This window comes from Paenibacillus liaoningensis, from assembly GCF_059609455.1.
Window position 1 is genome coordinate 230,687 of record NZ_JCAALU010000011.1, and the last position, 57,671, is coordinate 288,357.

The following is a 57,671-nucleotide window of genomic DNA, read 5'->3' on the forward strand; positions in this document are numbered from 1 at the left end:
CTTGCCTGTATCCTCAAAGATGACGGTGTACTCGAACTCCTTCGTCTTGTCGCCGCCGTTGCCCATGACCGTATTGCTGACGGTCAGCTTGTTAACGGTTCGCTCATTGATGAAGTCCACCTTGTGGTCGCCTTTATTCACGATTGTTCCGGACAGCTCTCTCGTATCCGGCGTGATGGTATAACCGTCAACGGTCGTATAATCGGCCTCCGTTATGGTATAGACCAGATCCGCAGGCAATGTAGGGAGCGTCAGAGATTCTCCGTCCTTGAGGGTAATCTTGTCTCCACTCTTAATCGTGCCAGACGTATTATCCGACTTCTGATAGGCGTACTCTCCGTCCTTGCCTTCGCCGGTGAAGTTCACGGTGTATTCAAAATTCTTGGAAGAGTCGCTGCCGTTTCCTTCCACCTTATTGCTGATGGTCAGCTTTCCTTGCGCTGGCGTAGGCACGACCAACGGATTATCAGAGGTTACTTTCACACCGTCTACCCAGATGGGCTTTCCAGGCGTATTCCCTACGTAAACCTGATAAATTCTCGTAGTTGGCAACCATGTCGTTGTGTCAATATAAGTTTCCTTCAGCTCATAATACCCTGGATCTGGGAATAGCAGATTAAGTTTTCCTCCGCTATCGGTTGTTCCTTTAGCGACTTGAGTTCCGTCGCCTTTCTTATAGAGCGTAAACTCTACGTCTTTTAGCGGATTGTTGTCGGGATCTACCTTTTTCAGGGGCAGCAGGGCATTGGAGCTTGAACTGCCGGCCACGTCTGAACTGTCCAGCGTGCTTTCACTTTTGGCACTGACAGATTTCAGCTTATCATCGCCCATCAGCTTTACCTCGTTGCCCATTTTATCGCCAGCATTCGCTTTAGAAGGATCAACCTCGGTTTGGTACACAAACTGGTAAAACTTATTAGGGTCGTCCATTTTAAATAATAGAACCGTGGTGCCGCCCTCACCTGGCCCGGCCTCCACCTGAACTTCTGAATTCGGGTCGCTGAGATTCAGTGCAGCACCGTCTCGTTCAAGAGCACCGCCGGCAGTCAGTTTAGCAGGATAGACTGCCATACTAGGCGCTGTCAGCACAAGCTTTCCGTTTACTTCATAGCGCAGATTCATACCTGCACCTAGGGTATCCTGTAAATAAACACCCTGCTCCATGTTGAATGGCGGGGTATAGTTTACCGTCCATTCCAGCACCCCTGGAACTGGCTTAGTTACCGATTTGCCCAGAGTCTGAATAGGTACAATAACTTTGCGCTGTTCGGTGAGAACCTTCTCTTCTCCGCCCCATGTCATATGTAGGTCGGCTTTGTTATACAGCACCTGCTTGTCTGTGCCGTTGGTGGTGTACTCCTCTAAATATTTCTCTAGAGCCGTATTGGAAGGTCTTGCCTTAACCAGAATGACATAAGGGCTTTCCAACTTGGAGAAGGTAAAGGTGCCTTCATTGCCGCTATGGGAGAAACTCGCCACATGAGCAGGACTGTTTGGCTCAATGATTGACACGGCGTTGTTTCGGACCCCATAGCCAGTGCCGCTGACATTATCCGAGTAGCCCTTATAAAGCTCATAGTCCTTTCCCTCTCCAAAAGGAACGAACTCCCAACCCTCGGGCAAGGTGTCCACCAGCTTAACATCGGTGATAACCCGACTTCCGCCGTCTTTCGCCATTTCGACTGTGTTGTAGCCCGGCATATTGATGCTTAGGCGGAAGGTGACCGTCTTAGTTATTCGGTCATAACCAGCTAAGGTGTATGCATCGCCGCTTGATGAGCTGTCATAACCGATATAGCGTTGAACGTTGTTCGGAGTATACCATGTGTCAGCCGTCCCATCCCCCTTAATAGGGTAGGATGCCGTAAGCATATCCTTGTTCAGCATACGCAGGTGAAGGTTGGCGCTGTTTTGCGCTTGCTTTACGGTTTCGCCGTCAATGAGCAAAGCCCGATTCCAGATTGTTTTCCCTGCGTTAATATCCTGTCTGAAGAGGATGTCTGTGTTGGTCTCAAGGGCACGGAAGCTGAAGGATGAAGCTACTTCGGTATAACCGGTCACCTTGATCAAATCAGCCACCACTTTACCGTCCACGGTCAAAGGAATATTTTTCATGGTCAGGCTAGTTGCATTGGTCTTCAAAGTTCCCGACTGGTATTGCTTCCAAAGCTGCGCAGAATTGACGTTTCCTTTGATTTTCGCAATCGTTTCCGCACTCACTTCGCCCGTTTCATCCACAGCGTTGTCCAAGACGTTCAAATCTCCGCCATGCACCAGCACATCGTATACCGCAGCATTTGGCAAAGCATACTGTGGCGTTAGATTAACGGTCCATGTGATACTGCCCAGGTTATAATCCTCCATCGTAATAGCGCCTGTTTTTGTAAAAGTGTGCGCCCCAATGGTGACAATTGCCTCGTCAGTCACTGCGTTAGGTCTTGTGCCAGTCATTACATCGTTGTTCTGTATGCCATTTGGTGTATCCAAATTCCAGTTGGCACGAGGATCGATTCTGAAGCTGGAACCGCTTTTCACCTTGCTCTTAATTACTAATTCTACTTTACCGTTAATATCCCCAAAGGAATAAACTCCGTTTGAATCTGGTGTAATTTGTGTTTCTTCAGATACAGTGCCATCTACCGTTGTCTTCCATGCAGCCGATTCAAATTCCAGCCCAGCAGGTAATACATTGGTTATAGAAAAGTCCTTTAACCCTTTTTTGTTATATTGGTTAACTGTTACTTTCCATGTAATCGTTTCATTTGGATGGTCATATGAAGCCGAGGCTTGAATCCAGTCGGGTGCTACCCACGTTTCCCGTACTGCGCTGGCTTTTACAGCAGCACTCTCATCCCTCAGTTCAACTTTTGGATCAAAACGCTGTCCATTAGATCGACCGGGATCAAGCCCCACGCCCCGATACTCTTTATAAAACAAATCCTTATTGAACCATGCTTGATACTCAACCTTCGGGTCCACACCAGTTCCCGCTGGGAAGATGTAGCTCAGCCCGCCATCAGCATCTATGGTTGGCTCTACCGTAGTGCCGTTTACCTTGAAGGAGCCCGGTACATAGACCATTCGGTAATCGGCAGGCTTCGTATAGAAAGTCATCCCATCTAGTGGCAGCTTGATTGCTGCATCAAGCACATCAAAGGAGGATGGAGTAGACTGGATGGTCAGATAACCATCCTGATAGGCTGGCACGGTCACATACCACCAAGTCCAGCTCCCATTCTTTGGCCAGTTGTTTCCTGTCAAGCTAATGCTGTACGCCGGCGTAACATCAGGGTTCTTTAGCTCATACGCTCCCCCGAAAATCGAGATAGGCTTTGTATCGCCGTAATTTATGCCCGTTACATCCGAATTGGCAGTGGTTTCAAAGCCGAAGGTAACCGCTTTTCCAACACCATTGAAAAACCAATCGTCGCCATTAAATACAATCTTGATGCTATTTGGGGTGAAATAAGCGGTGCCAAGCTGTTTCACTCCAAAATCAGTTGTGGCCATCAAGGATTTGGTTGCTGTTGGCAGCACCACTTCCTTGAAGTAGGGATCCCTGTTTAGCTCGATCGAGTCTCCCTTCTGAATGTACTTGGTCGTGTCATTTTCATCCGGCGTATTTGCATAATCCCCCTTCACCGGCACCTTGAGGCCCTCTGATTTGAGGGTAAATGCTTGTCGGCCCTGGATTGTACCGCCTGGAGCAATTTCAGCTCCCTGCGTCACCTTCAGTGGAAAGGTTGAATTAGCATCCATGAATACTACCGTTTTGTCCGTCACGGCTGCCGTCATCATTATGGAATTGTTCGGCACACCGTATACTGCCTCAGTTACTGATTGCGGTTCGTCCGCGCTCGGCGCGCTATCCGCATATGCAGGGACTGAGAATGCCACCGTCTGCAAGACAAGCATAATTGCCAGGCAGAAAGAGAGTATTGCTTTACCTATGCTGCGTTTACGTTTCAAGACACATTTCTCCTCCATTCCCGAAACTACTGATATACTTCCACCCAAATTTCGACACTTTCTTTCCTAGTTTAAAAACCTGGACTCTACAAAATCTCTACAATGTATATAATTTCCTTCTCCTTGTAAATTTCAATAAAAATCAACCACTGACAGACTTCAAAGCGTTAAATATAGATCGCAATTATGGCTTCCTAACATCGCATTAATTTTGAGAAACCAAAAAAAATTTGGCCTATTCCTCGTGTGAGTTTTTTCCTTTATATGCATAGTTCGGGGTGTGGAGAATGTGTGATTTATTGTGTTTTTCTAGAAATTTTATTCCATTAGAGGGTGTTCGGAAACGGTACTGTAAAAAGCAAAACGAGCCTGCCGGTAATGGCGCAGGACTCGTCTGTGGCTATGCTGCGAGGAGATACGTCGGTCAATTGTCACTGGTCCGAATCTAGACGAGCAGGCTGTTCTTGTGCAGGTGGGGAATCGTGATGCCGAATATCCCGGGCTCGATTTGAAGAGATTACCAATGATTCTTTGGTTAGGAAGCTGGTACGGAAAGCACCGGGATAAAATGGTTGCCTCCGTACATTTGCCGATTACCGGACGATTTTAAAAGATGAACAGAGGGCTTCCGTCCTACAGTTCGCTGTAATTGGCAGTAATGCCCAACGGATTGCTAAAGTGATTACTCTCATTAACCGAGATTACGCTAAGCCTCTGCGTATTGATGAGCTAGCTAGCAACAACTGCTAGCATGAGCGCGTCTTCCTTGCACACTCATTTTAAAGAAGTTACTGCAATGAGCCCCTTGCAATATCAAAAACAAGTAAGCTTAGTAGCCTCAAATCCGCCCGCTTACGCTTTTACTTACTTTAATATTGTCCTTTAATTACAAAAAACGAGCCCCGAATGGTTCCAGCTAGTTTAGACTTCTGCCTAGCAAACTTAAACTTCCCTTCCAACTCCTTTGGTACCTCCATCCCCTCAGAAAGCTTAAAACCAACGGCCCGCTTCTTAGGGTCATCAACCGTATACATGACATTAACTCCAAGACCATCCTCAAAAAAGACGTAGGTAAATTGGATATTTTCCACTTGAAAACGCGACGTTTCTAAAGGTTTGGCCGTAAACGCAATATCACGCTCTTTCAAAATGCGGTTCACATACTCAAGGTTTTCCTGACTTTCGCTTGCGGGTACGATCGTAAATTCATGTTTGTATTTGTTCATAAAGTAGCGGGCTTCATTAGCACGTAAACCAGCTAGCGCTTCTGCTACAGGTGAAGACTCTAATCCCGCCGTAGATACATTTTTGAAATCAACGATATAGGACATTCTCATCTCTCCAATGCATTGGTTTATTTTCTAACAACAGGAATCCATATTTCACCATAGACGAGGCCGTCTCGCTGCCCCATCTCAACCGTTGCATTGGGTCCACCAACATAGGCAAAAATTTGGGCTTCTGGCAAGACTTGACCAAAGGCAATACCTGTAAGCTTATTGCTCATCTCTTCGGCCGTATTTCCTTCGCCTTTAACGACGAGGTATTGCCCCTTCGGGAATTGAATAACTCTGTGCTCTTCCGGTACCGATGCTTCTGTCATGACACCAGCATAATACATCATTTTGTGATTTACAGCTTCGTTCACGGCAAAAATGTAGTCATTCATGGCAATGGCCTTTAAAGCGTTAAGCCTTCCATCCTGCTCCACTGCCCGCCAAAAGTTTTCCTTTTCCTTATTCATGCCGGCATAATCTGTGTAATCGCTCTTCAACTCCGTGCCAATACCTAGAACGATAAAGCTTTCTTTTTCCTCAAGGGTATACACTGCCATGATCAACACTCCTTTTTTTGAATGAACTAAATAATTTGTTTTTTCACTTGATACGTTTATAATAGCTATAAATCATGTCAAAATATGATACTGTTTAGAGGGACACATGAAAAAAGTTGAACGGATTAACATCATCATGCGGTACATCAACAACCGCGCCCACTTTACTATTTCTGAAATCATGCGAGAATTCAACATCTCTCGTTCGACGGCGATTAGAGATGTCAGAGAAATTGAGGCGATGGGAATGCCGCTTGTCGCCGAAGTCGGGAGGGACGGGGGTTATTTTGTCATGAGTAACTCTGTCCTACCCACTGTCCGCTTTACCGATAATGAAATTAAAGCTCTTTTTATTGCCTTTATGGCCACAAGAAACCAACAACTCCCCTATCTTAAGAGTCGCCAATCTTTAGCGGAAAAAATACTCGGCCTCATCCCGAAAAACCAGCAGGATGATCTTGTTCTGTTAAATCAAATTTTGCTGTTCGAAGGAACCAACCCCCACAATCCCGACCTGCTTGATCTGACAGATCTGCCCCATCCTACTTTAGAACAACTCATCCAAATTCTTCTTATTGACAGCTATTTAGTGGTTTCCGTCGAAGAAGGAAGAGAACTAAAGTCTTATCCCATTTACCTCATGCATCTATATCGTGAAAAAAGCTCATGGCAAATTGAAGGCTTTGACTTAGATGAGGAAAAGAGGCGGATCATTCCTGTCGACAATCTCACCGATGTCAAACCATACCCTGAGAAAAAAAGAATAAGCAAGAAGATGATTGTCGAACAACTAAGCAAGCAGGAAGAAGCCATCAACCTGGTCCTCGAACTCGGTCCAAAGGCGATTGCCCAGTACAAAAAATACTATCCCTTACATATTTCCATTTCATACACAAATCCTTATCAAACTACAGCTGTTCTAAAAACATTTATCAATGTTCATCATGCGGAGGAATTGGCTGAAATAACAAATTGGCTGCTTTTTCTAGGTGGTGACATCAAGGTTAGGAAGATGCCGAAAGAGGTTTTGGAGATTTTGCAGGAGAGGGTGGATGTTTTAGGGAACAGTTGAAAACCATAATAATACCTCCATCTAACAACGAAACAACACGAGTGCATAGCGCACTACGTGTTGTTTTCTTTATTCACATCGAATAACCCTAACCGATCGTATGGTTAGGCATTTTTGAAATGCATGTCGACTTGGGGTACTTACAGTGGGCAACCTTATAGTGGTAAAATATAGATAAGAAATATTGGAGGTGAAGGTATGTATGGCTGAGTACAAAGATAGTAGGAAGTTAAACTTTCTATTACGGCACCTAGAATATCATTATACCTACAATAAAACGTTCAATAATGAGGAAGAAAAGGGGAAGAAGCTCCCCCATTTTATAGTTGATCATCCCGGCCGTGTCACGGTGAATCCCCCTCCGCCGCTCAGGGCGCGAGTATCTTCCTCAGGAGGGCGACGCCAATGAGGGATGCTGCGGAGGGTCAGCATAAGCACGGGCAGCATGCACATATCGAGATGCTGCCGCTGTTCTCCACCACGGATAAGAACGGACGGATGACTATGCTCCGGCCGGGACATCGCGTCGGACGCGCGGCTCCGTTGATGCCGTGGCTGCTTACAGCTGCTGCACTGTGGTCGCTGACAGGCTCCGTGCCGTTCGGTGCATTGCTCGGCATGGCGCCGACACCGGCAATCAGCATGCTCCTCGGTCATCCGGTCACAGTCGGCGTCGCCGTTTTGCTGTTGTTCGTCGCGATAGGTACGAGCGGCGGAGTGTACTCGCGATCGATTGAGCAGTTCGGACAGACCAGGGTGGCCGGCCTATTCGCGACGCTATCGGTAACAGGAGGGCTCGCAGCAGTCGCGGGAGTCCTCCTGTTCTGGACGCTGACAAGCGACCTGTCTCGCCCCTTTGACCTCGAGGCTCTAGCGACATCGCCGACGATCCCGCTAGAGCTCGGAGCAGTCGTCGGAGCTAGCTTCGCCCTCTGGGCCGCCATTACGCTTCTGCGGTTGCCCGGCTCTATCGCCCATGCCCGGCGGCGTCAGGCGGACATCGAGCGACTCCGCGTGGAGGGTTCGTCATGCACCGGGACGTTGACCGCCGTGAATTTTACTAACAGTTGGCTCTTTAATTTCCCGTTGTTCACGGTTGAGGTAAATTATATCGTTGACGGTGCTTCTCGTGTCGTCTCAGCACACATGCGCACCAGCGCCGACCGCGTTCCCCTCGTCGGGTCGCGAATGATCGTGCTGACCGACGGTCGCGGAACCACCCATGTGGAGCTGGACCTGGCAAGTGGAGCGGCATTCGAGCCGGACGTGGAGAAGTATGCCCCGTCGGACGGTTGATTTTGCAGCCCTGAACAGCTGACATCATTGGAATGGTATGATTTTATTCCATATCTCCCTCGCTTTACTTTAATTGAAGGGCTAATCATTAATTTTTCGCCGTTACTTGTAATATGGTTCTCCGCGCTGTCTGTAACAGCAAGATTTAGGATCATCCTCTGAGGGATGGCCCTTTCTTTTTTTCTCGCTTTATTCAAATATCGTACCCATACGCAACAAGATTACACTTAGAACTTTTTCTTTCTTGCCCTTACGAAAAAGACTACAATCACCGCAAGTATTATTGCTATTGCAACTACGATATACAAATCGATATCTTGTTCAAACATAAACCACATCTTGTGTTCTAAGTTTACTTGTTGTTTTGGTTGAACTCCTTCACCGAATAGTTCAGTTGCTTGGCTCAGGTTATTCATTTCGATTGTCGAACTGCACGGACTACTGCTTAATTCGCCATCCACTTCGCTAACGTATATTAAGTATTTTTTGCCTTCCCTGAATTCAAAACCCCAATTGTAGTCAGTTGCGACAATGATTTGAGAGTCAACTTCAATATTCCAACTTCGTTCAACTTCTACTATAAGATGTCTAATTTTTTCTTTTGTCCCCGTAAACCCCTCTTGCTTCAAGTCAACCTTTATTTGCTTAACTTCACCGTAAACGGCTCCACTATATATCTCTAATGCTTCTTTGGGACTTCCCACTTCAGCACAGGACAAAGCTTTAGCCTCTTGTCCATTTGAAACAAAAAATACGGTAGTGAAAAAAAATATTAACTAGAATCATTAAAACAGGGCCGGACATTGTCATTTTGCATCGCGCGGAAGTGCTTCCCTGCGGCGCTCCGCTACAAAAAGAGCTTGCCCTTATTTATGATACGGTTCAGATTAATGTGGCTATTGGCAAAAAATGCGAAAGGAGCTGCCGCCGACAGCTCCTTTGCTTCAATAATTCTGGTGCGAGTATATCATTTCCTGGCCCGTTTACCCACTGGAATACTCTGAGCAAAACGAAACACATTATGAGGATCGTACTTTCGTTTCACCTGCTTCAATCTGCCAAAGTTCACGCCATAATACGCCTTGGGCCAGTTCTTAATCTGCAAATCGGGAAAGTTCACATAATCCCCCTTTACAAAAGGACGTAACGCTCTGCGGAACCTTTTCACCCACTGAATATTCCGCTTCTGCTCCCCGTTGTTCCTCCAGCGTGCTGACAGTTCGTAGATGGTCTCAGCTTTCCGATGAGGATAAGCCGTTGCAGTAGGCGATACCCGACTCACCGCGCTTCCTGGCCCACCTAAGCTTTGACTCCACACGGAAGAATGCCTGTTGGGTGCTTTGGATAAAAAATCACGTATAATTCGTACTCCTTCACGAGGCAAAGGTTGAAACCCGTAAGCCCCGCTTATTTTAAATTTCGGCTCCAAATTTAGGTCCGATTCAGCGAAAAATTTGGTTGCTTTAATAAATGGCACTGTCTTCACCAGCACCTTCACCGGAGTGCCTGCTCGCAAGAGCGGTCTAATCAATCGACGCAGCTCCTCTGCACCGCCAAGTAATTGCCCGGTAGACTCAATCGTTCCCACCTTCTTGGAAGCCACCTCAATGGTTGAGGTTAAGCGGTTCGTGACAGATGGGGCCCAGCGCTGCCAAACCGGCAACACCTTCTCCAAATCGCCCCATTTCCAAGTGACGCTGTATATAGAAACCGTTGAAATGGGTCTAACCCGAAAATTATAGGCTGTAGCAACTCCAAAGTTTCCTCCCCCGCCGCCTCGTGAGGCCCACAATAGATCGGAATGTTTCCTCTTGTTTGCCACAATCGTCTTTGCTCCATACCGCCCCGAAGCTACGACCATCTTCACTTGTTTCAAGTTATCGCACGTAAGTCCATATTTGCGGGACAGAAGTCCAATGCCGCCTCCCAGGGCAAGCCCGGCTACGCCTACGTCGGGCGCTGTCCCAGCCGGAAGTGCCACACGCTTATTCCACAGCTTTTTGTACACTCGGGCAAGTGGATTTCCCGTCTGTACAACGGCCACCCTATTTTTTCGATCAACCTTAACCTTATTCATCTCGCTTACATCGATAATAATACCGCCATTTACAGCCGAAAAACCTTCATAGCTGTGCCGCCCGCTGCGCACTCGCAGCCGTACACCATGCTCACGAGCCCATTTTACTGCGTTGATCACATCCTGAGTTCGTCTGCAAAAAACAATGACCTTTGGAAATTTGGAAAATCGCCTATTGAACTCCATTCTGGCGGCATTATATGACGGATTGCCCGGGAATACGAGCCTCCCTGTTAATCGTGTCCCTCTCTTTTTCCGGTTTTGTGTCATCCACGTTACACCATCCCTGTTCATGGCATTAGCCTTTCTCATCAGCTTATGTAGGGATACTTGACCTAGTAGCGGCAAACGCCTTGTTTGTATCGTAAAATAGTTCAAATCGCCGTTACTTATGGTATGGTTATCCGCGCTGTCTGTAACGGCAAGTTTTAGAACCATTCTTTGTGTAATTCATTGCTCCCTGAGCGTTAGAAGCCAACTTCGAGCCTGTTTCTCTAATTGAACAACTGTCTCTTCGAATTTTATTATTGGACGGTAGCCCAATTCGTTTCTTATTTTATTGTAGCTATATGCCATTCTTATTGGGCTATCATCCGGTATGATGTGCGTTTTATTTAGAGCATGCACAATACGTACACTAAACTCACTTTCTGTATAGTTTCCGTCCACCGCATTGTAGGTCTGATTTACTGCCGCAGCATGTGTTGCTGCTAATACGCACATCTCAGCTAAGTTATCCGCATGTACCCAAGGTGTTAGATCGTCAGGATGAATCCAATCTATATTATCTGCCGCAGCAAGCTTGGCAATCAGCCTGTCGCCCCAGTGGGAGTTATTTTCAGCACATATAATGCCTGGACGCAAAATGACGCAGTCTAACCCTCCAACCATTGCAGCTCGTACAATTCGTTCCGATTCACATTTTGTTGAAGTGTACACCTCAGAATGACCGTATGCTAATTCACTTGCTTCATCCAGTTCCACCTCTCCTTCAAGATGACCATAAACGGATACAGTGGAAATATGTACGAGGCGTTTAACTCCTGCCGATATAGCCTCATCAACCAGAATTTGGACCCCTTGAATATTAGATTCCTCAGCGGTAATCTTATCGCTACCAAGATACGCTGCAGCGTGAATGATGACATCAACATCTGCAAGAGCTTCCTTTATAACTTCTCTATCCATTAGATCGCCGATTATAGGGACAATGCCCAGATTATAACAAAGGAGAACTTGCTCTTTGCTTCGTATAAGCCCTTTAACTTTTGCACCCTCCCCGAGGCATCTTGTGACTACCTTGCCCCCTACGGTCCCCGAAACACCGGTAACAAAAACAACCTTATTACGAAGCCTCATTATAAATTCCCCTTTATGACATTAGACTTTGTTTTTATAAAATGACTCGAATTCAGCCACAGAGTCGAACTGATTCAAAGGTACACCTTCTGTTTTAAGTTGGTTTTCTAACTTTTCAGTAAGCTGTAGAACGGCTAATCGCAATGGCTCAAAATCTGTTGGATCCAAAAGCCCAACAAGATCTGGATACCCATATTGGACGTAGAACTCGCGATGCTCACCTAAGTCAACATTGCCAGGCCAACATCCTTTTTCTGCTGCATACAAATTTCGGGCTAACCCGTCCTGCACACCAATAGCAACGAAAAAGGCTGTTTCATAATCGCCTTTCTCGCACGCGGTTAAAAGTTTATTAAGCATCCCTTTTTCCTCTTCATAATACCCCTTCATTTGCACAGTATAAGAGCGAAGCTTTTTTTGACTGTTTTGTCGCTCCGATATAAGGCTAAGTGTAGCCGTAATTAGTTTTTCACAAGCTAATATCACTTCGTCCGGAGTACGGCTGAACATGATGGTATCAAGATATTGATCCAGCTGGTCCGGCTTAATGGGGAGGCTTCTGACTTGCTCGCGATAGTGACCCCACATGCGCTTATAATAAATTTGGTTCAAGAAGCCAAGCGATTTAAAAATTTTAACCATAATCATCTGAGCCTGTGTGCGACAATAGGACAACTCCTGTGAGTTGCCGACAAGCTGCATTTTAGCCATGTTGAAAAAGCAATCCTTTACTACTAATTCGGCTTTGATGGTCAATTCAGTTGCTTTGGATTCACTGCCTATGCTGGCAATGGTCTCACGAAGCTCCATGAACCTCGCAAGGTCACCTTCGGATCGGATATATAACAGCTCACAGTCTGCTATAATCGTCGTATTCCACTCCTCGAATGCTGCCATTCTCTCCGCACGATCCCACCCGATTGGCCAGAAATCAAAGCTAATGCCGTCGATTATAAACTGGCACCCTGCTTGTCTCCCTCTGGCTGTAGCCGGAATAAAAAAGAAATCTAAATCCGATCGCTCGGTCGCTCGACCCTGCTGGTATGATCCGTAGTAGCCGACAATTGCAACATCCTCCGGGTAATAGGTCTTTATATGCTTAACAATAATGTCCGCCACAGCAAAAACATCAATCATTGAAAAATCTCCTTATTATAAACCAAGTAATATGTGCTTTGTTTTTATCCCTATAGTAACCATGCTGGAAGCTTAAATATATATAATAAATACTTAGAAACCATTTATTGCATAAGGCTTTCTGAATGATGGGCTGCTACATGTGCTCCTCGTTTTCAGCTTGTTTGGGGAAAAGAAAAAGCCACACAGGAATTCCTTCCAATGTGACTTTGCGAGATTATTTTTTTGAATACACGATTTTCTTAATGCTATCGCAAGAAAGGCAAAATTGTTCGGATAGTTGATCAATTTTTGCACCAGCTGAAAAGTTTTTGCGTATTTCGTCATTTCTTTGATTTAAGTATGTTCGGCCACCTGAGTTTTCGCCCCATTTTTTACGCGACTGCTCAGGAGTAGGTACGTATATCATTCCACCTTGGACATACTTCTGCACTTCCTTTAGTAAGCTTTCAGGAAGGATAATATCGGCATTTACATATTTCATAATAGCTCTGCCCCTTAAAATAATTTTTAAGTTTTAAGGAAGCAAAGTCTATCCTACAAATAGCTCCATCATGCCATGATGTCAGGCGGTAAATGATTTATTCGCTCTATACAACAACCGCCGTTGTTTGTAGTCTAGACTTCGCATAGAGCAGATTGCTAAAAAACCAGTCATCTGCAACCCTCCTTCATAAAAGATAGATTAAAATTTTATTATAACGGTAAACCGCTTTCAAAAATATGCAAAAAATAGTTTAGAATCATTTATCTTTATTTATAACTGGAACTCTACTGAATTCGACATTATCAACGTCAAAAATTCTACAAAAGTATTGGCTACTTTTTCAACCTCTTCAAATTCGGGCTCACATCCTCGTACAATAGCACCACTATCATGTGTTAAATCAATCGCATAGAAGGAATACCCGCCATTAACTGACATCACTATTGGCAAATAATTATCCCACCATACCGTTATTTCGGACCTATACACAGAATTATCCCCCGCTGCTTCTAGGCTGAGTAATTCATATTCATTCCATTTAAACGCAGCATCCGAGCTATTATTATACTCATTCTCACAAATAAACCAAGCTTCCCCATTTGGTATAACGCATTTTTCGACCACATTTAAAAACTCTAAATATTCCTTTGGGATTTCTTTATATCTAGAAATAATGCTGCCACTTAAATTTATATGAAGCCTAGACTTTCTGGTTATATCCCAGCCATTTTTATTAGCCCATATAATAAATTGACTAATTTTTTCATTTATATTCATCCCCATATAATCGCCTCCTAGACATTTCCGCTTAACTACCCTGGATTTTAGTTGACATTATTATCGTCGGTACTAATGTCTTGACCATTATCGATACCTAAGGGAACTACCAAACAAGCTCTCTAAGATTGAATCTGCACATTCCTCTGAAGAATTCAGGTGAGTATTGACCGTGCAGTTATACTGTATATTTTTAGCCATTATTTTATTCTGCCACTCAGATTGATCTTCGGTTCGATCTCCACGTTCAATATTTCTTTGGCGACAAATTTCCAACGGACAAAAAACCTCAACAACATAGAAAGAATACCTGGCAAATATGTCCTTCACTTTTTCATAATGCGGCTTTAACTCAGGTCTTTCTACCAAAATGCCATCGATTAGCACATTCTTTCCATGATCAGAAAAAAGTTTAGCGGTATAATACATCATTATTATTGCATCACTTAAATATTTCCAGTAATTTTCACGAAGATAATGATCGCCAATTGTATTCTCAAAAAGATCATTTGCAACAACGTAAAAAAATTCATCCGATCTCAATTGAATAGCATCTACTATAGATGTTTTCCCAGCGCTAGTTACACCGTTTAAAAATACGATTTTACCCTTTTCCATTTCAGTATCCCTCTCTGATTCATGCTTTCCAAAAAATTATCATTACCACGGTGACAGCTCCCTTACAGTATACTTCCTTCGTCCAAATTTAGTTAGGTAGAGAACTTTTATAATTATAAATTCCTACCCTTTAATACCGTTTCAATCGATTTTTGATACTTATATATTCGTAACCTAAAGCAAGCCCCCTTATCACGGGAGCACTTTTCTTTATTCAACTCAATCAACTGCTTTACCACTATTTGCAATACGGCCTAGCGTATCATCTATAAGGCGAGATTATTGGTTGTTTTTCTACTTATTTCGATCGTGCGAACTCAAGAGGCACCCTGTTTGGGTGCCCTTAGTGTCCTTCTAAGCTTTGTTTGCTAAGCGACTCTATCCAGCATTATCGCGGCTTGCAGTGTGTCAGCTGGTAAATCGTTGGAAATGTTGGAACTAGGTGGCATCCTGCTGCTTCAGCCATCTCAATATCGCCTGGTTTGTTTCTTCCGGCTTTTCTTGCTGGATCCAATGACCGCAATCCAAATTGACCACTTCCACATTGGGCACGAATTTTGCCAAAGTTTCGGATTTCTGGATTGCATCCCGGTCGCCATAAATCATGAGTGCGGGTTGTTGGATGACAGGATCCACGTCCGCCAATAGGCGCCAGTTGCGGTCAAGGTTTCTGTACCAGTTTATGCTGCCTCTGAACCCTGATGTTTCAAAGGCGGATACGAGGACGGCCAGCTCGCTGTCATTCATTAAGGGCTCGCCGAGCGGTGTTTCCGCGTTGGCAAGATTGATCATCGCCATACCTGGCTCAGGTGCTCTGAGATGCTCGTTCTTGCGGTACAGGTTGCGAAGAAACCGAAACGTATTCTTATCCAATATGGCGTCCGCGACACCTGGCTGTCGATTGAAGTGGACAAAATAGTAGTCGCCGCCGAGTATTTCCTCCAAGAACTCAATCCAAGGCTTTTCTCCGCGTTCCTGGTAGGGCAAGCTCAGATTTATCACCTTGTTCACGCGGCTTGGATGCAGCAAGGTCAGTCCCCAAACGACCATCGCACCCCAATCATGACCGACAAAGGTAGCATCCTCGTATCCATAGTGATCGAGAAGGGCGACGAGATCGCCCGACAAGTGTTCAATATCATAGTCTGTTACTTCGGTCGGACGGGATGAATTGCCGTAACCCCGCTGGTTTGGGACGATGACATGGTAGCCCGCTGCGGCAAGAGCGACCATCTGATGACGCCAAGAAAAGGCATGCTCTGGCCAGCCGTGACATAGGACTATGGGTTTTCCGGCATTTTGTCGGCCTGCTTCAAAAACTTCGAGTTCCACACCGTTGACTGAAATAAGGGTGGGATTGGGAAAATCGGTTGGATTAAACATTAATCAAAACCTCCTTCTTGTGATACATGTAGTATAATGGACAAAAGGTGACATCTAGGTGGCACCGTTCTGAAATTATGTAGAAAAAAAGAGGGCAATTATGGATAAAGTGGAGAGACTCATTTCGATTATTATGATATTGCTGAAAAAAGAGGTTGTTTCTACAAAGGAATTCTCACAACTATTCAATGTATCCAAAAGAACGATCCTTCGCGATATGGAAACATTGAGCTTATCGAACATCCCGATCTACTCCGTCATTGGGGTCAAAGGCGGCTACGGCATAATGGATGAATACAAGGTTGATAAACGCCTTTTAAGCAGCTCCGATTTACAGAATATATTAACTGCACTCGGCGGATTGGAACAAATTCTCCTTACTGAAGAAGTTGAAAGAACGATTAAAAAAATAGAGGCAATGGTTAGTCCATTGTCTCTGAATCGTACCATTCAACTGTCGTTTTATGATTGGGAGGGTCGGTCCGAGATTCTTGAAACCTTAAAGACATGTCAAGAATCCATTTTAAAGAGAAGGCTGGTTTCATTTGATTATACAGATAAAGATGGGGCTGCAACGAACAGAATGGTCGAGCCCTATGAACTGCATTTTAGCGAATCGAGTTGGTACTTGAAAGGATTCTGTTTACATCGACAGGGATATCGAACATTCAAGTTATCTCGAATCGATCCTATTACTATGGATGAACGCGCGTTTCATCCTAGAGACGATTGGTCCGAGCAAAGACACGAAGCAAGTTATGTACCGCAATTCGTCACGATTAAGGCACGGATATCGCCCAGCATAAAAGATCAAATCATCGAAAGGTATGGTCGAAGAAGTATTGAAGACCATAGTTCTGGATTTTTATTAGCAACCCTTTATGTCCCTCAAAATCGTACGGGATTTCAATTATTAGCAAGCTTCGGCACTCATCTAAAAGTTGTAGAGCCCAAAACCTATGTTGAAGACTTTCGAAATTATTTATATCAAATGATGGAGAACTATTCCTGATCAAGGTCTCGTCTCGGCCTATATGACCGATTCCACATGAGTTGGGTCTTTACGCGCTTCTTCATAGATTTAGCATCGTAGCTTCAATCCTCAACTCAACTTTTCGCCGTCACTTATGGCACGGTTCTCCGCTCAGTCTGTAACGGCAAGTTTTCATACTAAAACAGATTGTAGTGGACAACCCTTCAAAACATTTGCAGGAAGCCCTTAGTCCGGTACCGCTGGTACTCCGACTTCAACATCAGGCCCATCGTTTACGATGTACACTACTAAAGAACCATTAAGTTCTATTGTCGGACGTTTCGTTTCCCACTCTTCTAACCGCAGCTTTAATTCTGTTGATGACTCCGGAAAAAGAGTAAGGGAAGATGCCTCAATCTGAGCAAGCAAACGACCCACGCTATCTGTTTCAATAATGAAATGAAAGGTGGTCATGTGTTTGGCGAACGTTTTGAAGTTTACGATCTATGCCCCTGTATCCTAGATAACATTCTTTGCTGCGTCGATGGCATCATGACGTTCAAGAAATGCCGAACATTTTAAACTGATTCGTTTAACCATGTTTCCGTTCCCATCTTTGATGCTATTTTAGAATGTTTTTCTCCAAGTGTAATTGTCGAAGAAACAAAAACAAGGGAAGACCCAGTGAAGGACCTACCAGTAGCGTACCTGCAATCGGCAACCATAAATATTTCATTTTCTTTCTGGTGCCTTCTAACAGAATAAATCCCATAAGCACGATCACGGTAACTAAAACATCCATCCATGCAAAAGCTCCGATACGCGTACTGGTTATGGCTTCAAATAGGAGAGACAAATCGAGGCCGTTGCGCACGACCCAAGGGATGAATTGCGAATAGGGCAAGACGAGTCCCAAAAAAGATAATACTCCGTAAAAGTACTTCATTTATAACCCTCCATTATTTTGTAATTTGCAACTCCAAAAAGCTCGCAAAAGTCCGTTTGCTCCATCTTCGCTGCTGCGCGTGACCGCTCTTCAACCCATGTCCTTCAAGGCTCCGTTCCAAGCCCTCAGCGCGATTTTTCAAAAAAACTTGCCCCTACTTATGGTACGGTTCCCCCCGCATAATCTTAAACACCCGATAAACCTGCTCCGTCAGCACAAGGCGAAGCAGCTGATGCGGATACGTTATCCTTCCAAAAGAAAGCTTCATATTAGCGCGGCGCATGACTTCATCAGCGAGTCCCAAGCTCCCGCCAATGACAAAAGCGATCTGGCTTTTCCCATACGTACCGAGCTCCTCGACATGCTTCGCCAATTGCTCCGACGTCCACATCTCGCCTTCAATTGCCATTGCGACAACGTACGTATCCTGCTTAATATGACTCAGTATCCGTTCGCCTTCCTTCGCCTTTACCTGCTGCTCTTCACTCGCGCTAAGCTGCTCTGGCGCTTTCTCATCCGCCACCTCGACCAGCGTTAGCTTCGCATACGGAGCCAAGCGCTTAGCGTATTCCGCAATCCCTTGCGTTAAATATTTCTCTTTCAGCTTGCCCACTGAAATAATCTGTATTTGCACTGACAACTTCTCCTTTATTCGCAGCCTGTTTATCGGCCTGTCCTATTAGTACCCATCATACCATCCGTCCGCAGCAAAAACACATTAATAAGCCCAGAAAAAAAGGCCAACCAGAACACGCTCCGGCTGACCTTAAAATCAAAAACCCAGACACACTATCTTCGCGTGCCCATCATACTCACAAGTCACTTATAATCTTCTCAAGCTCGCCATTTCCTAGCGATCGCTTCAATCTGCTGCGGCGAAGTCCGGCAGCAGCCTCCAATAATACGAGCGCCGGCTTCATACCAGCCTTCCGCCTCCTCCAGGAAGCTCGGGCAGCTGCCCTCCCCATGCCAAGTCTTCGTCTCCGGATTATAGCTTTCCCCGGAATTCGGATAAACAATAACCGGCTTCTGCGAGTGAGCGCGAAGCACCTTAATCGCCTCCGTCACGACAGCGCCGGGGGCGCAGTTCATGCCGATCGCGGCAATCTGCTCGCTTTGCGCGAAGGCAGCCGCGCATTCCGCCAGCGGAGTACCTTCGCTGATCGCCGTTTCATTTTTCAATGAGAACGACAACCACGCATACACGCCCGGAAATTCCTTCAGCAAGGCATCCAGCACTCTGGCTTCCTGTAGAGAAGGAACCGTCTCGAACGCCAATAGATCCGCGCCAGCCTCAATAACCGCCGCCATTCTTGGACGGTGGAACTCCGTCAGCACTTCATCAGTCACGCCATAGTTGCCGACATACTCCGAACCATCCGCCAAATAAGCGCCATATGGCCCGATGGATGCAGCAACAAGCGGTTTAGGCCTGTTAGCGTACTGAGCGCCCCGCGCAGAAGCCTGATCACCATTACCCTCCTTAGCAGCACCTGTACCCGCACCCTCTTGCTCCCAATAATCATCACGCGCTTTCCGCGCCAGCTCGACCGTGCTTTTAATCAGCTTCAAAGCTTCCTCTTCACTAAGCCCGCGCTTAAGAAAACCATCCACCGTCGCCTGATAGCTCGACGTCGTCGCACAATCCGCTCCTGCGCGGTAATAATCCAGATGCACCTGATAGATCAGCTCAGGCTGTGACAGCAGCACTCGCGCGGACCAAAGCGAATCATTCAGATCGCAGCCATGACGCTCCAGCTCCGTTGCCATTGCGCCATCCAGCACCATAATCTCATGCTTCTGCAAAATATCCTCTATTACATTGTGCGTAGCACCATTAAACTTTTCCATAACACTTCTCCTCCCTTTTCCGTTCTCTTTTTCTTTTTCTTTTTCGTTCTCTTTCTTTTTTTCGTTCTCTTTCAGCTCTATATTTTCCGTCACTTCACGTCACGCCCTGCCTAACTCGCTACTTCTTCACACGATAAAACGAATAATAGCTAATGTAGCACAGCGCAATAAACGGAACCCCGCAATACAGCGCAATCCGCTGTGTCGGATCGAACGCAATACCGATGCAGGACGCAAGACACAGCACGAACGAAGCAATCGGCACAAAAGGATACCACGGCGTCCGATAAGCCAGCTTGTCCACCGAGTTCCCCTCGCGAACATACTGCCTGCGGAACATAAACTGCGAAGCGCTAATGCTCATCCACACAACGACCACGGCAAGCCCTGATATCGAAACTAGAGCAATGTACACCGTATCCGGCGCGACAATGCTGGAGAGCAGCGCAAGTCCGCCGCCCATCATACTAAGAATGACAGCATTCAGCGGCACACCATGCTTTGTCAGCTTGGCGAACAAAGGCGAAATGGTCTTCTTGTCGGCTAGCGACCACAGCATCCGTGACGACGCATACAATCCGGAGTTAGCCGCCGACAAAATCGCTGTCAAAATAACAAAGTTCATCACATCCGCCGCATACGGCACGCCGACCCGCTCCATTACCGTGACGAAGGGACTTTCCGTTACCCCCGCCTCCGACATAGGCAGCAGTGCCGACAGCACAACAATCGTTCCAATGAAAAAAATAACGAGTCGAAACAGCGTCGTGCGAATCGCTTTCGGTATCGTCCGCTCGGGATTCACCGATTCTCCCGCTGCAATCCCGATCAACTCCGTGCCGGAGAAGGCGAAATTCACCGCCAGCATCGTCAATAAAATGGCAAAGGCTCCATTCGGGAACCAGCCTGCGCTCGTAATATTGGTCAACAAGGGCGCTGGAGCCGCATCCGCCATTGGGACAATGCCGAAGATCGCTCCCGCTCCGATAACTATAAACAGCACAATCGTCAAAACCTTTACAGACGAGAACCAAAATTCCGATTCCGCGAAAAACCGCACCGATCGTGCATTTAAGACAAAGATTAACGCAGCGAATAACGCGCTCCAAATCCATACATTAACCGAAGGGAACCAGCGCTGCATGAGCAGCCCAGCCGCCGTAAATTCCGAGCCTAACGCCACCGTCCAGGTGAGCCAGTACAGCCATGCGACGGTATAGCCCGTAGCGGGACCGAGATATTTTGCCGCATAGCTGTGAAAAGCGCCTGTCTCGGGCATATGTACCGACAGCTCGCCCAAGCACAGCATCACGAGATACACAGCAATAGCGCCAACCAGATAGGACAAAATCGCGCCAAACGGGCCTGCCTGCTGAATCGTATAACCGGAGCTTAAGAACAAGCCCGTCCCAATAACACCGCCCAGCGAGAGCATAACGATATGCCGCGTCTGCATTTTCCGCCTAAACTGCTGCTTACTTCCATTGTCCACGTTCATTCTCCTAAGTGTCATATTCGGACAAATAAAAACACACTCCCTTTTGAAAAAGAGTGCGCTGCTAACGAATCCGCATAAGCAGATTTCAAGTTTTTTTCGCCCCTGCAACAAGTTAACTTCAATATATCGGGCTGTCAGGTTCATGTCAATGTTAATATTGACCGACAGCCTGACACGCAGAGGAACACATTTTAAAATCCGCAAAAAATCGCTGGGCATATAGATACGCCCAGCGATAGATGAACACTATTCTTATATCGGTTCTTCCCTTATACGACCAAAAACAGTGCCCCATCATCGCATAAATCGCATTTGCGCGGCGGGTCCCAGTCTGCAAATTCCGTTTCCTTCAAATCCACGATATCCGGCGCGTCCTCATACTCATCAACGAACTTATCGATCGCTAGCTCCACGTGTTTTTTGCATACACAATACATAGTTGGTTCGCTTCCTCTTCTGCTTGATTTAATCAGGGTGTTGTCCCTTTGCCTTCCGTTAGCATAACAAACAACCTGCATATTGTGAAGCCCGCACCTTTCCGTCCTAAGAAAAACGCCTGGCGGCGTCCTCTGACAGCGCGGCGCGTTTCATTCCAAGAAATATAGAGAAAGGATGGAAACATCATATACTTTCCTATATTTTAAAGAAAAAAAGAGCCGCCGCAACAGGCTTCCTCCTGTCCACGACCGCTCTCCCTAATAGGATGACGATATTTTATTCTTCCACCTTATCGGTTAACGAAAGTTGCGCCGTCGTCAGCTTGCCGTCCCGGTAGAAGGTCACTTCTACCTTGTCGCCGATATGCTTCTTGGAGTACAGGTACTTCCGCAGCTCCATCGTGCTGCCAACCGCTTGCTTATCGAGCTTGACGATCACATCGTTGAAGAGGAGACCAGCCTCCTTCGCTGGACCGACCGCCTCCAGCACAATGACGCCCGCACGGACATCCTCCGGCAAAATAAGCTGCGCCGCGCCTTCAGCCTCATCGTCGCTGCCATCTGTCGAACTGCCGGCTTTCCCGCCAGCGCTGCCGCCCTGCTGCGCAAAATATTGCGCCAGGTCCATCGTGTACACGCCCAAATACGGACGCGGCACATAACCTTTTTCCAGCAAATCGTTTACGATTGGCATCGCATTATTCGTCGGAATGGCGAAGCCGAGGCCTTCCACGCCGATATCTGCGATTTTCATACTGTTGATGCCGACAACCTGGCCGTTCAAATTAATGAGCGGTCCGCCGCTGTTGCCTTGGTTGATGGACGCATCCACTTGAATAACCTCTTGCTCCCAATCATAGTTGCCATCCTGGTTCAACGATACAGGAACGATTTGCCGTGTTTTGCTCACGATACCCATGGATAAGGAATCGCCCAACCCGAGCGGATTGCCGATGGCAATGACGAATTCAGCCGGCTGCAAGGCAGAGGAATCGCCAATTTCCGCAACGGTATCAATGCCCTTGTCGTCGATTTCCAATACAGCCAGATCAGAAATTTGATCTTCGCCAATCATTTTCGCCGCGCGCTCTTCGCCGCTAATGAGCGTCACTTTAAGCGCATCCGCATCGACGGTGACATGGTAGTTTGTCATTATATAGGCTTTGCCATTTTCTTTTTTGAAAATAAATCCTGAACCAACGCCGGCCTGCTGCAAGCTGTTCTTCTCTATACTGTCTTTGCTTTCATTCTTGCTGCCATCGCCTTCATCATTCGGAACGCCCATGCTGAAAACCTGCCGCTGCTCATTAATAACGCTAACGACAGCTGGCCTGACCTTCGCTGAAGCTTGAATCGTCTTCATTTCCAGCGATTCGCTGTCATCGGACATCTTCGCCGTAGAAACCGCCTGCACTTTGGCGCTGCCGCCAACCCCGCCATTAAAGAACAGCCCGAACAGCAGCACAGCCGCTATTGCGCTTGTAGATGAAGAGATAAAGGCAATGCGCACACTGGACCAATTCCGCCTCGTCTGCTTGCTTGACAAGATGCGCCGCTCCTTGCTGAAGGCGCGTGTGCGTCTGGATACTTTCGTCGAATAGAAATCGTCATCGAATAATCCCATATCTATCTCTCCTCTCGATGTCCGGCCGACATCAAGACTATTTGGTATATCTCTCGATCGAAATAAATGCTGCTAGGAATAATTTCGGAAGATTGGACTACAATAATAATAGATTACAATCCGCAGCTAGAAAAATTTTTTGTTAAAAGATGATTTGCTTTCCACTTCATTGCCAAAGGAGCTTGATTTTTAATGAAAAAACCTACTTCCATCCCATCCGCTTGGGAGCATGTGCAGCTCGGCGCGATGCTCGCAGATCTGAAAGAGGAGCACTATCGCACCGTTCTGACCTTAAGCGCATTGCTAGAGCTTCTGCTAGAGAAAGGCATTGTTACAGTAGAGGAATTACAAGCCAAGACTAGCCAGCTTGACGGGCAAATGGATGAACAGCTGCACAAGCTTATTTCTTCTTCACTTCGTCCCATTCAGTAGGCTTGTCGTGATACGTGTGCCGCAGGGGGAAGTCCTCTTTTTTGAAGAAAATCCCGTTGTCTTCTAATATGTTATTAACGGTTAGCATCGCTAAGTCCATTAAATTATGATCAAGGCTAAGATGGGCCAAATACACCCGTTTTGTCCGGTCAGTCAGCAGCTCGCAGAGCGCTTCCCCAGCCGCTACATTGGATAAATGTCCGACGTCGCTTAAGATGCGCCGTTTCGTATTCCATGGATAACGCCCCATCCGAAGCATCTCCGTATCATGATTGGATTCCAGCACCAGCACATCCGAATCAATGATCGCCTGCTTCACCTTATCGCTCATATAACCAAGGTCGGTCGCCAAACTCAGCTTAACGCCCTGATCGACGAAGGTGTAGCCCACCGGCTCCGCAGCATCATGCGAAATCGGAAAAGACTGTATTTGCAGCGAACCGAAGTTCAGCGTATCTCCCGTCTCGATTACAATGCGCTTATCGGCATCGATTTTGCCCACATGCCGCTCCATCGCGCCCCAAGTCGCTTCATTCGCATAAATAGGCAGCTCGTGCTTGCGCGCAAACGCGCCGAGCCCTTTAATATGATCGGAGTGCTCATGCGTGACGAACAGCGCGTCCAGCTGATGGCCGAACACTCCGCGCTCCTTCATGAGCTCCTCCATTTTTTTGGCGCTTAGTCCCGCATCGACGAGTACCATCTTGTCGCCATTATTAATAATTGTGCCATTCCCCGTTGAACCGCTTGCCAGTACTGTAAACCATAGTCCCATTTCCGCCTCGTCCTATCCTTTCTCCCACTTGAGCCTGTCGCTGAATAACTCTGCGCCTTCTCCTACTGCTCCTTATCCTGGGCAACCTCACCGCTTACCGCATGGATATAATAAGGGCGGTCCGCATCCTCCACCAGCACACGCCAATAGGGCGCGGATACCTGCATCTCCGTATCGAACGTCTGTCCATGATAGCCAAGCTGGATATCGGTAATGACCGAGCCATCCGGCAAATTCCGCTCAATGAACGGCGCTACCGCTTTCGCTGCAGGCAGCACCGTCTGCTGCTTCGCATCATTGCTCTCCAGCACCTCAATGCGCGACTGCTTAAAACCTGTAATTTTCTGATTGCTGTAATACAGCTCCAGCTTGACCTCGAACAACGGCCGGTTATCGACCATCCGGTACAAGACGAATACACCTGCCTTGCTGCCCAATGGATCGAAAGCATACTGTTCAATGTCGGGAATTTGATCGCCTAATGCGGTCAGCAAATCCGCTTGCGAGAATACAATTCGTCTATCCACTGGCGTCTCCAGCTTCACAACTTCCTGCTCCTCCAGACTTTGCGACTGGAGCTGGTACGTTAAATCACGCATGCTTGGCGTTTCAAGCGGCAAGTTGGCGTTCAGCTCGATGCGCTTCTGCTTCATGACCAGGGCGGTGTCCGGCGGAAGCTCCGCGGAGTGATTGTTGATGTCCAACTGTTCCCGCACCTCTAGCCATACCTGATAGCCAAGCAAAATATTAAGCAGCAGGAAGCTGCCGATCAACACACTTTTCGCTCTGCTCCAATCCAAACGCCTCTCACCTCCTACTTCGCCGCTCCAGCCGTTCCTTCAGCACCATTCGTTGCTTCCAGCGGAATGTAGCCCGTTGGATAAGCCTCCATTAGCACTTCCTGCGTCCCATCCGCAAGCTTCACGCCCCATACGGGGACAAAATCCAGCTTGCTGCCTTCCTTCGGCACCGCCTGCAGTGCTGGGAACATACTAACGACCTCCGATAGCCTTGCATAACGCTCCAACGCATTGCGCAGATCATCGCCACCCGGCAAATAACGCGGCTCCCTCGATTCTGCCTGATCGCCAAGCGTAATCAGCGAACGGTTATACTCGGTCACCACGCCCTGCTGCAAAATCAGCCGAATCCAGCCGTACTGAAAGCCTGCCGCCTCCAACACCGGATATTGCTCCAAATATTGCTGGAACAGCACCGTTCTGCCCAGCTTGCTGTCCGTATCCAGTACAGGATTAACGAAGCGATGCGTGCCATCCCAGCCGCCATGCTGATTTACAAACTCCACTGCGGCGTACATATTATCGCTCAATATATTATCCGCGCTCTTCGACGCTGCCGGATCGGTATAAATCATCCAGTTGCCGCTTTGCTCCACTTGAAGCCCGCGTTTGCCATCGGTATAGATTTGTGCGCCGCTGCGATCCTTGAGCGCCTTCGTCGTTCCTGGATCGAAGAACAGATTGCGCTGCACCACATCCGCAGAATAAACCGTATACGGATAAACCATTTCCACCGACTGCAGCGGCTTATCCGGGATATACAGATCGCCGTCCGCATACTGGTAATTCGTCTGATATTCCCCGAACCCGACGTAATCCTGCACATCACGAACCGTCAAGTCGGCCTGAACCGATTCATAGACGATATCGCCATCAGCGCTAAAGAAGAAGGTCCGCACCTCTTCCGTATTGCTCGTTTTGAAAATCCAGATGCGGTCAATCGTCTCATTCAAAAACATAATGTCGCCCTGCACCTTAAGCAGCTTGCGCAGCAGATCAACAGGCACGCCATTCTGGAAGCGCAGCTCAACGCCGGCATCCTTCTTCCGCACCTGCTCCCAATCCATTACATCAATCGGGCTCCGCTGAAACCCTTTAAACTCGCGGCCCTGTATGCGATCCTTAAGAATCATGTTATAGAAGGTCATACCTGGATACAGCACCGTGTGCTTGTCCCCGCCGAAGTGGATAATCAGCTCATCGGGAAAAATAACGTTTTCCACCGTCGTCTCCTCGCCAAGCGGCTCCGCATTGATGTAGTCCTGCTCTGTGCGTACCGTAGCGCCAAGTCCAGGCATACTATAAGCGAGAAAATAGCTCTGCATGAGGCTAAAGGCGACCAAAAAAATTAATATCATCGTTTTCGCCCGTTCCATTAGCTCCGCTCACCGTCCTCTTCCAGCATCGGCAGCGTGAACGTAACCGTCGTCCCGACATTCAGCTCCGAATCAAGCGAAATCGTGCCGCCATGCGCTTTGACGATTTCCCGGGCAATGGACAAGCCGAGTCCGGTTCCGCCCATATTGCGCGAACGCGCTTTATCTACGCGGTAGAAACGGTCAAAGATTTTTTGCAAATCCCGCTTCGGAATGCCAATTCCCGTATCCTTGACGCTGATTGCAATTAGCGATTGCTCCTGCTTGCGGGCGCTCAGCTGAATTTTGCCGCCGTCCAGCGTATATTTAATCGCATTGGAAAAAAGATTGTCCAGCACCTGATCAATTTGATCCCGGTCCAGCCAAGCCTCCGTCAGCTCGCTATCGACCTGAATAGAAGCCCGAATCGACTTCTGGCGCAGTTGGAACGAGAACCGGTCTGCCACCTCGTCGAGCATATCGTGGATATTTGTCTGCCTGCGCCGCATAGGCGCCTGATTGGAATCCAGCCGCGATAAATGCAGCAGATCGGTTACGAGACGAATCATCCGCTCCGTCTCATTGCTGATGACGCCAACGAATCGCTCCGACAGCTCCCGCTCTGCTAGCGCTCCGTCATTCAGCGCCTCTGCATAGCTCTTGATCGTCGTCAGCGGCGTCCGCAGCTCATGGGAGACATTCGCAACGAACTGCCGGCGCGACTGCTCCAGCTTCTCCTGCTCGGTGACATCCTGCAGGACGACAATAGTGCCGGTCGTCCCTTTATCCCGGCGATGAATGGGCGTAAAGGTGACGCGCATAATCCCTTCCGCCTCATCCATTTCCGCTTCCTCGCCCCGGTCCAGAATGAGCGTCTGCTCCTTGCCCTGCCGCAGCTCGTCCAGCCGCTGCTGAGGCAGCGCAAGCAGCTCGGTCAGGCTGCAATTTTCGCAGCTTTTGCGATCAAGCATTTCCAGCGACCGCCGATTCCAGACGATGACCTTCCCATGCTCATCCGCTGCAATAACGCCATCGCTCATATTGGAGAGAATGGAATTCAGCTTCTCATTCTCCTCCTCATTGACCGACAGCGCCTCCTTGAGCCGGATCGTCATATCGTTAAACGCCATGCTGAGCCGCCCAATTTCATCATCGCCAAGCACCGGAACCTTGAAATCGAACTTGCCTTCAGCGACCGCTGCCGCCTGCCGGGTCAGTCCTTGAATCGGGCTCGTGATCGTGTGGGCAAGCAAAATGCCCAGCACCCCCGTCAGCCCCAAAGCAATAAGCGTTCCTGAGAAAAAAATCTGATTGACCCGGTTCACCGTGTCATACAGGCTGTCCATCGACGCGACCATGTAGACCGCGCCGAGCACATTGTCATTGTCGTTGTCCGTTACCGGCAGCGCAATGATCTTTTTCCGGACATTATTTTCGTCAATGATCTCTTCCTCGTTCTCTGGAATGCCCACCAGCGCCCGGCTCACGGCGAGCGACGGGTTTTTCTTGCCTACATAGGATTCCGGCACCTGAACGGACGTCGCAACGATTTTGCCGTTCGCGTCGAGCACCTGCACCTCTGTGCCGCTAATGCTGAACAAGTTGCGAACGACGAGACTGAGCCCTTCCGCGCTTTCCACATTCGTATCCAAATCCCCGCCGGGCTTGATCGATAAGTGGCGCGCCGCCAGCTTGGACAATATATCGGCCTGCTCCTTGAGGTTGTTCGTGAAGCTGTCCGTCAGCGACGTCTTAACCGTGCTGATGAAATAAACGCCAATTAACTGCATCGCTACCAAAATCAGCAGCAAATAAATAATGACCAGCTTCACTTGGATCGTGCGAAAAAATCGCCGCCCCATCATACGTAACCGTAACCTCCTGGCTTCGTGCTTCGCATCATATAGCCAAGCCCGCGCCGTGTCATAATGAACTCCGGCCTGCTCGGATCATCCTCGATCTTCTCGCGCAGCCTGCGGATCGTCACATCCACCGTTCGCACATCGCCAAAATACTCAAAGCCCCATACCGCCTGCAGCAAATGCTCACGCGTCATGACCTTGCCGCTGTTGCGCGCCATATAATACACAAGCTCGTATTCCCGGTGCGTCAAATCAAGCGGCTGATTGTCCTTGTAGACGACATACATGTCGGTATCAATGAACAAATTAAACAGACGCAGACCCTGCTTCTCCTGTTCAGCGTCCTGTCCGCCATCCGAACCGTGCACGCCTGCCGCACTTACCGTAACCTCAGCCGACTTCTGCTGCCGTCTTAGATGGGCCTTCACCCTTGCCAGCAGCTCGCGGGTGCTGAACGGCTTCGTCACATAATCATCTGCGCCAAGCTCCAGGCCGAGCACCTTATCGATTTCCGTATCCTTCGCCGTCAGCATAATGATCGGCATATGCAGCTTTGCGCGAACCTCGCGGCACACATCCATGCCATCCTTCACCGGAAGCATCAAGTCAAGCAGCATTAAATCCGGCTTCTCTGCGAAAGCAAGCTCCACAGCCTGTCCGCCGTCAAAAGCACAAATGACCTCGTAGCCTTCTTTCTCCAAGTTGAACTTCAATATATCTGCAATCGGCTGTTCGTCGTCGACCACTAAAATTTTACCGTGCATCGTCACACCGCCTGTCGCTTCCTAATTCTTATCTGTTTAATCTTCCCATACTTTAGGGTATAACTTTATACACATAGCAATACTATCTTACCATACTGCCATACCTAGTTCCCAATTAAAGTTCCTTCATGCGACTGGGCCAAGGTGAAACGGCTATCGCCGTCCTTTGGCGGCGCGGCGCGTTTCAGTCCGAGAAATATAAGCCAATTTATAGATGTGAAACTTATAAATGCTTATATTTTTAAAATAATAAAGGGAGCGCCGCCGCAAGCTTTCGCTTCGGCTGCACTCCCCCTGATGGTATAAGTCCGATTATAAATATTTCAACGGGTTTTGAAGCTCTCCGTCTTTATGAATTTCAAAATGAAGGTGGACACCGTAAGAACGTCCCGTGTTGCCCATAATACCCAGTGTATCGCCTTTTTCTAATATATCGCCTACGCTGACGCTAATCGAGTCAAGATGCCCGTACAGCGTTTCATATCCATTCTTATGATCAATGATGACTACATTGCCGTAGCCGTTCTTCGTGCCTGCAAAAATAACAACGCCATTGTCGGCTGCTGTAATCGTTTTGCCGCCCGTCATGTCAATCCCTTTATGCAATCGGCCCCAACGCGTTCCGAACGTACTGGACACCGAATAGCCCGATACGGGAGCAGAGAATAATCCCGTTCCTTCGCCCAAAATGACCTTCGTGCCCTTCATCATGACCGTTGGAACAGCTTCCTTAATGACCTGCTGGTCTACCAGCTCTTCGCTGATTAGGTAACCATTCTCTTTCACGATTTTGTAGGTCAGGCTCTTGGAGCCGCTGACGCCTGCACTAATCAGCTTGGATTCTCCAACACGCATCTCGTCGTTTTTCTGAACCTCGGTTGGCGGGTCGATCGTCACGATCTCCGTCAAATTCTCGGTTGTCCGGACCGACAGCTCCGGCTGGCGAACGGTAAGATCAAGCACATCTCCAACCTTGATCATATCATCTTCAATGCCTTTGTTATTCTCGTAAATCACTTGCGGTGAAATATCAAATTTCTGCGCGATACAACCGACGCAATCGCCTTGCTGTACCGTATATTTCGTTGGCTTAATCGTGCCCTCTACGAGCAGCTTGTACATATCATTGTCTGAAACGATGTCGCTAGGCGAAGTCGATACCGCATCCGTCTCCACCTTCTCTACGAAAGCAACATCCGTCAGTTCCTTGCCTGCCTTAGGTGTATTCTCGTCCGCCTTTTCTTCCTCTGGTGAAAAAGCGAGTGCGCGAACCTTCGTTGAATCCTTCTCCGTCTTCTCCTCCGGTGCATATTTGCTCTGCACGCGTGCCAGTACGGCGTCTGCTGCTGCTTGGCTCTTCACAATACCGATTACTTTGCCATTTACCTTCACCTCTACGCCAATAGCGTGGGTTGTAAGCAAGCCTTCCAGCTTCGCAAGCGTCTGCTGCGTATCTGGGTTGCCTTTGTAAGCACTTGTACTCGTATATGTAAGCTGACCTGATTCCACCATAATTGGAATATCTGGCGTTTCCTGCTGTGCTTCAGATGCCTTCTGCTCAAGCAGCGCTCCAACCTCCAGCGGGCTGCCGACCGTTCCTACTTCGGTGCCGTTCATATATAAGTGATAATAGTCATTCGTGTTAGCCTTAACGTATTGTATACCGCCAATTCCGACTGCTGCCAAAATCGCGATTATTCCGCCTGCAAGGATGATAGGTTTTTTATAGTTAGTAGCTGCTGTAGTTGTCGATGTCGCTTGCACTGCTGCGGACGGTTGTTGATTGATGCCTTTCGAGTCTTGTGTTCGGAATTGCCGAAAGAACTGAATGGAGGTATTCCACGCCTTTCGGATCCGACCCGTTGCCCTAAAATCGGTCATGATCGTCTCCTTCTCGCCTTAATGCCGCTATCTTAATTAGGTCTTCCGATTCATATCAGGGCCCTTTGTCCCGACAGAACACCCGAATATTACTTTAACATAGCCTTAATACGAGGAGCAACCTCTCCGAATACCGCTTAATATTAATATTTCTTCAGAATACTCATAATTTGCTCGTATTCTTCCTTGCTCAAATGCTGGGCAATGACCTGCTGAAGCTGGGTCAGCTCTTCATCTGTAAGGCCATTTTCCATGTAGCCGGATATCGTCTGCCAAGCTTCCTGGGGCAGCTTGGTCATTAATAATCCGAACAGCTCCGTCTTGTCCGTGTCGCTCATTTGGCTTTTGACCTGGTTCAGCTGATCCGTCGTAACCGCTGTTTCCGTACCGTCAATGGAGGAGCTGCCTGTGCCGGATTCTGATTCCGCTAAAGGCTGCTCTCCGTCCACTGCTTCCGCATCCCCGTTCGTCGTGCTGCCTTCTGTACCGCTTTCTGTGCTGCCCGCTCCTATGCCTGAGGCCGCGCCGCTATCCGCTTTCGTCCCGCCGCCAATGCCAATATCGGTAAGCGGCGGGGCCGTTTGCTGCCCGAAAGCATCAATCGCAAGCGGGGAATCTTCCCCTGCCCCTGCGTCCCCGCCTGAAGAAATCGCTCCATCTGGCTTCTGCACCCCCGTCTCTCCTTGCTCAGTCGAGCTGCCGCTGCTTGCCCCTGAGCTATCCTTTCCAGTCTGCGAGGCGCCAGACTGCCCTTTAGAGCCGCCTGTATCCGCCATCAGCGGATCAGCGCCCCACATTTTTCCCCATAATCCAGTTAGCGCCATCGGCTTTACTTCCAGAGGCAAATTATATTGCTTCAAAATCGTATCCAAATAACTGCTCACAATATAGCCCGTCGTCCAAATCGACAAAAAGCTTATAATGATTCCTGCTGCGACCGTTTTCGCCAGCCAGCCCGTCATCTTCCACATGCTCTCCACCATACCCTTCCTGCTTGACCCATCCGTATAATGAGACCTGCTAGCTCATAACATTTGAATGGTTTCTTTTACCATTATGGACAAGAGAAAGAGTGCATAACCGCTGCTTGGCGCGATGAATCTATAAAGCTTTGGAATGGGGCTTCCCCAGACTAGCCAGCATGGCGAGCAGTTGCTGCTTCGTTTCTTCATCCGTAATGGCGCCTTCTTTGCTCATCTTGAGAGTGATATGCGGAATCATCACTACGCCGTGATCTACGATAATAGCATTAATCATATTCAGCGTGAGCAGCAGCGAAGCATTGGCTTTATCCCCGCCCATCGGAGATGGCGATGCGGTGACGACCGCTACCCTCTTGTTGACGAATTCGCCAGAGGACACGATCCAGTCGAGCGCATTTTTCAAGGAGCCTGGAACGCCATTCCCGTATTCCGGTGTACAGATGAGGACGCCGTCTGCCTCCTTTAGCTGTCTCCGCAGCTCCCCAACCGTTGCTGGCCCTTCCTCTACATCCAAATCCGGATTAAAATGCGGCAGCTCGCCCAGCCCGCTGTAAACGCTGAAACGTACATGCTCCTCAGCAAGCACGATAATAGCATTCATAAGCGCAGTATTGGAAGACTTCTCACGCAAGCTCCCCGAAATGGCCAAAAGCTGAATCTCCTTCTTCATCCCTCATCATCCCTTTTCATTCATTATTGTGAAAAAAAAGAAAGAAGACAGCATTCGCAGCTGTCTTCCCCTTCTATATCCGTCTAACGGATTCGTCTATTCGTAAATAGCTACAACCGGATTTGTCTGCTCGCGGTTGCGGCCGACTGAGAAAATCGCAATCGGAATACCTGTCAGCTCCGATACGCGGTTCAAGTAATTGCGCGTGTTCACTGGCAGATCATCCAGCGTTTTTGCGCCAGAAATATCCTCGGACCAGCCTGGAAGCTCCTCATATACCGCTTCGCATTCCGCAAGCATTTTCAGGCTTGCTGGATAGTGCGTAATGATTTCGCCCTTATATTTGTAGCCAGTGCAAATTTTAACCGTTTCAATGCCCGTCATAACGTCAAGCGAGTTAAGCGACAAGCCTGTAATTCCGCTAACACGGCGAGCGTGGCGCACAACGACGCTGTCGAACCAGCCTACACGGCGCGGACGGCCAGTAACTGTACCGTACTCGTGGCCTTTATCGCGAATCAAATCGCCGATTGCATTGTTTTGCTCCGTTGGGAATGGGCCATCGCCTACACGTGTTGTATAAGCTTTCGCTACTCCGATAACTTGCTGAATTTTCGATGGGCCTACGCCAGAACCGATACATACGCCGCCAGCGGATGGATTGGACGAAGTTACGAATGGATATGTACCTTGGTCAATATCCAGCATAACGCCTTGCGCGCCTTCGAACAGCACCTTGTTGCCAGCATCAATCGCATCATTCAGTACAACGGACGTGTCCGTTACATACGAGCGAAGCACTTCAGCATAAGCGAGGTATTCCTCAACGATGCTGTCTGCATTCAGCGGCTCGCCGCCGAATACTTGCTCAATCACTTGGTTTTTCTCAACAACAAGACGGCGCAGCTTTTGCTCAAACTCTTCTGCATCCATCAGATCGGCAATCCGAATGCCGTTGCGAGCGGCTTTATCCATGTAGCAAGGACCGATGCCTTTGCCCGTTGTACCAATTTTATTATCGCCTTTACGCGTTTCTTCCAATGCATCAAGTACGATATGATAAGGCATAATGACATGGGCACGATCGCTGATTTTCAAGTTCTCAGTCGAAAACCCGTTTTCTTGAATATAGTTAATTTCTTCAATTAGCGCTTTAGGGTTAATAACCATACCATTACCGATGACACACACTTTATTGTGATTAAAAATACCCGAAGGTACCATCGTTAATTTATATTTCTTATTGTCAATGAGAATAGTGTGCCCGGCATTGTTACCGCCTTGATAGCGAGCGACGACGTCGGCGCCTTCAGCCAGATAATCGGTAATTTTGCCTTTTCCTTCGTCTCCCCACTGCGTACCAACCACAACAACCGTAGACATAAACATACCCCCGTCCGGTGTATAGACACACCGAAATTTACTGTTCTTCTATTGCACCGGTTTTCCCTTTCGTACGAGAACAACGGGTGTCACACGAAGACAGCAATATTAGTGTAGCAGTACCCGAAATAGAAGTCAAACTAAAAACGAACAATTGTAGAAGTAGCTCTACAATTGTTCGGATATCATTAAGATGCCTGCGATGGATCCTCATGAGAACGGTCCAAGCTGACGAATTTATTGAAATTTTTCAGAAACACCAGCTCTACCGTACCAACGGGTCCATTCCGCTGCTTGGCGATAATGATCTCGATAATATTCTTTTTCTCCGATTCCTTATCATAATAATCATCCCGATAAAGGAAGGATACAATATCAGCATCTTGCTCAATCGAACCGGATTCCCGAAGGTCGGACATCATCGGACGCTTGTCCTGACGCTGCTCAACGCCCCGGCTGAGCTGCGACAGCGCGATAACAGGCACTTCAAGCTCACGGGCAATCTGCTTCAGGGTACGGGAAATTTCCGATACTTCCTGCTGCCGATTTTCCCCTGCCTTGCCGCGGCCGGAAATGAGCTGGAGATAATCGATCAAAATCATGCCAAGCCCGCGCTCTTTCTTCAGACGACGGCATTTCGCACGAATATCGGCAACCGTTATGCCGGGCGTATCATCAATAAAGATTTGCGCCTCGGATAAGGCACCAATCGCCATCGTCAGCTTTTCCCAGTCGTCGCCCTCCAGATAACCTGTCCGCATCCGTCCTGCATCCACGTTCGCTTCTGCACAAATCATACGCTGCACAAGCTGGGCTGCCGACATCTCCAGACTGAATATGGCGACGGTCTCGCGTGCGCGCACGCCGACGTTTTGGGCAATATTCAGCGCAAATGCTGTCTTACCAACGGAAGGACGGGCTGCAACGATAATAAGATCGCTGCGCTGGAAGCCGGACGTCATTTTATCCAAATCGACAAAGCCCGATGGAATGCCTGACGTACCGCCTTTGTTCATATACAAATGCTCGACCTTCTCAAACACTTCCATCAGCACGTCGCGGATAGATATAAACCCGCTGCTGGAACGCCGATTGGAAATTTCGAGAATTTTCTGCTCCGCATCGCCGAGCAGCGCACCCACCTGCTCTGTTCCGGCATAACCTTCGGTTACGATATTCGTAGCCGTGCGGATCAGACGCCGCAGCAAGGATTTCTCCTCTACGATCTGCGCGTAATAATCGACATTCGCTGCCGTTGGAACGGAGCTGGCCAGCCGTGCCAAATAAGACACGCCGCCAATTTCGTCGAGCAGCTGCTGATCCTGCAAATGCGCAGTCAGCGTGACAAGATCGATCGGCTGATTATTTTCAGCCAGCTCAATCATCGCTTCATATATGCGCTGATGGGGGCCGCTGTAAAAATCTTCACTGCGAAGACGCTCCATAGCTGTAATCAGCGCTTCCGCCTGCAGCAGTACGGCACCGATAACGGCTTGTTCCGCCTCCATGTTCTGCGGCGGAACGCGATCAAACTTCAGCTCTGTACTCATCATTTCCCCCTATAATCTATTATTCCTCCGTTGTTTGAACGCGCAGCTTGGCTTTCACTTCAGGATGCAGCTTCACAAGCACTTCCGTCATGCCAAGTGTGCGGATCGGTTCTTCCAGCTCAATTTTACGTTTGTCGACCTTAACGCCTTGTGCAGCAAGCTGCTCGCCGATTTGCTTGGATGTGATGGCGCCGAACAGGCGGCCGCCTTCGCCAGCCTTCGTCTTCAGCACGATCGTCATTTCCTCCATCTTCTTCGCAAGCGTCTTCGCATCTTCCTTCTCCTGCGCTTTACGCTTCTGCTCGGAAGCATTTTGCACTTCGAGCGTCTTCAGATTGCCGTCTGATGCTGGCTTTGCCAGTCCTTTAGGAAGTAAAAAATTACGCACATAACCTTCGGATACGTCTTTAACCTCACCTTTTTTTCCTTGTCCCTTAACATCTGCCAAAAAAATTACTTTCATTCAAATAACCCCTCTTCCTTATCAATTTCTTTTAGTACCGCTTTAAGCTTCTCCGCAACTTCACTAACGGTGCCTTCAAGCTGGGCGGCAGCGTTCGTTAAATGCCCGCCTCCGCCCATTCTTTCCATTACGACCTGCACGTTCATGTCGCCAAGCGAACGCGCGCTAATACCAATTAGGCCGTCTGTGCGCTCGCCAACGACGAACGATGCCAAAATATCGGTCATATTGAGCAGCGTATCTGCTGCCTGCGCAATCAACAGCTGGCCAACCTTGCGGCCCGGCTCGGTAACCGCAATCGCGATATGCTCATAATGCACGCTCGCATGCTTAATAATATCCGCCTTGCGGACATACTCTTCCAAATCTTCCTTCAGCATCCGCTGCACCAGCATCGAATCCGCACCGTTGCGACGCAGGAACGATGCCGCCTCAAACGTTCTCGCACCGGTACGAAGGGAGAAGCTCTTCGTATCTACCGTAATGCCAGCGAGCAGCGCGGTCGCTTCCCGGACATCAAGCACAATCCGATCCGCAATGTATTGAAGAAGCTCGGCAACGAGCTCGCAAGTGGAGGACGCATACGGCTCCATATAAACCAGCAGCGCATTCGCAATAAACTCCTCGCCGCGGCGATGATGGTCGATGACCACGATTTTCCCATGCGCTCCAATGAGCCGCGGTTCCTTCACCATCGATGCCTTATGGGTATCGACGACAACCGTCAGCGTCTTATTGTTCGTCATGGACATCGCCTGCTCCGGCGTAATGAACCGTTTGGAGAAACGCTCATCCTCGCGCAGCATCTCCATCATTTTCTGAATCGAAGGATTAATGCCCTCCAGCACGATAAAAGCTTCCTTGCCGAATATTTGCGCCGCCTTCGTAATCCCAATAGCTGCGCCGATTGCATCCATGTCCGGCATCTTATGGCCCATAATAATAATATTGCCGCTTTCCTTAATCAAATCTCTAAGCGCATGCGCCACGACGCGAGCCCGAACGCGGGTCCGCTTCTCGACCGCATTGGACTTGCCGCCATAGAAGGACTGCCTGCCGCCGATTTTGACAGCTGCTTGATCCCCGCCGCGCCCAAGGGCAATATCAAGGCTGGATTGCGCCCACTGTCCCAGCTCGACGATGCTCTCTGCCTCGGCTGCAAAGCCAATGCTGAGCGTTGTTGGGATTTTCTGATCACAGGTCAGCTCACGAACTTCGTCGAGCAGGACAAACCGCGATTGCTCCAGCTGTCTAAGGGTCTTGAGGTCCGTAATGAGCATAAACCGGTCTGAGGTAAGTCGCTTAATATGAAGCTGATAGCGCTGCGCCCACTCGGTAATCTCTGTCGTCACCTTGGACAGCAGCGCCGAACGCTGATTATCGTCCATGCCCTGCGTCACTTCATCCAAGCTGTCAATCATGACGATACCAAGTGCCAGCTTCTCTTCTTCATATTTCTTGGAGAGATGCCAGAGCTCCGTAATATTTTTCACATACAAAATACGTTCTTCCGGCTTGAAAATCAGTTGAAAAACATAGTTCCCCACTATAACCTGCTGCTCTGCCTCGCGTTCCTTGTCCTTTGACTGGTGCAAGGAGGGGAACAGCTCTGCGATGGTCTGGCCCACGACAGAATCATGGCCCAAAATCTCAGCAATATAAGGGTTATGCCATTCAACCGTCTTGTCTTCATTATACAATATAATACCGAAAGGAAGCTCGCTAATCACATCATTGCCAGCCTTCTTTACCCGGTAAGAAATCGTACCTAAATACGTTTTTAAATCTTTGCGGAACGCCCGCTCCGCCAGAAAACCATATACGCTGAAACCGATCATAAACAGCAGAGCAATAAGCCCGATTCGCCATTCGAACCAAGCAAGTGCTGTCGTCATAACCGCCATAATAGCGAAAGCCGCCAACTGATGCATGCCATGCCAGCGAACAACTAAAAACTTTGGCATTTCCTGATCGCTCCTGTGCTAGGATTTCTTCGTAAATGACTTGCGGATGGGGAAAGCAGCATCAAGCACACCGATTAAGCTAAGCGGTGAGAAAATTAGTACAGGTATTGCAATCAGCACCGGGATAGCCGGGTTCCATTTGCGTTCATGAGCCAAATAGAAGAAGAAACCGACGGCTTGAATTGCAAAAGCCAGCCTCAGCAATGGCAGCAAATTAAGCACTGCTACTCCGATGAAGGATTTGCTGTCAGGACTGACAAACAGGCTTAGAATGTAAACAATCACATAATAAATGACTAAAACCCGCGGCAGCATCCAATCTTTCGCCAGCGGCATTCTCGGCACCTCAATGCCTGAAGAACCAAGCACACGCCGTGAAATATACTGGGTAACAACAGCGTAAAAGAACGATACGCTAATAACAGCGAGCGGAATCGTATTCAGCATCATTTGAATGAGCATCTCGGTATACTCATCGCTCCATTCCACAGGAAGCAAAGGCTGCAATTGTGGATCATTAAATACGGAGCGAACAAAATTGCCCATTTCGCTAGTCAGAGACAAATCTAAAATCACTTCAAAAGCTGCAAATTCCATCAAAAACAGTACAAGCAGCGTAATAACCGTTCTTGACAGCACTTTATGTGCAGGCAGCTGCTTCTTGAACATATGCCCCATCACTATAGAGGGAACAAGGAAAAACAAACCGATAATTAACGCTGGAGCTCCTAATATGAGGAAGGACAGCACCCATACCGGCAGCATATGCAGAATGAACCCACGCGCGGGAAGCGCTGTGTACAACACCACATAAGGAACCATAAGAAACAATATGGTCAAAATATTAAGAACAGGTACAGCTATGGACAATAACAGGAGCAGTGCTGCCGCGCTCCATAAAACAGATTTCATACCGGTCTTCAAACCGTTCACCTCTTGCACATGTATATTCGTAATTCTTGCCGCCATGCTTGCCAGACCCCATTATATCATAAATAAGCTTCACCGCATCCAACAAGCGTAAACGGCATTGGCATACTTTGTGGGCAATGCTCGTTTCGCGATGAAATAGAAGCTTATTTATATAGACAAATTTATAATACCTTATATTTCAAGCGTAAACGGCTTTACCTTACTTTGTAGGCAATGCTCGTTTCGCGATGAAATGTTAGGACGTGTATGCCAACGTAAGCGAGCCAAATGATAATCGAATGTAGCTTCATACGTATTCCTACTCCTACTGGGAATATCACCTATCCTGAATGTGAATCCACGTAACGAAAGGCAATGGCGTACTCTTCGATTAGGGGCTTTATGCCTTTACATCTTGAACAAAGATAAACTTGGCGGACACAGCAGCAGCTATTTCAACAGAATCGCAGGTTTGGGTACAGCTTGCGGACTCAGGAGCCGCTAATGCGCTGCAAATAGCCATTTTGGCGGGAAAATTAAGACAATAACGCCTTTCCAGTCCGCTTAGAGCCAGAAACCGTATCAAAAGCCAGAATAGCGGAACCTCAGTCCGTCAAAAATGGAGTGAGCCTCCCGAACTGCGTGATCTCAGCAACAGAGGTCTTACATTGATAAAAGGCGAAGAGCTGCTGCTCTCCGCCTTCCTTGAAAAAGACTATGCTTCAATCGCAATCGCGCTTTGCATAATCGTCTGGCAATAATCAATAATTTCACTGCGCCGCACAATGCCAATAAAATGCTCGCTGTCATCGACGACCGGCACAAAGTTCTGCACCTTCGCCAGCATAATGAGGTCTTCCATGTTCGCGTCAATTCGAACCGAGCGGTGATTCAGCCGCAGCGGGACGTCCGCCAGCTTGACTTTATTCGTCATTTCGAAAGTCAGCTCCGGCCTATTTTTCATAAACCATAATAAATCGCCTTCTGTGACAGCACCTGCATATTCGCCTTCGGCATTAATAATCGGTACGGCTGTATAACGGTGATGCTCCATTTTCTCCAGCGTCTGCCTAAGTGTTGCGTCATGCGTTACCGTTACGACTTCCTGCTTGGGCAGCAGAAAAAACGCAATGTTCATCCGTCACTCAACTCCATTTCTTCCTTCGCTTACCGCCATGAGACTGCCTGCAGTCTACTCAGCGTCGCTTGCGCTGGACAATGAGCCAACCGGCTTCTGCACTTTAGAAGCGTACTCATCCGGCATAATTAAATCCTGCTTTGCCGTATCGGGGTTCAGCCAGCTGCCAATCATCGCCTGCGTCTTGGACAAATCGTCTTTATCCGCAAAATAATACCATGCGCCGCCGTTCGTCAGCCTGTGTCCCTCGCCTTTCAGCGTATGGCTGTATATCGTGCGGTTATCCTGCTGCAGCAGCTGCTGTGCCAGCTTGATCATCTGGTCAGGCTGGATGTCCGTACTGAAATTTTCACCCATAATGTCAATCAGATCAGGAATTTTGCTCCATTGGCCGACCTCAGATACTTTATCCAGCAGCTGGTTCAGAAAAATTTGATGTCTTCCCGTACGGCTCATATCGCCTCCGGCATCTTCACGGTAACGAACATAATTCAGCGCATCATTGCCATTATATACATCCTGACCGCCTTTCACGACAAACTTTTCGTGATCGGGATCTTTATTTACTATATCTTCTGCAATCGGCAGGGAAATCCCTCCCATTGCATCAATAACATCTCTGAACCCTTGAAAATTAATAGCGGCATAATAGTTGATAGGCTGGTTAAATAGATTTTCGACCGTCTCTATCGCCATCTTGGCTCCACCAAATGCGTACGCATGCGTAATTTTGTCCTCTTTGTTTTTACCCACAATTTCCGTATACGTATCACGCGGGATGGACACCATGAGAATAGCGCCGTCCTTCGGACGTATGACCGTATAAATCATCGTATCCGATCTTCCCGTCTCCTTGCCGCGCTGGTCAACACCGAGCAGCATAAGTGCGAACGGATTCGTATTCATATTGCCGACCTGAATAGGTTCGCGGCCTTCTATTGGTTTATAGGTTTGCTCCAGTTGGGTAGCTACCTGATCGGAGAGAAACCAGTTGAAGCCCAGCATAGCAAGCGCTCCACGATTGAAATAGCCCGCCGTTCCAAGCACAAGCACCGCTGCGCAGAGCGTATATATCCACTTCTTCTTTTTTGTCCATTTTGACATTGCTCTAACTCCTAACTAGTAAGATTATAGTGCTCAAGAAGCACACTCATCATCATAAACGACAACACTAAGCCATAAGTTACAAAACTTTTACAAGACTTTGCTACCAAATGATGTATTCTAGCGAGTTTTGGCAGGAATAATAGCGGGTAAGGAAGAATATAGTGTAACGCACATTCATTTTTAGAATCAGAAAGGATGACCTACACAAATGCAACAATTTAATCAACCTGATCAATCCTCAACTGGGCTCGATCCTAAGGTCGCAGCGCTGCTTTGTTATGTTTTGAGCTTTGTCACTGGAATTATCTTCCTTGTATTGGAGAAAAACAGCCGGTACGTGAAATTTCATGCAATGCAATCGATTATTACATTCGGCGGCTTAACCGTGGTCATGATGGTGCTGAACATCATTCCGTTTATCGGGTCACTGATTAGCGCCCTGCTTGGTATTCTCGGCTTCGCTCTCTGGATCTTCCTGATGCTTCAAGCTTACCAAGGCAAACAATTCAAGCTGCCTTACGTTGGCGACATCGCCGAGAAGCAAGCTGCACAATTCAAGTAATTTGGTCAAGGTGAAACGGCTGGCTCCATCCTTTGGTGGGACGGCGCGTTTCATTCCGAGAAATATAGAGAAAGGATAGCGTTTCGATATACTTTCCTATATTTCAAAAATAAGGCTCCCGTCCGCTTTAGGATAGGAGCCTTATTATTTACCCGCCTTGCGCACACTTGCACAGCCGGTCTAATCGGACAGGTCCCCTGCCGCATCATTACCGATGCAGAAACAGGGTAGCATTCAAATACCGGCGAGCCAGCGAGTGGAAATACGCCGTCTGGATCGAAATCGCCGCAATGAACAAAATATTGCGGAGCGCCTCCGACTGGTCGTTCGTCAAATCCGGCAGCTTCTGGGCAAAACGGTCCGCCGATGCTCTAATCGCATTTTCCGTCAATGCATCCTGCTTGCTGCCGCCCTTCACATGGCCAAAGGTATCTAGAAGCTGGTCATTATTCGCATCCAGCTCTTCAAACATGGCCGAGTAAGACGCATATAGCTCAAGCGGGCCAATTAGATCGGCCGATTCATCCTCCGGCTTGATGAATAAAATCTCAAGCAGCTTGCGAATCGACTCAAAATCGAGATTCGACTTCAAATCATCAATGACGAACAACAGCGCCGCTTGATTCAGCGAATATTTTTTGCCCATTTTTGGACAATTGAAATACGCCTTAAAATCGCGCTTCACCCAATTCTGCATAGAGGTAATAGACATGTTGGAATACTCCACCATATGGCCGAGCGTAGCGATTTCCTGCAGTGAGAAGCCTCTCACCTCATTGCCTTTTATCATCTTCTCCAGAATGGGGGGAAGGGCCGTGGATAAGAAGGCTGGCAGGGAAGCTCCAGCTTCCAATGCATTGCGGTGCGTCTTCTTCCAGGCATCCTGCAGCACCTGCAAAGGACGATGTCCATCCTGTCCATCCAGCGCCATCAGCAGGCAAGCCATTTCTTTTCGAGTAAGCGTGAAAGACTCCATATCGCTTTCCTCCTACTTGTACTGAACCATTTCAAGTTCGAATGAACTTATCATACGCCCGTGATATAGGAATGTAAAGATGAGATAATAGCCAATAATATCAACATTTTTCGCATTTTTGCCTGTAATTTGCCTCATATGGCCTGCTAACAACGAATGGCGAGATTGCATATTGACCCTTGAGTTCGGTATATTAGTTCATAAGAACTTAAAATTCATTTAAAAAGGATAGTGAAAAGTAGACATGGGTATAGGACTTAATCTGTTATTGATTGCATTATTAATTGTGATGACTGCCTTTTTCGTAGCAACGGAATTTGCTGTTATCAGGCTCCGGGCAAGCCGAGTCGATCAATTAGTGCTTGAAGGCAAGAAAAACGCTCTTGCCGTACAACAGGTTACAAGCAATTTGGATGGTTATCTGTCGGCCTGTCAGCTTGGTATTACCATTACAGCGCTCGGGTTAGGTTGGCTAGGTGAACCGACAGTGGAGAAAATCCTGTTCCCTCTTTTTCAACAGCTTAGTATAAGTAGTGAAGTCAGTCACGTATTGTCCTTTATTATCGCTTTTGCTTCCGTAACCTTTCTGCACGTCGTTATTGGTGAGCTTGCTCCGAAGACGTGGGCGATTCAAAAAGCGGAATTCATCAGCTTTACAGTAGCAAAGCCAATCATCTTGTTCCACAAAATTATGTATCCTTTCATCTGGGTATTGAACGGTTCTGCAAATGCGCTTGTGCGCTTGTTCGGACTAAAGCCGGTGAAAGAGCATGAAGACGCTCATAGCGAAGAAGAAATTCAGATTATTCTGAATGACAGCTACCAGAGCGGCAAAATCAACAACACGGAGTATGGCTACGTGAGCCGCATTTTCGCTTTTGACGAAATGCTCGCGAAGGAGATTATGGTGCCCCGCACCGATATGATCTGCCTGTATTCCAATAAATCGTTAGTTGAAAACATGGAAATCATTCATAAAGAACAATATACACGCTTTCCTGTCGCACAAGACAGCAAAGACAACATTATCGGCATGATCAATACGAAGCAAATGTTTTTGCAATTTCATCATAATAAAGAGTTTGATTTCAAAAAGCTGATCCATCCTGTACTTACGGTTTCCGAAGTGCTGCCTGTCAAAACGCTGCTCAAGCGCATGCAGCAGGAGCAAGTGCATATCGCCATTTTGATGGATGAATACGGCGGAACGTCAGGCCTCATTACGATTGAAGATATTTTAGAAGAAATTGTTGGCGAAATTCGTGATGAATTTGATGCTGACGAGCGCAAGGACATTGAGAAGCTTGCTGACAACTGTTACCTGCTTGACGGCAAAGTATCACTCGACGAATTGAGCGAGCTTACAGGGGTCAATCTGGAGCATGAGGAAGTCGATACGGTCGGCGGCTGGCTGTACAGCGAAATTCAAGATCCGCGCATCGGCAAAGAACTTCATCATCATAATATGCGATTTATTATTCGTGAGATCGGCAAGCACCGAATTAAGAAGGTTGAGCTGATCATTGAAACGGATGAAATAGAGACTCAGGTCGAGACAACGGCCTAAGGCCAATAAAATAAAAACGGGGTGCATCTCTTAAATGAGAGGCGCCCCGTTTTTTCGAATGTTTTGTTGCCCCTGCCTCATGACGGAGACCATGTACGATGAAGCCCTGAAATGATAGAGATTACAACGAGCGAGCAGACAAGCGAAAGCGGAACAGCGCTGCCCGTTAAATAGCAAATACCCCCGATCAAAAGGCCGCCTGCGCCGTTAAACAGAATAAACTTAGTAGCTGCTCTTGCCCTTGTACCGCCTATACGAAATGCAGCATAATGGATCGCACACATAAGGACATGTATAACGTATAAACTAGCAAAAAATATAAAGAACACAGCAAAACCGAAATCCCCATTGATGTCCGTTTCATGCGATAAAAAATAGTAATCCGCTTTGATCCATACAAAGCTGTAAATCGCGCTTAAAATAAAGGACACTGCGCTGACATTGACGATAAATTCTTTTTGCAATTTCCCCATAACCGACTCCTTGTCCCTTGCATGAGTTAGTTAGCTGGCTGCTCCCGCTTGAACAGCTGCTTCATGAGCGGCGGGGTGACTAACGTTGTCACCATAATAACGAGTACGACCGGGGTAAAATAAGCCTGCGGCAGCAGCGCCGACTGCAAGCCGGAAGCGGCGATAATGAGCGCTACCTCGCCTCTAGATATCATTCCCGCCCCAATTCCTATGGACGAGCGCATATTGAAGCCTGTGAGTCTTGCTCCGGCTGCGGCGCCGAACAGCTTTGTCAGTATCGCAACAACGGATAACAAAGCGATAAACCCTATTTGCTCGCCGATTCCCGCAAAAGTAACGTTAAGCCCAATGCTGATGAAAAAAACAGGTACAAATAGCGAATAGGCGATCGGCTCGATCTTCGTTTCAACCGTGTGGCGAAGCGGCGTTTGCCCAATCGCAATCCCCGCAGCGAATGCTCCGATAATGCCAGCAACGCCCATAGCGTCTGCGAAATAAGCGAAGCCGAAGCAGATAACCAGCGCAGCGCTTATCGCTGCCTCTGTAACTGGGAAGCGGGCCAGCCGTTTCATGATGAACGGCACCAGCCACCAGCTCGCGGCAATAATAACAGCAAAGAACAGCACTTTTTTCCCTAGCAGCAGGGGTATCGATACATCTCCTCCTGATCCAAGCAAGCTCATGACAACAGCCAGCAAAACAACGACCACCACGTCATCTACAACCGCCGCTCCTAGTATCGTCGTGCCTTCCCTGGAGCTCAGCTTGTTCATTTCCTTCAACGTTTGCACCGATATGCTGACCGAGGTGGCGGAGAGCAGCAGCCCCAGAAAGATCGCCTGCGCGGAGGACAAGCCGAACAAGACAGCAGCCCCATATCCTCCGGCGAATGGCAAAATAATGCCCCCTAGCGCCACTGAAAATGACGCTTTCCAGTCTTTACGCAGCTGCTCCAGATCCGTCTCAAGCCCTGCGATAAACATGAGCAGCAGCACGCCGATTTCTGAGAAATGAGCCAGCCAGTCGCTATTGTCTACCCACCCAAGCAAGGCGGGACCAACGACTATACCTGCAAGCAGCTTTCCGAGTACAGCAGGCTGGCCAGCCTTGACGGAAAGTGCCCCTGCTATTTTGGACACCGCGATAATTAGCATTAACGTTAAAATAAATTCCATTTTATTTCCCTCCTTATTTGCAGCAAAAAAATAAAAAAAGAGCCCGCATATATACGGGCTCTTTACAAGCAGACAGAGAAATCCCGTTGTTGACAGACTCCTCCGAAAAACTTCTTTTTATTCAATTAAACGCTCAATACTTTTATTATACCTAAAATGAGCCTCGAAAACCATACTTTCCGCCCATTAACTGCCGCTCAAGCTCTCGCGTACCGCCTTCGGAAGCGACTTTACAACCAGCTCATAGGAGTGGGTGATCATGCTCTCGACCTCGTCTTGCCCCAGGCTGCCGTCCAGCAGCACCGTATTCCAGTGCTTCTTGTTCATATGGTAGCCAGGGATGACCGCCGCATGCTGCTCGCGTAAATTTTCAGCAATGATAGGGTCGCATTTGAGCGATATCGATTTCCGGTCGTCAGAAATCAAGGCAAACATCTTCCCTTCTACTTTCATAACCAGCGCTTCCGGCCCGAAAGGATAATCTTCATAAGCGCCCTTCTTGCCCAGGCAATATTTAATATAATGCTCCATAGCCGTGTCCCCTTTTCTCCTTATCGTACCATCTTCGAGGGAACAAAATAAAGTCCTCGCCCAAACAGCTGCTGCCGTTTAAACGAGGACTTATTATGGTTATTAATGAATTAAATTAGTAAACGAGCGAGAACAAGCCGTTAACATGCGACAGGTAACGAACGTTACTTGCTTCTTTCATCAGGGAAGCTGTAGTGCCTCTCAGACGAAGCTGGCTTGCGCCAACGGTTCCGATTGCATCTTTGCGGCCAAGGCTCGCAAGAACGCCGGAGTTAACGAATGTAAACGATTTTTGTGGCAAGCCTTTGGATTGCGCGAACAGGTTGTAGCCGATTGCTTCGCCCATTTGCCATGCGATTTGTGCACTTGGCGGATATGGACGGCCGTCTGGGCTAAATACAACTGCGTTGTCGCCAGCCAGGTAAACTTCAGGGTGCGAAGTCGATTGCAGGAACTCATTGACTGTAGCGCGGCCACGGTTTACTTCAATACCGCAGTTTGCTACGACAGGGTTGCCTGTAACGCCGCCAGTCCATACGAATGTGTTAGCCACAAGCGTTTGACCGTCTTTCAAAATAACTTGGTTGCCTTTTACTTCTGTAACCGCAATACCCATCAGCAGTTGAACGCCGCGTTTTTCAAGGCTTGCTTTCGCACGGTCAACAAGCTCCACAGGGAAACCAGCCAGAATCGACGGGCCTGCTTCAACATTGTATACCGATACTTCGCTGATGTTAACGCCGTACTGCTCACACCATTTTGGCAGCATGTCGGCAATTTCACCGATCAGCTCAATACCAGTCAGGCCGCCGCCGCCAACAACGATCGTTGCGTCAGCTTTGTCTTTGGATTTTGCATACGCAGCAAGGCGCTCTTGAATGTGCGCGCTCACGCGGTTTGCTTCCTCAACCGATTTCAGCGTCAGGCTGTTCTCTTCAAGGCCTGGGATGCCGAAAAATGCTGTTTCGCCACCAAGAGCGATAACAAGCGTATCGTAGGAAGTTTTTGCACCGCTGGAAAGGTGAACTTGCTTCTGGTCCGGATCAATTTTGTCGACTGTGTCGATAACCAAATTGATGGATTTATCTTTGAACAGCTTCGTCAGCGGCAAAGCAACGTTGTTCTCATGAACGCCGCCAACGGCCAGACGATGCAATTCCGTTACGATTTGGTGCGATGGAATACGGTTAACAACGGTAATGCTTGCTTCCTCGGGGGACATATATTTGCGAGTTGTCAATGCGCTCAGCAAACCGCCATAACCGCCACCCAAAATCAAAATATGCTTAGACATACTGATCCTCCGTTCTCATTCTGATCCGATCTTAACGCTGTTTGTTGCGCTCTGCCAATACATCCAAGAACGATTGCGCGAAACGCAATGTTTGTTGGACCTGAGGATCTTTCAGCATTTTGAGAATGCCGAACAGACCGATTGTCGTAGGCTCTGCATGTGCACGATCATTAGCTTCTACAGCAGCCGATGCAATGCCTTTTGCTTTGTCCGTAATTGGCTTAACGAATTCTTCGATACCATGCTTCATGTCGCCCATAAGCACTTGGTCATTCGCTACAGTTGTTGCCACATCATAAGCTTTGGTCATCAAAGTAACCATTTCAGCAAGCTTAGGCAAGCTTTCTACCAGCTGATTCAGCGAGCTTTGGATTTCCGGTTTAAGCAATTGCTCCAGAACGTCCAGTTCACTACGTACAGATCCCGTCTGTACTTCTTGCTCTGTTAATGTTTCCGACATACGAAAAATGCCTCCCTTGCGTTGATTGTTGCATGATTAGTTAAACGCCGTTACAACTGCAAGCCGCCTCTGAAAAAAACCTGAAATTGTGAAATGTTTCACAATAAGGATGCATCATTAGAGGGACTTGACCACACTCATGTTCATTTTATTCCTTTGCGACAAAAACTGCAATTACAACTTTTAGTTACTTTTGAAAAGTTCAAACGCAAACGGCATTGCAGCCCCTTGAAGGCACTGCCGTTACGCGTTGAAATAGAGGAAAATGTTATGCAGCCAGATTATACTTCCTTATATTTTAATAAAAAGACTGCTTTTGCAAGCAGCCCTTCGTTTTATAATGCTTATATTATAGCTTAAAATCATTATCCGCATTCACTTCCTCCGCTGCGTAGAGCGGCGAACGGGCCTGCAGCCAGTGGAAGAAATTCGTCGCAATAACTTTCAGCACCGCATAACCTGGAACGGCTAAAATAATGCCCGCCAATCCAAACAAATTTCCAGCGGTCAAAATGACGAAAATAATCGTAATGGGATGAATATGCATGCTTTTCCCCATAATTTGCGGGGAGATAAACTTCCCTTCGATAAGCTGGACAATCGTCCAGATCACAAGCATTTTCAGCAGCATGACGGGTGAGGTTACCATCGCAACAATGAGCGCTGGCGTAATCGCGATAGCTGGGCCCAGATACGGAATGATGGCTGTACATGCGGCAATCAGCGCCAGCACCAGCGAATATTCAAGCCCAATGATCAAATAACCAATATATAGCAGCACCCCAATGCAGAAGCTTACAATAATCTGGCCTCTTATGTAACTGCTGATTTGGCCGTTCATTTCGCCCATAATGCGCTTCGTGTGCGCTCTCATGTTCATTGGCAGTATAGCCGCAATATAATCCGGCAGCCTTTTGCCATCTTTTAATAGGTAGAAAAGAATAAATGGCAGCGTAATGACGGCAAGCACGACATCTTTAAGCGCCCCCACGAATGAACCTAAACTTTGCCATACCCCATTCAGCAGCTCCGTCGCCCGCTTCGTAATATTGCCGCTCAAATCCGAAGGGTTAACATTGAGCCACCGCTCAATATCCCGCAGGTCTCCGCTGTGCATCAGCTCATCAAACTTCGTTCGCAGCTGATCCCCATAGCCCGGCAAATTATCGACCAGACTGACGATCTGTGTAGTTACAAGCGGAATGACCACCGTCAGCAAAATCGTAAGCAGCCCTAAAATAACCGCAAAAATCACAAAGATGGAATAAATACGCGGAGCCTTCTTCGTCTCCAAATAATCTACAATCGGATTCAGCAAATAATAAGCTACACCCGCCAAAATAATCGGCAGCAGCACCGTCTTGAACAATACAGCGAGCGGCGTGAACACGTAGGAGATTTTGCTCATGACAAAAATATTCAGACTAACCAGGAGCAGCACGAGCAAAAATATGACGAATTTATTATTTAAAATAAACTGTACAAACCGTTCTTTTCCTGTTTTAAAATGGTCCATCCGCTGTTCCTTCTTCCTGCTTATGATGTTCTCAGCTTTCTGCAACGATTTCCCCTGTACGGGTCAAGTCATACCCTTCGATGGCTCCCAGTTCCTGCTTGAAGCTTTGCGACCGTAAAATGCGAATGACCGCATTAATGAATAGTTGATTGTCCGGCTTCTTCAGCATAACCAGGTCGTATTGCTCCTGAACGAGTGGTATATAGGTAAGGCGGGAGACGATCGCTGCAGCCCTCTCCGTTCCAATACCCACATCAGCCTCGCCTGACGCAACCTGCGCCGCTACTGCAAGATGGTTCGTCTGCTCCTGGTCATAGCCTAGTATTGAAGCTGCCGGAATACCGTGCAATCGAAGCTGCTCATCCAGCAGCACGCGCGCACCGGCCCCACGCTCCCGATTAATGAGGCGAAGTCCTGGCTTCGCCAAATCGGCCCAGCTTGCCAGCTTTAGCGGATTGCCCTGCTGCACGAACAAGCCTGCGCTCCTCGTCAGCATATGAACAACGATATAAGGTGCCCCAATCAATAGTTTACGAATATAGGGAACGTTATATTCCCCTGTATCGCCATCCAGCAAATGCGTGCTGACGATGTCTGATTCTCCTCTATACATCGATATCAGGCTGTCCATGCTGCCGACATAGGAGCGCAGCGGGCGCAAGCCAGGTCCCTCCCGCTCCATATGCTTGGCCAAAATATCCAGGCTCATATCTTGTCCGGTAATGACGATCGGGCGTCCCCCGCCAGCTGTTGACAAGGCAGCGTTTCGGTCCGATAAATCCAGCGCGTTCGCGTATGGAGACCCTTGCTGCTGGGAAGCCATTGTCTTGCCGGCAGGCGCACTGGCTTGGAGGCCTTTTGCCCGCAGCTTGTACGCTTCCAGATCGGAAGCGTCAATTCGCATCTGCTTGCCTACCCGATAGGAGGGCAGATCTCCTTTTTTAATCAAATCGTATACGGTTAGTTTGGAAATCTTTAGAAGCTTGGCAATTTCTTCAGTTGTATATGAGATGTCAGCGGACATATAGAATCTCCTTAGCCTCGTTCAGCCCAGGTTGAAGGTTGAATTCGGTTATTATTTTCATACCTTTAATTGTAGCATAATCTATTTCAAACCTCCCATCTCACTTTACAGTCGAATTGACACCAGTCTATAATGATGTTTAGTTATAAATAGATATAATAAACTATATTTGGAGGAGAGTTTATGCTTACACCTTTCAAGAAACCTGCTGCACTATTTTTCATGTTGGCTGTGCTGCTTGTATGCGCGGCGTGCGGGGCGAACAATACTGGAACGGCTGCCTTAGACACAAGCGCAAGCAGTCCCAGCGCTGCTGTTGTAGAATCGGCATCTCCGCAGGCGAGCGAGGCTCCTGCACCTGCCGAGAAAGTAGATTTAACGATCTCTGCTGCTGCCAGCTTGACCGATGCCCTTCAAGAACTCAAGCAAGCTTATGAAGCTGCGAATCCATCTATTTCCTTAAACTTCAACTTCGGCGCATCCGGCGCATTGCAGCAGCAAATAGAACAAGGCGCCCCGGCTGACCTGTTCCTCTCTGCTTCTTCCAAAAACCTGAAAGCACTCGTTGAAGGAGGCTTTATTGCGGAAGACCAGCAAATAAAACTTCTGGCTAACGAACTCGTTATTGTAACGGGAGCTGACAGCAAAGTGGAAGTAGCCGCTATTGCCGACCTCAGCCAAGATACCCTTGGCAAAATCGCAATCGGTATTCCAGAGAGCGTGCCTGCTGGCAACTATGCAATGGAAGCTTTGACGAACGCTAAGCTGTGGGACAGCCTGCAATCCAAGCTTGTCCAAGCGAAAGACGTGCGCCAAGTGCTGCAATATGTAGAAACAGGAAATGTAGACGCCGGTTTCGTCTATCGTACAGATGCACTGACTTCCGATAAAGTGACAATCGCTGCTGCTGTTGATCCAGAAACTTATACGCCAATTGTATATCCAATCGGTATTGTGAAAGAAACGAAGCATCAAAGTGAAGCGGAAGCTTTATACGCTTACCTGCAAACCGAAGATGCCATGAACGTATTTACTAAATACGGGTTCTCCGCGGCGAAATGATTGGGGCAGGCATAGATTGGCCCGCATTTTGGACGCCGATCCGGCTTTCTCTACAGGTTGCCTTACTATCGAGTGTCGTAACCCTTTTGCTTGGAGTCCTTATTGCAAGATGGATGTCGAAAGCAACGTTCAAAGGCAAGCTGCTGCTTGAAACATTATTTATGCTGCCGCTTGTACTGCCGCCGACGGTCGTTGGTTTTCTGCTGCTTGTGCTGCTCGGCCGCAGAGGCTGGATGGGCAAGCTGATCGAGTGGGTGTTTCATGCTCCAGTCATTTTCACCTGGTGGGCGGCGGTTATCGCCTCCATAGTCGTTGCCTTCCCCCTCGTCTACCAGACGATGAAGGTTGGCTTCTCAGGAGTAGATCGTAATTTAGAGGATGCGGGCCGCTCTATGGGCGGCAATGAATCGCAGATTTTTCGCTACATTACGCTGCCGCTTGTATGGCCTTCTCTCATCAGCGCTTATATACTCGGCTTCGCCAGAGCGCTCGGCGAGTTCGGGGCAACACTCATGATTGCTGGCAATATTCCGGGTGTTACCCAGACGGTGCCAACCGCGATCTACGTCGCTGTAGACGGTGGCAACATGACGATGGCTTGGGCATGGACGATTGCCATCGTTCTCATTTCCTTCCTTATGCTGGCGCTCACCCGAAGGAAGGCCGAATAACCGTATAGGAAAAAATAAGCATAGAACAAGCCGTGTTTCTCTGCAGCAGAGAAACACGGCTTGTTTTTTTACCTTTTGCAGCAAGCTTTATCTAGCGTATAAAATGCTCCAGCGCCTTATTCAAATCCTCCAGCGTTTTCTTCTCCCCATGGTGAATGGCATCCACCACACAGCTTTCCAGATGATCCTTCAGCAGCAGCTTGGCCGCATTATCGAGCGCCTTGCGCACCGCTGCAATCTGCAGCAAAATATCAGAGCAGTCACGCCCGTCAGCCGTCATTTCCTTCACGGATCGAACATGCCCCTCAATACGGGCCAATCGATTAATAATTTGTTTGCGATGCTTATGCTCATGCATATGCGTGTGTGTATGATCCTGCTCCAATGCACATCCCCCTCTACTCGACTTGAACGATCGTCTGTTTCGCATTCATCCGAGACTTGAAGCGCTGCATCAAATAAATGGAGCGCATCAGTTGATCAATCGCGCTGACCAGCCAGACACCTGCGATGCCCATCTGAAAATGCAAGCACAGCACATAAATGCCGAGCACTCGTATTCCCCATATACCAATGATTGTACTATACATTGGACTCTTCGTGTCGCCTGCCCCTTGAAGAGCGCCTGCAAGGACTAGACTCATCGCCAGAAACGGCTGGGCAAATGCATCAATGCCGAGCGCAGTGCGGACCATTTCAACGATGACGGTCTCGCCCGTAAACCAGCTTGCCGCTATACCTGATCCAAGCCAGAAAACGATGCCGATTATGGTCATGAACACTACGGCTATCCACGCCGTCAGCAGCCCATATTCATAGCTATCCCGCGTTCGCCCCGCCCCCAGTTGCTGGCCAACCAGCGTTGTAGCTGCTACTGCCAAGCCATAACCCGGCAGATAAGACAGGGCAATCACATTGCCTGCTATTAAATGCGCAGCGTATACTTCGGTACTTATTCGAATGACGAGGCCCAAATAAAACATTTGTCCGACACGCATAATCAACCGTTCTGCCGCAGCCGGTAATGATAAATTTAATAGCGGGTATGTGTAGCTCTGCACAGATTGTTTTTTCAATAGGGAAAAAGAAAGCTTAGATTGCTGTATGTATTTGTACAACACCACAGTTCCAATGACGCGGACTATGGACGTCGCCCAGCCTGCTCCGGCAATTCCCCAGCCTTCCCAGCCGCCAATGCCGAATATGAGTACATAATCCAACACGATATGAATGAGATTGACCCATATGCCAACAATCATCGGCGCTCTTGTATTGCCCGCAGAACGCAAAATGCTTCCGAAGATCGCCATAAGCGATATAAACAAGGAAGGCACCGCAACAATTTGAAAATAAATAACCCCCTGTGCCAGAACATCTGGAGCTGCCCCCATTAAACGCAAAATGGACTCCGCAAAAAATAAGCTTACAATGCCTAATGCTAAGCCTGTAAACGCCGATATCCATGTCGACTGCCTGGCTATGGCCGTAGCCTTAGTGAAATCCCCGGCGCCTACTGCTCTGGCTATTAGTGAAGAGGTGCCAATTCCTAAAGCTGTAAATAGCGCAATATAGACCGCTATAACCGTGTTGCCCACCCCAACGGCAGCTACTTCATTCAGACCGATTCTAGAAACAAATAATGTATCGATAAATCCAACTATCGTGAGCAAAAAGTTCTCAATCATTGTCGGCACAGCAAGCGCTAATATGATTTTTATTTTTTGCCGCCGTGTTGTCATTCCGGCCTGTTGAGCTTCCAGCATGGCATCCCAGCCCCCTGATCCTTTAAGCTTAATCCCCTCATTATATCCCCCCATGGGGGATATAACAAAGAAAATCTCATCTCAGCATATCCTGAAATTAAAGCTTTACTAATCAGGGGCCAGTATGTTAGCCTTATTTCTACAGATATAGAAATAGCAATGGAGGAGGGACTACGCATGGAGGAGCAGGAAGCCATTCAAGCAGCCGTTAAAGTTTATAAAGCGCTCGGAGAACCGACCCGCTTCAAAATCGCCCAACTGCTTGCCAAGCAGCCTGATCAGTGCTGCAGCACGCTTGGACAGCAATTAGAAATGGTTGCAAGCTCTACGCTTTCCCATCATTTGAAGCAGCTATCAGAATGCGGCCTGTTAAAAATGCGCAAGGAAGGCACGTTTATTTACTACAGCCCGGATATGGACGTTATACAGAAATACGCTCCTTATTTGCTGGCATAATTTTTTTAGTTTATATTTCTATATTTTTAGAAATATAGAAATATAAGTGGAGAGGACTATCATCATGCTGTCGAACACATTGAAAATTTATTTGCTTGCCTTAATTAGTTTTTTGGTTGGAACATCGGAGTATGTCATTGCTGGGATATTGGATAAAATTTCGGAGGATATTGGCGTATCGGTCAGTGCCGCCGGCCAGCTCATTACCTTTTTCTCGCTTACTTACGCGCTTGGCACACCTATTCTGATGGCCCTGACGGGACGGATTGAACGGCGCAAGCTGCTGCTTTACGCGATGTTTGTCTTTGTGCTTGGCAACTTGCTTGCCATTGCTCTGCCAGGCTTCGGCTTGTTCATCGCTGCGCGCATCATTATGGCGCTTGGAGCAGGCGTCGTCGTCGTAACCTCACTAACGCTTGCTGCAAAAATGGCCGCTCCCGGCAAACAGGCCAGCGCAATCGCCACCGTCGTCACCGGGTTTACTGCCGCGCTAATCATCGGAATTCCGATCGGCCGTATGGTAGCCGCATCTTATGACTGGAAAAGCGTCTTCGGTGGCATTGGCGTGCTCGGACTGCTTGCCATCATTATGATTGTCTTTGCCATTCCGCGATACGATGGCGAGCCTTCTGTACCGCTGCGCGAGCAGCTAGCCTTGCTTAAGACACCAAAAATTGCTGCTGCTTTAGGCGTCACTTTTCTATGGATAGTCGGCTACTCGATTCCTTATACGTATATATCGCCCTACCTCCTGCAAGTGACCGCTATGAGCGAAAATACACTAAGCATCGCCTTATTCGGATTTGGGGTAGCCAGCCTGATCGGCTCCAAGCTAGGCGGCTACAGCACAGACAAATGGGGCGTGAAGCGTACATTAATGGGTGGCATGCTTGTTCATGCCGCTGCCCTGCTGCTCATTTCCTTCAGTGCCAGCTCCTCGGCTATTGTTTTCCCGCTGCTTATGCTATGGTCATTTGCTGCTTGGTCATCCGGGCCTACACAGCAATACAATTTGCTGACGCTTGCGCCAAGCGCATCGAGCATTATGCTGAGCCTGAACACTTCCGTGCTGCAGCTCGCTATGGCAGTTGGGGCAAGCGCAGGCGGACTAATCGTCGCCAAAGTCTCCTTGCCTAGCATTACGTGGATTGGCGCATCCGGCGTCTTGCTCGCTGTGATTCTGATTGTCCTTTCACGCAAGCTGACCAGCAACCGCGAGCCAGCAACCGTTCCTAGTGTCGCTCCACAGGCTTGAAATGACATGAATTGACTTGCAATGATTAGTAATGTATTTGCAAAGTTCTCTTCATCTTGCTTTAATAAACAACCTCTATACTAGTACTCAACCCCCCTTTTAATTAATATAAATGTTTAGACCCACGCTGTGGGTCTATTTTTTTGCCGTTTTTCAGCTTGCCTGCCTGAATCAGCCATCGTAAATAAGCATAAAAAAAGCCTGCCGAGACGAATCTCAGGCAGACTTCTTTCGAATAGAAAAATCTATTCTGTAGTGTACGGCAGCAATGCTACTTGGCGCGAACGTTTGATCGCGATAGTCAGCAGGCGTTGGTACTTTGCGCTTGTTCCAGTTACACGACGTGGCAAGATTTTGCCGCGCTCGCTGATAAACTTTTTAAGCAGGTCCGTGTCTTTATAATCAACTTTAGTGATTTTGTTCACGGTGAAGAAGCAAACTTTACGGCGTTTGTTACGTCCGCCTTTGCGGCCGCCGAATTTGCGTTCTGGACGCTCTCCGTCTCCGCCTTCTCTTGGCTTAAAGCTCATTCGAATCCATCCTTTCAATTAAAATGGCAAATCATCCTCAGATATATCGATCGGTCGACCATCATCCGAGAACGGATCACGGTTGTCGTTACGTGAGTTGTTACTGGAGCGGCCGCTATTGTTATTGCTGTTGTTGTTGTTGCTGTTATAGCCGCCTCCGCCTCCTCCACCGTTACCGTAGGAAGAACCGCCTCCGAAAGAACCGCTTCCGCCGCTCATACCACCGCTATCTTCACGCGCTCCGCCCGCATCCTTGTTGGATTCCAAGAAACGGACGTTGTCAGCGATTACTTCCGTCACATAGACGCGCTTGCCTTCGTTGTTCTCGTAGTTCCGAACCTGAATACGACCTTCAACCGCTGTTAAGCGGCCTTTACGCAAGTAGTTGGCGCATGTCTCGGCTAGCTGACGCCACGTGACTACCGGAATGAAATCCGCTTCACGCTCGCCCTGACCGCTCGTAAACGGACGGTCAACTGCTATTGTAAATTGCGCTACTGCAACGCCAGCAGGCGTGTAACGCAATTCAGGGTCTCTCGTCAATCTACCAATAAGTATTACACGATTCAACATCGTCTCTGACCTCCCAATCGATCAATCCTTGGCTTCAACTAAGCTACGTCTCTGACGACCAAGAAGCGGATAACTTCATCCGTAATCTTCAGGATACGGTCAAGTTCGTTAACGACTTCCGTAGTTCCGTTGAAATGAACCAGAACGTAGTATCCCTCACGAATCTTGTTGATCTCATACGCAAGACGGCGTTTACCGCTAACATCTTGTTTCGTAACTTCTCCACCATTGGAGATGATGCCATTAAATTTCTCAACGACAGCTTGAAGAGCTTCTTGCTCAACATCAGGACGAACAATGTACATCACTTCGTATTTGCGCATTATGTTTCACCTCCTTTTGGACTAACGGCCCCATAAATGGAGCAAGGAGCGAGGTTCTTACTCGCATCCTCTAACTATACCAA

The 57,671-nt window shown here is 48.0% G+C and carries 55 protein-coding genes (1 of these 55 cut by a window edge); 10 read left to right on the forward strand and 45 right to left on the reverse strand.

Annotated elements, in window-relative coordinates:
• From AC6B99_RS18380 to AC6B99_RS18390, 3 genes are all read right to left on the reverse strand, one after another.
• Window positions 1–3,969, reverse strand: the 5' portion of a protein-coding gene (locus AC6B99_RS18380) for a DUF7601 domain-containing protein (protein WP_496663943.1). The gene continues 2,112 nt to the left of window position 1, outside the view; only the first 3,969 of its 6,081 coding nucleotides appear in the window; its start codon is at window positions 3,967–3,969; its stop codon lies beyond the left edge, outside the window.
• Between the two features lie 869 nt (window positions 3,970–4,838).
• Window positions 4,839–5,300: a DUF8821 family protein gene (locus AC6B99_RS18385; protein WP_496663944.1), complete on the reverse strand. Its 462-nt coding sequence runs from the start codon at window positions 5,298–5,300 to the stop codon at window positions 4,839–4,841.
• A 23-nt stretch (window positions 5,301–5,323) separates the two neighbouring features.
• Window positions 5,324–5,803 (reverse strand): GyrI-like domain-containing protein, encoded by a 480-nt coding sequence (locus tag AC6B99_RS18390; RefSeq protein WP_056036206.1) that lies wholly within the window; start codon window positions 5,801–5,803, stop codon window positions 5,324–5,326.
• A gap of 106 nt (window positions 5,804–5,909) precedes the next feature.
• Between AC6B99_RS18390 and AC6B99_RS18395 the strand changes: the two genes are divergently transcribed.
• A complete protein-coding gene (locus AC6B99_RS18395) occupies window positions 5,910–6,875 on the forward strand; it encodes a helix-turn-helix transcriptional regulator (protein ID WP_496663945.1) in 966 nt (321 codons plus the stop codon).
• 405 nt (window positions 6,876–7,280) lie between these two features.
• Entirely contained in the window at window positions 7,281–8,171 is an 891-nt protein-coding gene (locus AC6B99_RS18400) for a hypothetical protein (RefSeq protein ID WP_496663946.1), read from the forward strand.
• Window positions 8,172–8,398: 227 nt separating this feature from the next.
• Here the strand turns inward: AC6B99_RS18400 and AC6B99_RS18405 are convergent, their stop codons facing one another.
• The 8 genes from AC6B99_RS18405 to AC6B99_RS18440 form a co-directional block, all read right to left on the reverse strand.
• Window positions 8,399–8,890 (reverse strand): hypothetical protein, encoded by a 492-nt coding sequence (locus tag AC6B99_RS18405; protein WP_496663947.1) that lies wholly within the window; start codon window positions 8,888–8,890, stop codon window positions 8,399–8,401.
• A gap of 248 nt (window positions 8,891–9,138) precedes the next feature.
• Complete coding sequence (locus AC6B99_RS18410; RefSeq protein WP_496663948.1) at window positions 9,139–10,518, reverse strand: FAD-binding oxidoreductase; 1,380 nt, start codon at window positions 10,516–10,518, stop codon at window positions 9,139–9,141.
• Window positions 10,519–10,698: 180 nt separating this feature from the next.
• Entirely contained in the window at window positions 10,699–11,607 is a 909-nt protein-coding gene (locus AC6B99_RS18415; protein WP_496663949.1) for an NAD-dependent epimerase/dehydratase family protein, read from the reverse strand.
• Between the two features lie 21 nt (window positions 11,608–11,628).
• Complete coding sequence (locus tag AC6B99_RS18420) at window positions 11,629–12,744, reverse strand: kanamycin nucleotidyltransferase C-terminal domain-containing protein (RefSeq protein WP_496663950.1); 1,116 nt, start codon at window positions 12,742–12,744, stop codon at window positions 11,629–11,631.
• A 217-nt stretch (window positions 12,745–12,961) separates the two neighbouring features.
• Window positions 12,962–13,228 (reverse strand): CD3324 family protein, encoded by a 267-nt coding sequence (locus tag AC6B99_RS18425; protein WP_496663951.1) that lies wholly within the window; start codon window positions 13,226–13,228, stop codon window positions 12,962–12,964.
• 273 nt (window positions 13,229–13,501) lie between these two features.
• Window positions 13,502–14,014, reverse strand: a complete 513-nt coding sequence (locus AC6B99_RS18430; RefSeq protein ID WP_496663952.1) for an SMI1/KNR4 family protein — start codon at window positions 14,012–14,014, stop codon at window positions 13,502–13,504.
• Window positions 14,015–14,095: 81 nt separating this feature from the next.
• Window positions 14,096–14,626, reverse strand: coding sequence for a phosphotransferase-like protein (locus tag AC6B99_RS18435; protein ID WP_496663953.1), 531 nt, complete (start codon window positions 14,624–14,626; stop codon window positions 14,096–14,098).
• Window positions 14,627–15,064: 438 nt separating this feature from the next.
• Window positions 15,065–16,009, reverse strand: coding sequence for an alpha/beta fold hydrolase (locus tag AC6B99_RS18440; protein WP_496663954.1), 945 nt, complete (start codon window positions 16,007–16,009; stop codon window positions 15,065–15,067).
• Between the two features lie 100 nt (window positions 16,010–16,109).
• Between AC6B99_RS18440 and AC6B99_RS18445 the strand changes: the two genes are divergently transcribed.
• On the forward strand, window positions 16,110–17,021 hold the full coding sequence (locus AC6B99_RS18445) for a helix-turn-helix transcriptional regulator (protein WP_056036188.1): 912 nt from the start codon (window positions 16,110–16,112) through the stop codon (window positions 17,019–17,021).
• Between the two features lie 583 nt (window positions 17,022–17,604).
• Here the strand turns inward: AC6B99_RS18445 and AC6B99_RS18450 are convergent.
• From AC6B99_RS18450 to AC6B99_RS18475, 6 genes are all read right to left on the reverse strand, one after another.
• Complete coding sequence (locus tag AC6B99_RS18450) at window positions 17,605–17,928, reverse strand: DUF2834 domain-containing protein (RefSeq protein WP_494861428.1); 324 nt, start codon at window positions 17,926–17,928, stop codon at window positions 17,605–17,607.
• A 154-nt stretch (window positions 17,929–18,082) separates the two neighbouring features.
• A complete protein-coding gene (gene rlmH / locus AC6B99_RS18455; protein ID WP_494883208.1) occupies window positions 18,083–18,562 on the reverse strand; it encodes a 23S rRNA (pseudouridine(1915)-N(3))-methyltransferase RlmH in 480 nt (159 codons plus the stop codon).
• A 200-nt stretch (window positions 18,563–18,762) separates the two neighbouring features.
• A complete protein-coding gene (mmuM, locus tag AC6B99_RS18460) occupies window positions 18,763–19,779 on the reverse strand; it encodes a homocysteine S-methyltransferase (RefSeq protein ID WP_496663955.1) in 1,017 nt (338 codons plus the stop codon).
• A gap of 118 nt (window positions 19,780–19,897) precedes the next feature.
• Window positions 19,898–21,271 carry an S-methylmethionine permease gene (mmuP, locus tag AC6B99_RS18465; protein WP_056036179.1) on the reverse strand — a complete coding sequence of 458 codons (1,374 nt, stop codon included), beginning with the start codon at window positions 21,269–21,271 and terminating at the stop codon, window positions 19,898–19,900.
• A gap of 275 nt (window positions 21,272–21,546) precedes the next feature.
• A complete protein-coding gene (locus tag AC6B99_RS18470) occupies window positions 21,547–21,714 on the reverse strand; it encodes a CxxH/CxxC protein (protein WP_063838033.1) in 168 nt (55 codons plus the stop codon).
• A 277-nt stretch (window positions 21,715–21,991) separates the two neighbouring features.
• On the reverse strand, window positions 21,992–23,338 hold the full coding sequence (locus tag AC6B99_RS18475; RefSeq protein ID WP_494861433.1) for a trypsin-like peptidase domain-containing protein: 1,347 nt from the start codon (window positions 23,336–23,338) through the stop codon (window positions 21,992–21,994).
• A gap of 192 nt (window positions 23,339–23,530) precedes the next feature.
• Between AC6B99_RS18475 and AC6B99_RS18480 the strand changes: the two genes are divergently transcribed.
• Complete coding sequence (locus AC6B99_RS18480; protein WP_056036173.1) at window positions 23,531–23,770, forward strand: hypothetical protein; 240 nt, start codon at window positions 23,531–23,533, stop codon at window positions 23,768–23,770.
• On the opposite strand, the gene AC6B99_RS18485 is transcribed toward AC6B99_RS18480, so the two are convergent.
• The 15 genes from AC6B99_RS18485 to AC6B99_RS18555 all read right to left on the reverse strand — a co-directional run bounded on the left by AC6B99_RS18485 (window position 23,739) and on the right by AC6B99_RS18555 (window position 41,374).
• Window positions 23,739–24,545 carry an MBL fold metallo-hydrolase gene (locus AC6B99_RS18485; protein WP_056036170.1) on the reverse strand — a complete coding sequence of 269 codons (807 nt, stop codon included), beginning with the start codon at window positions 24,543–24,545 and terminating at the stop codon, window positions 23,739–23,741. The genes AC6B99_RS18480 and AC6B99_RS18485 overlap by 32 nt on opposite strands.
• A 62-nt stretch (window positions 24,546–24,607) precedes the next feature.
• Window positions 24,608–25,345 carry a two-component system regulatory protein YycI gene (yycI, locus tag AC6B99_RS18490; RefSeq protein WP_494861438.1) on the reverse strand — a complete coding sequence of 246 codons (738 nt, stop codon included), beginning with the start codon at window positions 25,343–25,345 and terminating at the stop codon, window positions 24,608–24,610.
• A gap of 14 nt (window positions 25,346–25,359) precedes the next feature.
• On the reverse strand, window positions 25,360–26,721 hold the full coding sequence (locus tag AC6B99_RS18495) for a YycH family regulatory protein (protein WP_496663956.1): 1,362 nt from the start codon (window positions 26,719–26,721) through the stop codon (window positions 25,360–25,362).
• Window positions 26,721–28,565 (reverse strand): cell wall metabolism sensor histidine kinase WalK, encoded by a 1,845-nt coding sequence (gene walK / locus AC6B99_RS18500; protein WP_056036160.1) that lies wholly within the window; start codon window positions 28,563–28,565, stop codon window positions 26,721–26,723. Before walK ends, AC6B99_RS18495 begins: the two co-directional genes overlap by 1 nt.
• Window positions 28,562–29,326, reverse strand: a complete 765-nt coding sequence (gene yycF, locus AC6B99_RS18505; protein ID WP_496663957.1) for a response regulator YycF — start codon at window positions 29,324–29,326, stop codon at window positions 28,562–28,564. Before yycF ends, walK begins: the two co-directional genes overlap by 4 nt.
• A gap of 312 nt (window positions 29,327–29,638) precedes the next feature.
• Complete coding sequence (locus tag AC6B99_RS18510; RefSeq protein WP_496663958.1) at window positions 29,639–31,207, reverse strand: peptidoglycan DD-metalloendopeptidase family protein; 1,569 nt, start codon at window positions 31,205–31,207, stop codon at window positions 29,639–29,641.
• A gap of 143 nt (window positions 31,208–31,350) precedes the next feature.
• The gene (locus AC6B99_RS18515) at window positions 31,351–32,190 is read right to left on the reverse strand and encodes a hypothetical protein (RefSeq protein WP_496663959.1); all 840 of its coding nucleotides are present in this window, start codon (window positions 32,188–32,190) and stop codon (window positions 31,351–31,353) included.
• A 118-nt stretch (window positions 32,191–32,308) separates the two neighbouring features.
• Window positions 32,309–32,860: an NADPH-dependent FMN reductase gene (locus AC6B99_RS18520; RefSeq protein WP_496663960.1), complete on the reverse strand. Its 552-nt coding sequence runs from the start codon at window positions 32,858–32,860 to the stop codon at window positions 32,309–32,311.
• Window positions 32,861–32,956: 96 nt separating this feature from the next.
• A complete protein-coding gene (locus tag AC6B99_RS18525) occupies window positions 32,957–34,243 on the reverse strand; it encodes an adenylosuccinate synthase (RefSeq protein ID WP_056036143.1) in 1,287 nt (428 codons plus the stop codon).
• Window positions 34,244–34,431: 188 nt separating this feature from the next.
• A complete protein-coding gene (dnaB, locus tag AC6B99_RS18530; protein ID WP_056036140.1) occupies window positions 34,432–35,793 on the reverse strand; it encodes a replicative DNA helicase in 1,362 nt (453 codons plus the stop codon).
• Window positions 35,794–35,812: 19 nt separating this feature from the next.
• Window positions 35,813–36,256, reverse strand: coding sequence for a 50S ribosomal protein L9 (rplI, locus tag AC6B99_RS18535; protein WP_056036137.1), 444 nt, complete (start codon window positions 36,254–36,256; stop codon window positions 35,813–35,815).
• Window positions 36,253–38,220, reverse strand: a complete 1,968-nt coding sequence (locus AC6B99_RS18540; RefSeq protein ID WP_496663961.1) for a DHH family phosphoesterase — start codon at window positions 38,218–38,220, stop codon at window positions 36,253–36,255. The genes rplI and AC6B99_RS18540 overlap by 4 nt, the downstream gene beginning before the upstream one ends.
• 18 nt (window positions 38,221–38,238) lie before the next feature.
• Entirely contained in the window at window positions 38,239–39,189 is a 951-nt protein-coding gene (locus tag AC6B99_RS18545; protein ID WP_235533169.1) for a DUF2232 domain-containing protein, read from the reverse strand.
• A gap of 658 nt (window positions 39,190–39,847) precedes the next feature.
• Complete coding sequence (locus tag AC6B99_RS18550) at window positions 39,848–40,270, reverse strand: CBS domain-containing protein (RefSeq protein ID WP_046232653.1); 423 nt, start codon at window positions 40,268–40,270, stop codon at window positions 39,848–39,850.
• A 54-nt stretch (window positions 40,271–40,324) separates the two neighbouring features.
• Window positions 40,325–41,374: an LCP family protein gene (locus AC6B99_RS18555; RefSeq protein ID WP_099517888.1), complete on the reverse strand. Its 1,050-nt coding sequence runs from the start codon at window positions 41,372–41,374 to the stop codon at window positions 40,325–40,327.
• A 211-nt stretch (window positions 41,375–41,585) separates the two neighbouring features.
• Between AC6B99_RS18555 and AC6B99_RS18560 the strand changes: the two genes are divergently transcribed.
• Window positions 41,586–41,939 (forward strand): DUF4870 domain-containing protein, encoded by a 354-nt coding sequence (locus tag AC6B99_RS18560; RefSeq protein ID WP_056036127.1) that lies wholly within the window; start codon window positions 41,586–41,588, stop codon window positions 41,937–41,939.
• 208 nt (window positions 41,940–42,147) lie between these two features.
• On the opposite strand, the gene AC6B99_RS18565 is transcribed toward AC6B99_RS18560, so the two are convergent.
• Window positions 42,148–42,915: a DUF1836 domain-containing protein gene (locus AC6B99_RS18565; protein ID WP_056036123.1), complete on the reverse strand. Its 768-nt coding sequence runs from the start codon at window positions 42,913–42,915 to the stop codon at window positions 42,148–42,150.
• Between the two features lie 244 nt (window positions 42,916–43,159).
• Here AC6B99_RS18565 and AC6B99_RS18570 point away from each other — a divergent pair, with 244 nt between their 5' ends.
• Complete coding sequence (locus AC6B99_RS18570; RefSeq protein ID WP_056036120.1) at window positions 43,160–44,482, forward strand: hemolysin family protein; 1,323 nt, start codon at window positions 43,160–43,162, stop codon at window positions 44,480–44,482.
• A 77-nt stretch (window positions 44,483–44,559) separates the two neighbouring features.
• On the opposite strand, the gene AC6B99_RS18575 is transcribed toward AC6B99_RS18570, so the two are convergent.
• The 7 genes from AC6B99_RS18575 to AC6B99_RS18605 all read right to left on the reverse strand — a co-directional run bounded on the left by AC6B99_RS18575 (window position 44,560) and on the right by AC6B99_RS18605 (window position 50,955).
• The gene (locus AC6B99_RS18575; RefSeq protein WP_056036118.1) at window positions 44,560–44,955 is read right to left on the reverse strand and encodes a hypothetical protein; all 396 of its coding nucleotides are present in this window, start codon (window positions 44,953–44,955) and stop codon (window positions 44,560–44,562) included.
• 26 nt (window positions 44,956–44,981) lie between these two features.
• Window positions 44,982–46,130, reverse strand: a complete 1,149-nt coding sequence (locus tag AC6B99_RS18580; protein ID WP_494861455.1) for a monovalent cation:proton antiporter-2 (CPA2) family protein — start codon at window positions 46,128–46,130, stop codon at window positions 44,982–44,984.
• Window positions 46,131–46,316: 186 nt separating this feature from the next.
• Window positions 46,317–46,661, reverse strand: coding sequence for an MmcQ/YjbR family DNA-binding protein (locus AC6B99_RS18585; protein ID WP_496663962.1), 345 nt, complete (start codon window positions 46,659–46,661; stop codon window positions 46,317–46,319).
• Between the two features lie 115 nt (window positions 46,662–46,776).
• Window positions 46,777–47,955, reverse strand: coding sequence for an NAD(P)/FAD-dependent oxidoreductase (locus tag AC6B99_RS18590; RefSeq protein WP_056036107.1), 1,179 nt, complete (start codon window positions 47,953–47,955; stop codon window positions 46,777–46,779).
• A 31-nt stretch (window positions 47,956–47,986) separates the two neighbouring features.
• Window positions 47,987–48,415 (reverse strand): DUF1641 domain-containing protein, encoded by a 429-nt coding sequence (locus AC6B99_RS18595; RefSeq protein ID WP_056036104.1) that lies wholly within the window; start codon window positions 48,413–48,415, stop codon window positions 47,987–47,989.
• A 349-nt stretch (window positions 48,416–48,764) separates the two neighbouring features.
• The gene (locus tag AC6B99_RS18600; protein WP_056036102.1) at window positions 48,765–49,931 is read right to left on the reverse strand and encodes an AI-2E family transporter; all 1,167 of its coding nucleotides are present in this window, start codon (window positions 49,929–49,931) and stop codon (window positions 48,765–48,767) included.
• A gap of 31 nt (window positions 49,932–49,962) precedes the next feature.
• On the reverse strand, window positions 49,963–50,955 hold the full coding sequence (locus AC6B99_RS18605; protein WP_494861461.1) for a substrate-binding domain-containing protein: 993 nt from the start codon (window positions 50,953–50,955) through the stop codon (window positions 49,963–49,965).
• A 183-nt stretch (window positions 50,956–51,138) separates the two neighbouring features.
• On the opposite strand from AC6B99_RS18605, the gene modA reads away from it, so the two are divergent.
• Both modA and modB read left to right on the forward strand, forming a co-directional pair.
• A complete protein-coding gene (modA, locus tag AC6B99_RS18610; RefSeq protein WP_494861463.1) occupies window positions 51,139–52,017 on the forward strand; it encodes a molybdate ABC transporter substrate-binding protein in 879 nt (292 codons plus the stop codon).
• Entirely contained in the window at window positions 52,014–52,688 is a 675-nt protein-coding gene (gene modB / locus AC6B99_RS18615) for a molybdate ABC transporter permease subunit (RefSeq protein ID WP_496663963.1), read from the forward strand. The genes modA and modB overlap by 4 nt, the downstream gene beginning before the upstream one ends.
• Window positions 52,689–52,779: 91 nt before the next feature.
• Here modB and AC6B99_RS18620 read toward each other — a convergent pair whose 3' ends face one another.
• Together AC6B99_RS18620 and AC6B99_RS18625 are read right to left on the reverse strand one after the other, a co-directional pair.
• Window positions 52,780–53,073 carry a metal-sensing transcriptional repressor gene (locus AC6B99_RS18620; RefSeq protein WP_496663964.1) on the reverse strand — a complete coding sequence of 98 codons (294 nt, stop codon included), beginning with the start codon at window positions 53,071–53,073 and terminating at the stop codon, window positions 52,780–52,782.
• A gap of 13 nt (window positions 53,074–53,086) precedes the next feature.
• Entirely contained in the window at window positions 53,087–54,451 is a 1,365-nt protein-coding gene (locus tag AC6B99_RS18625) for an MATE family efflux transporter (protein ID WP_494861469.1), read from the reverse strand.
• 177 nt (window positions 54,452–54,628) lie between these two features.
• On the opposite strand from AC6B99_RS18625, the gene AC6B99_RS18630 reads away from it, so the two are divergent.
• Window positions 54,629–54,907, forward strand: a complete 279-nt coding sequence (locus tag AC6B99_RS18630) for an ArsR/SmtB family transcription factor (protein ID WP_056036077.1) — start codon at window positions 54,629–54,631, stop codon at window positions 54,905–54,907.
• A 67-nt stretch (window positions 54,908–54,974) separates the two neighbouring features.
• A complete protein-coding gene (locus AC6B99_RS18635; protein ID WP_494883272.1) occupies window positions 54,975–56,162 on the forward strand; it encodes an MFS transporter in 1,188 nt (395 codons plus the stop codon).
• Window positions 56,163–56,407: 245 nt separating this feature from the next.
• Here the strand turns inward: AC6B99_RS18635 and rpsR are convergent, their stop codons facing one another.
• Genes rpsR through rpsF form a run of 3 tightly spaced genes read right to left on the reverse strand, consistent with a single transcriptional unit; the run spans window position 56,408 to window position 57,588 of the window.
• Window positions 56,408–56,692: a 30S ribosomal protein S18 gene (gene rpsR, locus AC6B99_RS18640; protein WP_046234583.1), complete on the reverse strand. Its 285-nt coding sequence runs from the start codon at window positions 56,690–56,692 to the stop codon at window positions 56,408–56,410.
• Window positions 56,693–56,710: 18 nt separating this feature from the next.
• On the reverse strand, window positions 56,711–57,265 hold the full coding sequence (gene ssb, locus AC6B99_RS18645) for a single-stranded DNA-binding protein (RefSeq protein ID WP_496663965.1): 555 nt from the start codon (window positions 57,263–57,265) through the stop codon (window positions 56,711–56,713).
• A gap of 38 nt (window positions 57,266–57,303) precedes the next feature.
• The gene (gene rpsF, locus AC6B99_RS18650; RefSeq protein ID WP_046234581.1) at window positions 57,304–57,588 is read right to left on the reverse strand and encodes a 30S ribosomal protein S6; all 285 of its coding nucleotides are present in this window, start codon (window positions 57,586–57,588) and stop codon (window positions 57,304–57,306) included.
• Window positions 57,589–57,671 lie beyond the last annotated feature (83 nt).

Excerpts from the sequence above, each read along its gene's own strand:
- AC6B99_RS18385 (WP_496663944.1), bottom strand. The coding sequence starts at position 5,300 with ATGTCCTATATCGTTGATTTCAAAAATGTATCTACGGCGGGATTAGAG.
- AC6B99_RS18390 (WP_056036206.1), bottom strand. The coding sequence starts at position 5,803 with ATGGCAGTGTATACCCTTGAGGAAAAAGAAAGCTTTATCGTTCTAGGT.
- AC6B99_RS18395 (WP_496663945.1), top strand. The coding sequence starts at position 5,910 with ATGAAAAAAGTTGAACGGATTAACATCATCATGCGGTACATCAACAAC.
- AC6B99_RS18400 (WP_496663946.1), top strand. The coding sequence starts at position 7,281 with ATGAGGGATGCTGCGGAGGGTCAGCATAAGCACGGGCAGCATGCACAT.
- AC6B99_RS18410 (WP_496663948.1), bottom strand. The coding sequence starts at position 10,518 with ATGACACAAAACCGGAAAAAGAGAGGGACACGATTAACAGGGAGGCTC.
- AC6B99_RS18415 (WP_496663949.1), bottom strand. The coding sequence starts at position 11,607 with ATGAGGCTTCGTAATAAGGTTGTTTTTGTTACCGGTGTTTCGGGGACC.
- AC6B99_RS18420 (WP_496663950.1), bottom strand. The coding sequence starts at position 12,744 with ATGATTGATGTTTTTGCTGTGGCGGACATTATTGTTAAGCATATAAAG.
- AC6B99_RS18425 (WP_496663951.1), bottom strand. The coding sequence starts at position 13,228 with ATGAAATATGTAAATGCCGATATTATCCTTCCTGAAAGCTTACTAAAG.
- AC6B99_RS18430 (WP_496663952.1), bottom strand. The coding sequence starts at position 14,014 with ATGGGGATGAATATAAATGAAAAAATTAGTCAATTTATTATATGGGCT.
- AC6B99_RS18435 (WP_496663953.1), bottom strand. The coding sequence starts at position 14,626 with ATGGAAAAGGGTAAAATCGTATTTTTAAACGGTGTAACTAGCGCTGGG.
- AC6B99_RS18440 (WP_496663954.1), bottom strand. The coding sequence starts at position 16,009 with ATGTTTAATCCAACCGATTTTCCCAATCCCACCCTTATTTCAGTCAAC.
- AC6B99_RS18445 (WP_056036188.1), top strand. The coding sequence starts at position 16,110 with ATGGATAAAGTGGAGAGACTCATTTCGATTATTATGATATTGCTGAAA.
- AC6B99_RS18450 (WP_494861428.1), bottom strand. The coding sequence starts at position 17,928 with ATGAAGTACTTTTACGGAGTATTATCTTTTTTGGGACTCGTCTTGCCC.
- mmuM (WP_496663955.1), bottom strand. The coding sequence starts at position 19,779 with ATGGAAAAGTTTAATGGTGCTACGCACAATGTAATAGAGGATATTTTG.
- AC6B99_RS18470 (WP_063838033.1), bottom strand. The coding sequence starts at position 21,714 with ATGTATTGTGTATGCAAAAAACACGTGGAGCTAGCGATCGATAAGTTC.
- AC6B99_RS18475 (WP_494861433.1), bottom strand. The coding sequence starts at position 23,338 with ATGGGATTATTCGATGACGATTTCTATTCGACGAAAGTATCCAGACGC.
- AC6B99_RS18480 (WP_056036173.1), top strand. The coding sequence starts at position 23,531 with ATGAAAAAACCTACTTCCATCCCATCCGCTTGGGAGCATGTGCAGCTC.
- AC6B99_RS18485 (WP_056036170.1), bottom strand. The coding sequence starts at position 24,545 with ATGGGACTATGGTTTACAGTACTGGCAAGCGGTTCAACGGGGAATGGC.
- AC6B99_RS18495 (WP_496663956.1), bottom strand. The coding sequence starts at position 26,721 with ATGGAACGGGCGAAAACGATGATATTAATTTTTTTGGTCGCCTTTAGC.
- walK (WP_056036160.1), bottom strand. The coding sequence starts at position 28,565 with ATGATGGGGCGGCGATTTTTTCGCACGATCCAAGTGAAGCTGGTCATT.
- yycF (WP_496663957.1), bottom strand. The coding sequence starts at position 29,326 with ATGCACGGTAAAATTTTAGTGGTCGACGACGAACAGCCGATTGCAGAT.
- AC6B99_RS18510 (WP_496663958.1), bottom strand. The coding sequence starts at position 31,207 with ATGACCGATTTTAGGGCAACGGGTCGGATCCGAAAGGCGTGGAATACC.
- AC6B99_RS18515 (WP_496663959.1), bottom strand. The coding sequence starts at position 32,190 with ATGGTGGAGAGCATGTGGAAGATGACGGGCTGGCTGGCGAAAACGGTC.
- AC6B99_RS18520 (WP_496663960.1), bottom strand. The coding sequence starts at position 32,860 with ATGAAGAAGGAGATTCAGCTTTTGGCCATTTCGGGGAGCTTGCGTGAG.
- AC6B99_RS18525 (WP_056036143.1), bottom strand. The coding sequence starts at position 34,243 with ATGTCTACGGTTGTTGTGGTTGGTACGCAGTGGGGAGACGAAGGAAAA.
- dnaB (WP_056036140.1), bottom strand. The coding sequence starts at position 35,793 with ATGAGTACAGAGCTGAAGTTTGATCGCGTTCCGCCGCAGAACATGGAG.
- rplI (WP_056036137.1), bottom strand. The coding sequence starts at position 36,256 with ATGAAAGTAATTTTTTTGGCAGATGTTAAGGGACAAGGAAAAAAAGGT.
- AC6B99_RS18540 (WP_496663961.1), bottom strand. The coding sequence starts at position 38,220 with ATGCCAAAGTTTTTAGTTGTTCGCTGGCATGGCATGCATCAGTTGGCG.
- AC6B99_RS18545 (WP_235533169.1), bottom strand. The coding sequence starts at position 39,189 with ATGGCGGCAAGAATTACGAATATACATGTGCAAGAGGTGAACGGTTTG.
- AC6B99_RS18550 (WP_046232653.1), bottom strand. The coding sequence starts at position 40,270 with ATGAACATTGCGTTTTTTCTGCTGCCCAAGCAGGAAGTCGTAACGGTA.
- AC6B99_RS18555 (WP_099517888.1), bottom strand. The coding sequence starts at position 41,374 with ATGTCAAAATGGACAAAAAAGAAGAAGTGGATATATACGCTCTGCGCA.
- AC6B99_RS18560 (WP_056036127.1), top strand. The coding sequence starts at position 41,586 with ATGCAACAATTTAATCAACCTGATCAATCCTCAACTGGGCTCGATCCT.
- AC6B99_RS18565 (WP_056036123.1), bottom strand. The coding sequence starts at position 42,915 with ATGGAGTCTTTCACGCTTACTCGAAAAGAAATGGCTTGCCTGCTGATG.
- AC6B99_RS18570 (WP_056036120.1), top strand. The coding sequence starts at position 43,160 with ATGGGTATAGGACTTAATCTGTTATTGATTGCATTATTAATTGTGATG.
- AC6B99_RS18575 (WP_056036118.1), bottom strand. The coding sequence starts at position 44,955 with ATGGGGAAATTGCAAAAAGAATTTATCGTCAATGTCAGCGCAGTGTCC.
- AC6B99_RS18580 (WP_494861455.1), bottom strand. The coding sequence starts at position 46,130 with ATGGAATTTATTTTAACGTTAATGCTAATTATCGCGGTGTCCAAAATA.
- AC6B99_RS18585 (WP_496663962.1), bottom strand. The coding sequence starts at position 46,661 with ATGGAGCATTATATTAAATATTGCCTGGGCAAGAAGGGCGCTTATGAA.
- AC6B99_RS18590 (WP_056036107.1), bottom strand. The coding sequence starts at position 47,955 with ATGTCTAAGCATATTTTGATTTTGGGTGGCGGTTATGGCGGTTTGCTG.
- AC6B99_RS18595 (WP_056036104.1), bottom strand. The coding sequence starts at position 48,415 with ATGTCGGAAACATTAACAGAGCAAGAAGTACAGACGGGATCTGTACGT.
- AC6B99_RS18600 (WP_056036102.1), bottom strand. The coding sequence starts at position 49,931 with ATGGACCATTTTAAAACAGGAAAAGAACGGTTTGTACAGTTTATTTTA.
- AC6B99_RS18605 (WP_494861461.1), bottom strand. The coding sequence starts at position 50,955 with ATGTCCGCTGACATCTCATATACAACTGAAGAAATTGCCAAGCTTCTA.
- modA (WP_494861463.1), top strand. The coding sequence starts at position 51,139 with ATGCTTACACCTTTCAAGAAACCTGCTGCACTATTTTTCATGTTGGCT.
- modB (WP_496663963.1), top strand. The coding sequence starts at position 52,014 with ATGATTGGGGCAGGCATAGATTGGCCCGCATTTTGGACGCCGATCCGG.
- AC6B99_RS18625 (WP_494861469.1), bottom strand. The coding sequence starts at position 54,451 with ATGCTGGAAGCTCAACAGGCCGGAATGACAACACGGCGGCAAAAAATA.
- AC6B99_RS18630 (WP_056036077.1), top strand. The coding sequence starts at position 54,629 with ATGGAGGAGCAGGAAGCCATTCAAGCAGCCGTTAAAGTTTATAAAGCG.
- rpsR (WP_046234583.1), bottom strand. The coding sequence starts at position 56,692 with ATGAGCTTTAAGCCAAGAGAAGGCGGAGACGGAGAGCGTCCAGAACGC.
- ssb (WP_496663965.1), bottom strand. The coding sequence starts at position 57,265 with ATGTTGAATCGTGTAATACTTATTGGTAGATTGACGAGAGACCCTGAA.
- rpsF (WP_046234581.1), bottom strand. The coding sequence starts at position 57,588 with ATGCGCAAATACGAAGTGATGTACATTGTTCGTCCTGATGTTGAGCAA.